This window comes from Streptomyces sp. NBC_00354, from assembly GCF_036106915.1.
Taxonomy (GTDB): Bacteria; Actinomycetota; Actinomycetes; order Streptomycetales; family Streptomycetaceae; genus Streptomyces.
In genome coordinates this window covers 7,042,493-7,100,163 of the sequence record NZ_CP107983.1, presented here as the reverse complement: position 1 = coordinate 7,100,163, position 57,671 = coordinate 7,042,493, and the positions used below count along the sequence as shown (strand labels likewise).

General features: G+C 70.9%; 44 protein-coding genes (2 of these 44 running past the window's edge). 16 read left to right on the top strand and 28 right to left on the bottom strand.

All coding sequences use genetic code 11. The annotated features are described in order from the left end of the window. The 4 genes from OHT74_RS32595 to OHT74_RS32580 form a co-directional block, all read left to right on the top strand. A protein-coding gene (locus tag OHT74_RS32595) for a cysteine synthase family protein (protein WP_328622152.1) crosses the window boundary here: on the top strand, positions 1-728 show its 3' portion. It extends 301 nt beyond the left edge of the window; only the last 728 of its 1,029 coding nucleotides appear in the window; its start codon lies off the left edge, out of view; its stop codon occupies positions 726-728. A 4-nt stretch (positions 729-732) separates the two neighbouring features. Beyond that, entirely contained in the window at positions 733-2,124 is a 1,392-nt protein-coding gene (locus tag OHT74_RS32590) for an MATE family efflux transporter (protein ID WP_328622151.1), read from the top strand. A gap of 119 nt (positions 2,125-2,243) precedes the next feature. Then, positions 2,244-2,843 (top strand): hypothetical protein, encoded by a 600-nt coding sequence (locus OHT74_RS32585; RefSeq protein WP_266669424.1) that lies wholly within the window; start codon positions 2,244-2,246, stop codon positions 2,841-2,843. Between the two features lie 146 nt (positions 2,844-2,989). Next, positions 2,990-3,472 carry an aldo/keto reductase gene (locus OHT74_RS32580; protein WP_328622150.1) on the top strand — a complete coding sequence of 161 codons (483 nt, stop codon included), beginning with the start codon at positions 2,990-2,992 and terminating at the stop codon, positions 3,470-3,472. Here the strand turns inward: OHT74_RS32580 and OHT74_RS32575 are convergent. The 3 genes from OHT74_RS32575 to OHT74_RS32565 all read right to left on the bottom strand — a co-directional run bounded on the left by OHT74_RS32575 (position 3,411) and on the right by OHT74_RS32565 (position 6,428). Then, positions 3,411-4,589, bottom strand: a complete 1,179-nt coding sequence (locus OHT74_RS32575) for a copper resistance D family protein (protein ID WP_328622149.1) — start codon at positions 4,587-4,589, stop codon at positions 3,411-3,413. The two genes, OHT74_RS32580 and OHT74_RS32575, sit on opposite strands and share 62 nt — an antisense overlap. 131 nt (positions 4,590-4,720) lie before the next feature. Beyond that, on the bottom strand, positions 4,721-5,290 hold the full coding sequence (locus OHT74_RS32570; protein WP_328622148.1) for a hypothetical protein: 570 nt from the start codon (positions 5,288-5,290) through the stop codon (positions 4,721-4,723). Positions 5,291-5,609: 319 nt separating this feature from the next. Then, positions 5,610-6,428: a 2Fe-2S iron-sulfur cluster-binding protein gene (locus tag OHT74_RS32565; RefSeq protein WP_328622147.1), complete on the bottom strand. Its 819-nt coding sequence runs from the start codon at positions 6,426-6,428 to the stop codon at positions 5,610-5,612. Here OHT74_RS32565 and OHT74_RS32560 point away from each other — a divergent pair. Both OHT74_RS32560 and OHT74_RS32555 read left to right on the top strand, forming a co-directional pair. Further along, positions 6,400-7,527: an urease accessory protein UreH domain-containing protein gene (locus OHT74_RS32560; RefSeq protein ID WP_328622146.1), complete on the top strand. Its 1,128-nt coding sequence runs from the start codon at positions 6,400-6,402 to the stop codon at positions 7,525-7,527. The two genes, OHT74_RS32565 and OHT74_RS32560, sit on opposite strands and share 29 nt — an antisense overlap. Further along, positions 7,527-7,787 carry a heavy metal-associated domain-containing protein gene (locus OHT74_RS32555; protein WP_328622145.1) on the top strand — a complete coding sequence of 87 codons (261 nt, stop codon included), beginning with the start codon at positions 7,527-7,529 and terminating at the stop codon, positions 7,785-7,787. The genes OHT74_RS32560 and OHT74_RS32555 overlap by 1 nt, the downstream gene beginning before the upstream one ends. Positions 7,788-7,831: 44 nt before the next feature. On the opposite strand, the gene OHT74_RS32550 is transcribed toward OHT74_RS32555, so the two are convergent. From OHT74_RS32550 to OHT74_RS32525, 6 genes are all read right to left on the bottom strand, one after another. Continuing rightward, positions 7,832-8,560 (bottom strand): hypothetical protein, encoded by a 729-nt coding sequence (locus OHT74_RS32550; RefSeq protein WP_328622144.1) that lies wholly within the window; start codon positions 8,558-8,560, stop codon positions 7,832-7,834. Between the two features lie 110 nt (positions 8,561-8,670). After that, on the bottom strand, positions 8,671-9,084 hold the full coding sequence (locus OHT74_RS32545; protein WP_328622143.1) for a hypothetical protein: 414 nt from the start codon (positions 9,082-9,084) through the stop codon (positions 8,671-8,673). Between the two features lie 104 nt (positions 9,085-9,188). After that, positions 9,189-10,268 carry a sensor histidine kinase gene (locus OHT74_RS32540; protein WP_328622142.1) on the bottom strand — a complete coding sequence of 360 codons (1,080 nt, stop codon included), beginning with the start codon at positions 10,266-10,268 and terminating at the stop codon, positions 9,189-9,191. Then, positions 10,261-10,956, bottom strand: coding sequence for a response regulator transcription factor (locus OHT74_RS32535; protein WP_328622141.1), 696 nt, complete (start codon positions 10,954-10,956; stop codon positions 10,261-10,263). The genes OHT74_RS32540 and OHT74_RS32535 overlap by 8 nt, the downstream gene beginning before the upstream one ends. 67 nt (positions 10,957-11,023) lie before the next feature. After that, on the bottom strand, positions 11,024-11,728 hold the full coding sequence (locus OHT74_RS32530; protein WP_328622140.1) for a VanZ family protein: 705 nt from the start codon (positions 11,726-11,728) through the stop codon (positions 11,024-11,026). 63 nt (positions 11,729-11,791) lie between these two features. Further along, complete coding sequence (locus OHT74_RS32525) at positions 11,792-12,340, bottom strand: DUF1062 domain-containing protein (protein ID WP_328622139.1); 549 nt, start codon at positions 12,338-12,340, stop codon at positions 11,792-11,794. Positions 12,341-12,643: 303 nt separating this feature from the next. On the opposite strand from OHT74_RS32525, the gene OHT74_RS32520 reads away from it, so the two are divergent. Next, a complete protein-coding gene (locus OHT74_RS32520; protein ID WP_328622138.1) occupies positions 12,644-13,393 on the top strand; it encodes an SAM-dependent methyltransferase in 750 nt (249 codons plus the stop codon). Positions 13,394-13,413: 20 nt separating this feature from the next. Here the strand turns inward: OHT74_RS32520 and OHT74_RS32515 are convergent, their stop codons facing one another. The 3 genes from OHT74_RS32515 to OHT74_RS32505 are packed head-to-tail and all read right to left on the bottom strand — an operon-like array spanning position 13,414 to position 16,461. Further along, complete coding sequence (locus OHT74_RS32515) at positions 13,414-15,105, bottom strand: carbamoyltransferase N-terminal domain-containing protein (protein ID WP_328622137.1); 1,692 nt, start codon at positions 15,103-15,105, stop codon at positions 13,414-13,416. 20 nt (positions 15,106-15,125) lie between these two features. After that, positions 15,126-15,674 (bottom strand): GNAT family N-acetyltransferase, encoded by a 549-nt coding sequence (locus tag OHT74_RS32510; protein WP_328622136.1) that lies wholly within the window; start codon positions 15,672-15,674, stop codon positions 15,126-15,128. Beyond that, positions 15,667-16,461 (bottom strand): SDR family NAD(P)-dependent oxidoreductase, encoded by a 795-nt coding sequence (locus OHT74_RS32505; protein ID WP_328622135.1) that lies wholly within the window; start codon positions 16,459-16,461, stop codon positions 15,667-15,669. Before OHT74_RS32505 ends, OHT74_RS32510 begins: the two co-directional genes overlap by 8 nt. A 662-nt stretch (positions 16,462-17,123) precedes the next feature. Here OHT74_RS32505 and OHT74_RS32500 point away from each other — a divergent pair. The 5 genes from OHT74_RS32500 to OHT74_RS32480 all read left to right on the top strand — a co-directional run bounded on the left by OHT74_RS32500 (position 17,124) and on the right by OHT74_RS32480 (position 24,209). Next, positions 17,124-17,864, top strand: a complete 741-nt coding sequence (locus OHT74_RS32500) for a thioesterase II family protein (RefSeq protein WP_328622134.1) — start codon at positions 17,124-17,126, stop codon at positions 17,862-17,864. A 104-nt stretch (positions 17,865-17,968) separates the two neighbouring features. Further along, positions 17,969-19,660 (top strand): ABC transporter ATP-binding protein, encoded by a 1,692-nt coding sequence (locus tag OHT74_RS32495; protein ID WP_328622133.1) that lies wholly within the window; start codon positions 17,969-17,971, stop codon positions 19,658-19,660. Positions 19,661-19,709: 49 nt separating this feature from the next. Then, positions 19,710-21,503, top strand: coding sequence for an ABC transporter ATP-binding protein (locus OHT74_RS32490; RefSeq protein WP_328622132.1), 1,794 nt, complete (start codon positions 19,710-19,712; stop codon positions 21,501-21,503). A gap of 16 nt (positions 21,504-21,519) precedes the next feature. Beyond that, entirely contained in the window at positions 21,520-22,608 is a 1,089-nt protein-coding gene (locus OHT74_RS32485) for an ornithine cyclodeaminase family protein (RefSeq protein ID WP_267000929.1), read from the top strand. Next, the gene (locus OHT74_RS32480; RefSeq protein ID WP_328622131.1) at positions 22,605-24,209 is read left to right on the top strand and encodes an amino acid adenylation domain-containing protein; all 1,605 of its coding nucleotides are present in this window, start codon (positions 22,605-22,607) and stop codon (positions 24,207-24,209) included. The genes OHT74_RS32485 and OHT74_RS32480 overlap by 4 nt, the downstream gene beginning before the upstream one ends. Here OHT74_RS32480 and OHT74_RS32475 read toward each other — a convergent pair. Then, positions 24,185-25,021, bottom strand: coding sequence for a putative nonproteinogenic amino acid hydroxylase (locus tag OHT74_RS32475; RefSeq protein ID WP_266669379.1), 837 nt, complete (start codon positions 25,019-25,021; stop codon positions 24,185-24,187). The genes OHT74_RS32480 and OHT74_RS32475 overlap by 25 nt on opposite strands. A gap of 198 nt (positions 25,022-25,219) precedes the next feature. Here OHT74_RS32475 and OHT74_RS32470 point away from each other — a divergent pair, with 198 nt between their 5' ends. From OHT74_RS32470 to gntD, 3 genes are read left to right on the top strand one after another with little or no spacing between them, the layout of a single operon-like run. Beyond that, positions 25,220-32,275: a non-ribosomal peptide synthetase gene (locus OHT74_RS32470; protein ID WP_328622130.1), complete on the top strand. Its 7,056-nt coding sequence runs from the start codon at positions 25,220-25,222 to the stop codon at positions 32,273-32,275. Between the two features lie 31 nt (positions 32,276-32,306). Beyond that, a complete protein-coding gene (locus OHT74_RS32465) occupies positions 32,307-33,902 on the top strand; it encodes a condensation domain-containing protein (protein WP_328622129.1) in 1,596 nt (531 codons plus the stop codon). Positions 33,903-33,938: 36 nt separating this feature from the next. Beyond that, positions 33,939-34,976, top strand: coding sequence for a guanitoxin biosynthesis L-enduracididine beta-hydroxylase GntD (gene gntD, locus OHT74_RS32460; protein WP_328622128.1), 1,038 nt, complete (start codon positions 33,939-33,941; stop codon positions 34,974-34,976). An 82-nt stretch (positions 34,977-35,058) separates the two neighbouring features. Here the strand turns inward: gntD and OHT74_RS32455 are convergent, their stop codons facing one another. From OHT74_RS32455 to OHT74_RS32435, 5 genes are all read right to left on the bottom strand, one after another. Then, complete coding sequence (locus OHT74_RS32455) at positions 35,059-37,488, bottom strand: non-ribosomal peptide synthetase (protein ID WP_328622127.1); 2,430 nt, start codon at positions 37,486-37,488, stop codon at positions 35,059-35,061. Positions 37,489-37,775: 287 nt separating this feature from the next. Further along, positions 37,776-38,876, bottom strand: coding sequence for a ribosome small subunit-dependent GTPase A (gene rsgA, locus OHT74_RS32450; RefSeq protein ID WP_328622126.1), 1,101 nt, complete (start codon positions 38,874-38,876; stop codon positions 37,776-37,778). 305 nt (positions 38,877-39,181) lie between these two features. Further along, positions 39,182-40,936, bottom strand: a complete 1,755-nt coding sequence (locus OHT74_RS32445) for an NAD(P)/FAD-dependent oxidoreductase (RefSeq protein WP_266669367.1) — start codon at positions 40,934-40,936, stop codon at positions 39,182-39,184. Then, positions 40,933-42,723: a non-ribosomal peptide synthetase gene (locus OHT74_RS32440; RefSeq protein ID WP_328622125.1), complete on the bottom strand. Its 1,791-nt coding sequence runs from the start codon at positions 42,721-42,723 to the stop codon at positions 40,933-40,935. Before OHT74_RS32440 ends, OHT74_RS32445 begins: the two co-directional genes overlap by 4 nt. Before the next feature lie 153 nt (positions 42,724-42,876). Next, complete coding sequence (locus OHT74_RS32435; RefSeq protein WP_328622124.1) at positions 42,877-44,493, bottom strand: MBL fold metallo-hydrolase; 1,617 nt, start codon at positions 44,491-44,493, stop codon at positions 42,877-42,879. Positions 44,494-44,866: 373 nt separating this feature from the next. On the opposite strand from OHT74_RS32435, the gene OHT74_RS32430 reads away from it, so the two are divergent. Continuing rightward, positions 44,867-45,676: a VOC family protein gene (locus OHT74_RS32430; protein ID WP_266669361.1), complete on the top strand. Its 810-nt coding sequence runs from the start codon at positions 44,867-44,869 to the stop codon at positions 45,674-45,676. Between the two features lie 51 nt (positions 45,677-45,727). On the opposite strand, the gene OHT74_RS32425 is transcribed toward OHT74_RS32430, so the two are convergent. From OHT74_RS32425 to OHT74_RS32380, 10 genes are all read right to left on the bottom strand, one after another. Continuing rightward, positions 45,728-46,693, bottom strand: coding sequence for an ABC transporter substrate-binding protein (locus OHT74_RS32425; protein WP_328622123.1), 966 nt, complete (start codon positions 46,691-46,693; stop codon positions 45,728-45,730). 1 nt (position 46,694) lies between these two features. Beyond that, entirely contained in the window at positions 46,695-48,668 is a 1,974-nt protein-coding gene (locus tag OHT74_RS32420; protein WP_328622122.1) for an ABC transporter permease, read from the bottom strand. 67 nt (positions 48,669-48,735) lie between these two features. After that, entirely contained in the window at positions 48,736-49,851 is a 1,116-nt protein-coding gene (locus OHT74_RS32415) for a quaternary amine ABC transporter ATP-binding protein (RefSeq protein WP_328622121.1), read from the bottom strand. After that, positions 49,848-51,374, bottom strand: a complete 1,527-nt coding sequence (locus OHT74_RS32410; RefSeq protein WP_328622120.1) for a GMC family oxidoreductase — start codon at positions 51,372-51,374, stop codon at positions 49,848-49,850. The genes OHT74_RS32415 and OHT74_RS32410 overlap by 4 nt, the downstream gene beginning before the upstream one ends. A gap of 2 nt (positions 51,375-51,376) precedes the next feature. After that, positions 51,377-52,879, bottom strand: a complete 1,503-nt coding sequence (locus tag OHT74_RS32405) for an aldehyde dehydrogenase family protein (RefSeq protein ID WP_328622119.1) — start codon at positions 52,877-52,879, stop codon at positions 51,377-51,379. A 150-nt stretch (positions 52,880-53,029) separates the two neighbouring features. Continuing rightward, on the bottom strand, positions 53,030-54,094 hold the full coding sequence (locus tag OHT74_RS32400; RefSeq protein WP_328622118.1) for a pyridoxal-phosphate dependent enzyme: 1,065 nt from the start codon (positions 54,092-54,094) through the stop codon (positions 53,030-53,032). Next, positions 54,015-55,019: a GHMP family kinase ATP-binding protein gene (locus OHT74_RS32395; RefSeq protein WP_328622117.1), complete on the bottom strand. Its 1,005-nt coding sequence runs from the start codon at positions 55,017-55,019 to the stop codon at positions 54,015-54,017. The genes OHT74_RS32400 and OHT74_RS32395 overlap by 80 nt, the downstream gene beginning before the upstream one ends. After that, positions 55,016-55,870 (bottom strand): Rossmann-like domain-containing protein, encoded by an 855-nt coding sequence (locus OHT74_RS32390; protein ID WP_328622116.1) that lies wholly within the window; start codon positions 55,868-55,870, stop codon positions 55,016-55,018. The genes OHT74_RS32395 and OHT74_RS32390 overlap by 4 nt, the downstream gene beginning before the upstream one ends. An 11-nt stretch (positions 55,871-55,881) precedes the next feature. Continuing rightward, a complete protein-coding gene (locus OHT74_RS32385) occupies positions 55,882-56,673 on the bottom strand; it encodes an ABC transporter ATP-binding protein (RefSeq protein ID WP_328622115.1) in 792 nt (263 codons plus the stop codon). Then, a protein-coding gene (locus tag OHT74_RS32380) for a FecCD family ABC transporter permease (protein ID WP_328622114.1) crosses the window boundary here: on the bottom strand, positions 56,670-57,671 show its 3' portion. It continues 114 nt past the right edge of the window; 1,002 of the gene's 1,116 nt are visible here — the last part of the coding sequence; the start codon falls outside the window, past its right edge — the gene reads right to left on this strand; its stop codon occupies positions 56,670-56,672. The genes OHT74_RS32385 and OHT74_RS32380 overlap by 4 nt, the downstream gene beginning before the upstream one ends.

Below are 57,671 nucleotides of genomic sequence, written 5' to 3'. Positions count from 1 at the left end.
ACCACGCCTGCGTAGACAAGCTCCGCGGCATGAAGGCGCTCGGCACCGAGCTCGTCTACGTCGTCGACGACGGCACCGAAGAGCTCGCCACCGCCGCTCGGGAGGAACTCGCCGAAAACATGGCCCGCGGCCAGGACAACACCATCTTCAGCGAGCAGCACAACAACCCCGCCAACGGAGTCGGCTACTTCCCCGTCGCCCACGAACTCCACGAGGCCCTCGACGGAAAGATCGACGTCCTCATCGGCGCCGTCGGCACCGGCGGCGCCCTCTGCGGCACCAGCCGGGAGCTGACCAAGCTGATGTCCGGCTTCAGCGTCATAGGTGTCGAGCCCAAGGGCTCCATCGCCTTCGGAGGCCCCGCCCACGACTACTACCAGTCCGGCACCGGCACGCCCGAGGGCGCCGAGATCGGCGCCCTGGTCGACTTCGACCTCATCGACGAGGGCGTCAAGGTCGGCGACGTCGAAGCGTTCGCCACCTGCCGCGCGCTCGCCCGCACCGGGCTGCTGATCGGCGGTTCCGCCGGCGGAGTCGTCTACCAGGCCCTGACCCGGCTGTCCGCCCTGCCGCCGGGCACCACTATGGTCGCCCTCATCAACGACGGCGGCGAAAAGTACATGGACACCGTCTTCAACGACGACTGGATGCAGGACCGCGATCTCCTCGACGTCGAGGCCGAGCGGGAAATCGACGAGCTGCTCACCAAACTCCGCGGGAACCGATAAACCCATGCTGAAAACCCTCCTCCGCGACAGCCGCGCCCTCGGCGTCCTCGCGGTGCCCTTGATCCTCACCCAGCTCGCCCAGGTGGCACTGACCACCACCGACACGGTGATGATGGGGCTCCTCGGCACCACCGAGCTCGCAGCCGGCGGCCTCGCCATCGTCATCTTCAACCAACTCCGCACCATGGGCGTCGGCCTGGTCACCTCCGTCGGCAACCAGATAGCCGCCGCGGCGGCCAGAGCCGAGAAGGACGGGGACCACGCGGAGGAGTCACAGCAGGAGGTCCGCTCCATAGTCCGGGCGAGCATGGCCGTCGCCACGCTCGCCGGCATCGCCGGGGCCTTCCTGATGATCCTCATCGGACAGGCCCTCACCTGGCTCGGCCAGGACGCGGAGGTCGTCGAACTCACCCAGACCATGCTCTACGCGCTCGCTCCCGGACTGCTGCCCTGCCTGTGGTTCCAGGCCGTGCGCCAGTTCACCGTCGGCATGCGCCGCCCGCAGGCCCTTCTCCAGATCACCATCGCCTCCGTCGCCGTCAACGCCGGCCTCAACTGGATCCTCATCCACGGCACCTTCGGACTGCCCCGCCTCGGCCTCACGGGCGTCGGCATCGCGACCTCCACGGTGTACTTCCTGTCCTTCCTCGCCCTCTACCTCTCGGCGAAGAAGGACAAGGAGCTCGCCCCGCTGCTGACCCTGGACATCACCAAGGCCGACGCGGCCACCGTCAAGCGCCTCATCGGCCTCGGCATCCCCATCGCGGCCACCTATGGCTCCGAGGCCGGCTTCTTCTCCATCACCGCCCTGATGGCAGGCTCCTTCGGACCCGACGCGCTCGCCGCGCACACCGCCGTCAACCAGCTGGTCTACATCGTCTTCCAGGTCGCCGTCGGCCTCTCCCACGCGGCCTCGATCAACGTCAGCCGCGAACTCGCCCTCGGCAACCACGAAGACGCCCGGCGCCTGAAGAACACCGCCCTGGCCTGCGCCGCAGCCGTCATGGCCGTCGTCGGGGTTCTCTACCTGGCGATCCCCAAGCTGATCCTGGCGCCCTTCCTCGACTCCGGCTCCGACCAGGCCCTCACCATCGCCACCCACCTCCTGATCGTCACCGCCTTCCTCCAGTTCTTCGACTGCGCCCAGAACATCGGCGTCGGACTCCTGCGCGGCCTCGACGACACCAAGAGCGGCTTCCGCATCACCCTCATCGGCTACTGGGCCGTCGGCCTCCCCGCCTCCTGGCTCCTGGCCTACGCCCTGAACCTCGACACCCTCGGCATCTGGCTCGGCCTCCTCACCGGCCTGGCCACCACCGCCGCCCTCCTCCTGCGCCGCTACTCCCGCTCCCTGACCGAGCACGCCCGCACGCACGCGACACCGGCCGTCGCCTGACCACATTCACCTTCCGCGCGCCGCGCGCATTCAACTTCGGGACCGGCCTGTCCACAGGCCGGTCCCGCCTGCACAATGACCTCGACGACCAAGGACAGTCGGCAGGAGGCACGCGGAAGGTGAAGAACGAAGAACCTGACGCGCCAGGCCGCCCCCATGACTGGGCGGCCCGCCTGCTTTCCCGCCTCGAAAGCCGCGACGACATCGACCGGACACTGCATGTGGTGGTCCATGGCCAGCAAGACCTGAGCGGGGAGGTCAACCTACGCCGCGCCCAAGCCGTGCATGCGGCTGCGATGGGCCTCGGCTCGGCAGGCTGCGCCGCCGCCGCAGGCATCTCGGAAGCGATGCTCGCCAGCTGGCGCTCACAGGACTCGGCTTTCGACGCCGCCATCGCGTCCGCCACGGCCATGGCGGCTACGCACCAGGTTGCCCCGCCAGGCAAACTCAACGGAACGGGTCTGGGCCTCCTGCTCCAATCCCTTGTTCACGGGACCTTCATCGGAACCGCCGCGTCCGCTGTCAACCTCAGGCTCGATCAGCTTCGGCGCCTGAGAATGGGCAACCCGGCAATCGATGACCTGATCACCGAGGCGCTCGCTCGAGGGCACGCCCGCCGAAAGCCCAAGCGCGGTAAGCGCACGTACAACTACCGCCTGGTAAGTACGGACGTATCAGCGATTCGCAGTTCGAGCGAGGCAGACAAGCATCTGCCATAGGCATGCCTTAGACGGGGTCGCCCACGACCAGGGAGCCTCGGCGGCCCGATGACCTCGGTCCCCGCCATTTCGAGGACCGCGTTCACCGTGTCGTGCCGGGTGCGGGGAGGGTGAGCCGGGTGGCTGGGGCCGCGGCCGGGAGGGCGATGGGGCTGGCGGCCGTCGTGGTCGTGCTCGACACGACAACATCGGGCTCGGCAACCGGCTGGTGCCGTTGGCCAAGCCCGTCAGGTGGCGGAGAATCCGGCCGGAGGTGGTGGCGCCACCTCTTCGATGTCGTGGATGCGCTCGACGAGGTGGCGAAGGACACCGGCAGGACGGTTCCACAGGTGGCCGTCGCCTGGCTGCGGGAACGCCCCATGGTGTCCTCCGCCATCATCCGTGCACGTAACGAGGAGCAACTCCGCCAGAACATCTGCGCGGTCGGCTGGACGCTGTCGGCGGAGCAGGCGGCCCGGCTCGACGCCGCGAGTCACAAGCCGGCGCGTACCCGCACTTCCCTACGGGCGGCAGGAAGGCTTCGCGCGCCTCCACCCTCCGATGTTCCCCGCCGCGCTCCGGCGGGTGTCATGACGCTGCGGCGGTCGCTGCCCCGGCCGTGCGTCGCGCGAGCGCGTCGGAGGTCCTGACCGTGATGTACAGCGAAGCCGCGAGGGCGAGGACGAGGACGGCGCCCATGGCGAAGACGCTGCCGCTCGACACGGCCGGGGGGCTGCCCGCCTCGGAGCGGGCCGAGCCGCCGAGGAAGGGGACGATGGCCAGGACGGCGATGCCGAGGGCCACCTCGGCCCAGACCACCTTCGGGAAGTGGCGCAGGGTCAGGTGCAGGAGAGAGGCCGTGGCATCGTCCCGGCGGGCCTGGGCGATCCGGGGCATCAGCCAGAACTGGTTGACGCCGCCGGCCGTGACCATGCCGAGGACCAGCAGGATCTTGATGAGCAGGAAGAGGCCGTAGGTCGTCGTCCAGAGCTGGCTGATCGCGCCGACGTGCTTCCAGCTCATCCACAGTCCGGAGGTGAAGACAGCGCCTACACAGATCAGGGCGACGAAGGCGAAGCGGCGCCAGATGTCGGCCCACAGCGCGCCCGCGCCCTCGCTCAGGCGGCCGCGCGCACCGGCGAGGACGGCGAGCAGGACCAGACCGCCGACCCAGACGACGCCGCTGCCGATGTGGGTCTGGCCGAACACGAGGTCCAGCCACTTGTCCCCGTCCTTCGGCTTGGTGGCCGGAACCGCGGCGACGAGCGTCACCGCGAGCGTCAGGGGCAGGGCGGTCAGGGCGAGGGCGTTCACGTGCCGGCGCACCTGGGGAAGGAACAGCGAGATCAGGACCGCGGACGCGAGGACCAGTACGACGTTCTGGACGAGGTAGATGGTGCCCTGCGCGATCCAGGCCCCCTTCGCGGCCGGCGCCATCAAGAAGTCCCAGATCCGACCCGGCGCGAGGGCGTCGCCGAACGGCATGCCCTTCCCGGCGCGGGCCAGGCGGGCGGCGAGCTGGAAGTAGCCCGCGACCAGCAGCACCACCCCTGCCCAGGCCAGGTACCCGGCCGTTCTTCGTCTCATGACCGCGACGTCGCCGCTGTCGTTCTCCGGTGCGCGCAGTGCGGGGCGGATGGAGGCGGCGTAGGTCACGGTCGCGCCGATGGCTCCGGACAGGCCGATGAAGTAGCCGGACTTGGTGAGGATGCGCCACAGCGGGGGCACGGTGTAGCCGGCTTCGGCGGCCAGAGGTATGGAATACATAAGGACAGGCTAACCTAAGTCTCCCGGGAATCGGCCCGCCCGCAGCGATGGACAACCGGCGCGCAGGATGGCCAGGAGGGACGTGGCCGAGCTACCGCGCCAAGACCCGACGGCACTGCCGTGGGGGCGGTTCAGGACTGACTGTTGAGGAATCCGATGAGGCAGGCGCCCCACCAGCCGGTCTGGCTGATCGTGGCAGCCACTCCTGACTGAACGAGAAGACGAACGGGGACATCTGCGTCCCGGTACCGCTCGAGACGCTGTCCGAGCCAGTGCGCGTAGAGGCCGTTCAGGGTGATGGCCAGAACGAGACCGAGCTTGGTCAGAGTGAGCGGCGATTCCATGTCGGGGCTCAGGAAGAGACCCGTGACGAGCAGGCCCGCGAGGCCGCCCCAGATCGGGATCTGCAGCGTGTTGGCGGTGTTCAGGATGTCGGCGAGGCGCCGGCGCCCGAGAAGCCACAGGGCGGCGAACCAGTCGACAGCCAGCACGGCGCCCAGGCCGACGACCAGGGCGGCGACATGGAAGAACCGGGCGGCGGTCTGGAGCGTCGCATCCGCGTGGACGTGGCCGGCCATCCAGCACGCGCCCGTCAAGGCGGCCGAGCTGAGCACGCCAAGTGCTGCGAGCACCCAGAGCGGGGTCGGCCGCTGCGCGTCCTCGGCGCTGTCCGGCGGGGAAGCAACAGCAGTCATCTGCATGCCAGCGGAGATTGCCACGACTCAGCTCGCGTTCTTCCGCGCAACGGAATACTGGAGTCCGAGCAGGGTGCGCCGTCTGGGCGATCTTCGCATGGCTGATTTCTTTCGCAAGGACGAGATAAAAGTAAGGCAAGGCGAACCTAAGTCATGCCATGGGAGGTCCGTCAAGCCGTCTCGCCATGCGAGCACCGGCCAAAATCGGACACATGAGGGTGGATCCAGGCACGCATCCGTCCGGGATCACACCGTGCGGAAGTCCGAGTGGCGTGAGCGGGAGCCGACACGGGTGACGCGCACAGTTCGAGCGCCCGCAGCGCCATCACTGCTGGTCGAAGTCGATCGTCATGCCGCTGCCTACGGGGTGTGTTCGGCAGGCCAGGACGTATCCCGCTTCGATCTCCGATGCCTCCAGGTCGCAGCCCTCGAGCCGTACGGGGCCTCCGGAGGATTTGGCGCGGCAGGTGCCACATATGCCTTCGCGGCACGAGTAGGGGAGGTCGATGCCGGCACGCAGGCCGGCATCGAGAACGGTTTCGGCCCCGCTGACCATCAGGGTGTTCTTGGCTCCTCGGTCGATCAGCGTGACCTCGTGGGACCGGCTCGCGCTCCTGTCTCCGTCCGATGCTGAGGAGGGCGGTTGTGTACCCCCTGCGGTGAACCGTTCGCTGTGGATGCGTTCCGCGGCAAGACCTGCGTCGGTCAGAGCACTGCGCACTCCGCTGACAAGCTCCGCCGGGTCGCACATGAACGCTTCGTCCACTTCGCCGGTGAGGCCGAGTGTCTCCATGAGTCCACTGAACTTCTTTTGCGTGAGCCGCCCTTGGAACAGCGGGTCGGTGGCCTGGGAACGGCTGAGGACGTGGACCACCCGCAGGCGCTCGGCGTATTCCTCCTCCAGGTGGGCAAGTTCCTCGCGGAAGATCGTCGAGGCATCGTCCCGGTTGCCGTAGACGAGGGTGCACCGGCTGCGCGGCTCCATGACCAGGGTGCTCTTGACGATGGAGAGGATCGGGGTGATGCCGCTGCCGGCCGCGATTCCCAGCACGTGGCGAGAGCGCAGCGGGTTGAGGTCGATCGCGAAACGTCCGCTCGGAGCGCTGACTTCCGGCATGCCGTCGTCCATCGCTTTGCTGATCACCGGTGCGAGTACCGGTCTGCTCGCCGGTGGTGCCTCGTGCGCCGCCGTACAGGGGGGTCTGCTGGCCGGCGCCGTGGCCCGCCGCCGCAGCCCCGACCCGAAACCGTCCCCCAAGTCCTCGCGTACGCCGCGCCCCGCGCGTCAGGCCGACGTCGGCACACCGCTGGCACCCGTCGGGGCGTTCCTCGCCGGAAAGCTGGTGTCCCACACGGCGCTCGGCGCCCTGCTCGGCGTGTTCGGAAGCGCCTTGCAGCCCAGCCCGCGTACGCAGGCGGTGCTGCTGCTCGTGGTCGGGGCCGTCATGGTGCTCTTCGCGCTGGACCTGATCGGAGTCACGGCCGTGGGGCGGCTCGTGCCGCGCCCGCCGGCATCATTCGGCCGCCTGATGCGACGCAGCGCCAAAACCGAGTCGCCCATCACCCCAGCCCTGGTCGGATTCGCCACCGTGCTCGTGCCCTGCGGGGTAACCCTGTCGATGGAGCTGCTCGCCGTCACCTCCGGATCGGCGGTGGCCGGCGCCGCGGTGATGGCCGGGTTCGTGCTGGGCACCGCGCCGCTGTTCGCCGCGCTCGGCTACCTGTTCCGGCGCAGTACCCAGGCCCTGTCGGGCAAGCTCGCCGGGCTCACCGGTGTGGTGGTGCTGACCGTCGCGGCCTGGACGATGATCTCGGCCCTTCAGGCCGGCGGCTGGGTCTCCTTCCACTCCCCGGGCAAGCAGCAGACCACCGCCACCGGCCCGTTCCTCGTCGAAGGCGGCGAAGGCAGTGGCGACGGCAATGGCGGGACGGCGACGGGAGAGGCCACCCCCGTACGCATCGATGCCTCCGGCAAGCAGACCGTCATCCTCACCGTGACGGACTTCTATCTCCCGACACAGTTCGCTGCGAAGGCTGGTGTGCCCACCACACTGGTGCTCCGGGGCAAGGACTCGGGCGGCTGCGCCCGGGCCTTCACCATCCCCGAGCTCGGTGTCCAGGAGATCGTCAAGCGGGACGGCGACACCGAGATCGACCTGGGCACCCGCAAGCCCGGGATGCTGCGCTTCTCCTGCGCCATGGGCATGCAGACGGGCGCGATCGAGTTCAAGAAGGACCTGTGATGAAGTTGTTCAGCCGTAAGAAGCCCGAGGCTGTGACCGGTGAACAGGTGGTTCTCCTGGTCGGCGGCATGCACTGCACCAGCTGTGGCCTGCTCATCGACGATGAACTGGAGGACCTTGCCGGCGTCCGCTCGGCCGCCACCGACGTACGAGCCGGACGCAGCGTCGTCCGCCTGGAGGACGGCGCCGACATCGACACCGCTGCACTCGTCGCGGCCGTGGAGGCGGCCGGGGACTACACGGCGCGCATCGCCGGCTGACACGCCCACGGGTAGGGGCGGGCTCACCCGCCCCTACCCGTGCCTCAGTGAGTGTGGCCGTCGTTGTGCGCCGTCGCTGAAGCGGTGGGCCTTGCGGTGGGTGAGGCACCGGAGGTGGGTGCGGCCGGGCTCGCCGGGCCGGTGGCAGGTGCGTGGTCGTCCGCTGCGGGTTCTTCGGCGGTGCCGTGGCTGTGGCCGCCGCCCGGCGTGCTCTCCATCGAGGCGGCGACTTCCCGCAGGCCGAGGAAGGCGAGGGTCGCCGTGACGAGGACCGCCAGGCCGACGAGGCTGAAGATCCGGCGCGTCGGGGTGTCGGCGTCCTTGATGACGTAGGCGACGAAAGAGACGACCAGCCCGGCGGGGACGAGGACGGCGCCGCGGGCGGGGAAGTCGTCGAAGTGCTGGAGGCCGCCACTGAGCATGCCGATGCCGAAGGACAGGAGCAGTGAGGCGCCTATCACCAGGAGCATCCGGGACAGTCCGGGACGCTCCCGGGTGAGGACGAACTCGTTGAGGATGGTCGCTGCGAGGAAGACGAAGGCGCCGTAGCCGGCGATGCGGGTGTAGCGGTCGGGGTCGAGCGGGTGGTGGACGACGGCGCCGCTGATGAGGCCGGCGCCCACGAAATAGCCGACGTAGCCGGGGTACCGGGCGGCCAGAGACCGCTTCCGGGCCATGCCGGCGTGCTGCTTGCGCCGGGCGGCACGTCCCGTGGCGGGAGAGCCCGGCGATGTGTCCGCGGTCCGGGCGTCGAGGAGCTGGGGCGAAGTCACGTGCGAGTTCCTTTGGTGCTGCGTGCGTGGCTCATCACCCGGTCGGCCACGAGAGGGCGCGCCGGGGTCTGCGATGAGAGTCAGGTCGGATCGGGGCGAAGCACCCGGATCTATACCTGCAACACCACGGAGCCGAGGGAACTACGCAAAGGGGGAAGGCCGGACGGAACGGTCCGCGCCCACAAGGCCGGCCGCATCGCGCCGGCGTCAGGAGTCAGATCCCCGAGGGGAACCAGCGGCGGCGCGGGCAGCTCCGAGCCTTGCTGCGGGTGCCCGGAAGCGCATGTCTCGGCGGGGTGTGAATGCCCGTTGCCCTCGTCGCGGTGATCGGCGCCGTCAGGTTCGGCGTAGTCGGGGTAGGAAACGGCGACGGCGCCGCCGGTGACGTGCGCCGACGCGCTGTCGGCTCCGGCGGCATGCGTGTAGAGGAAGGCGAACAGCAGGGCGGCCAACCACATCAGTCGCAGCGGGCCCGCCGGGCGGCGGGCCCGCGTCGCGCTGGATGCAGTTCGGGCCATGACCATGCCCGGACCCTATCGGGCAGCCGGAGTCCTGTGTCCGGCAGCCCCGTTGTCGACCAAGCGAAGCAGCGATCCTGGTGTGTTCAGGGAACCCGGACTGCCCCTGTCTACGGCGTGCCGGGAAGCCGGACCGTGACGAGGAGCCCGCCGGCGGGGCGGGGGGCGAGGTCGAGGGTCCCGTCGTGGGCGCGGACGATGCTGTGCACGATGGCCAGGCCGAGGCCGACGCCGGCGTGCTCGTCGGTGCGTACGCGTTCCGTTCCGCGCTGGAAGGGTTCGGTGAGGGTCGGTACCAGTTCCGGCGGGAGCCGGCGGCCCGTGTTCTCGACCCGCAGCACGCTCGTGTCGCCGTGCGCCTCGGTGTGGACCGTCACGGTGCCGCCGGCGGGGAGGTTGTGGACGATGGCGTTCTGGACGAGGTTCGTCACCATCCGCAGCAGGAGCTCCGCGGAGCCGCTGGTCCGGGCCGCCCCACCGGTGACGTCGAGCGTGATCCGGCGCTGTTCGGCGAGGGGAAGGAGCGTTTCGGCGGCTTCCTCGGCCACGAGGGAGAGGTCGACGCTCTCGGGGCGGAAGTTTCCGCGGTCGCCGCGGCTGAGCAGCAGGAGGGCCTCGGTGAGGTCGATCGCCCGCGCGTTGACGGCCTGCAGGCGTTCGATGAGTTCGCCCCGGTCCCGCGTGGGGTCCTTGCGGGCGACGTCGAGGAGCGTCCGCGAGATCGCCAGGGGGGTGCGCAGTTCGTGGGAGGCGTTCGCGGCGAACCGCTGCTGCTCGGCGATGTGGGACTCGAGTTGCCCGAGCATCGAGTCGAACGCGTCGGAGAGTTCACGGAATTCGTCCTGGCGGCCCGACATGTGGATCCGGTGGGAGAGCGACCCGTTCCCGGCCGTCCGCGCCGCATCCCTGATCTGGGTGAGCGGTGCCAGCATCCGGCCGGCGAGGAGCCATCCCCCGACGAGGCCGAACACGAGCAGGAAGACCATCGCCACGGCCGCGGCGGGGGCGAAGGTGTGCACCAAGAGGTAGCGGTTGGGCGAGATCCCGAGCAGGCCCTTCGGGTTGTCGGGTACGTAGCGCAGCAGGAACACCCACACCACGGCCAGCAGGAGAGCGCCGGCGACGGCGAGGAACCCGGCGTAGCTGAGGGTGAGCTTCAGTCGGGCGCTGAGCCCTGGGCGTCTAGGCATGCGTACTGCCCGGGGCGGTGGTGTCCGTACCGGTGTCGATCCGGTAGCCGACGCCGGGCACCGTGGCGATGATCCATGGTTCGCCGAGCCGTTTGCGCAGTGCGGAGACGGTGATGCGCACGGCGTTGGTGAGGGGGTCCGCGTTCTCGTCCCAGGCCCGTTCCAGCAGCTCTTCGGCGCTGACGACCCCACCCTCGGCGGCGACGAGGACTTCCAGCACGGCGAACTGTTTGCGGGTGAGCGCGACGTAGCGTGCGTCGCGGAAGACCTCCCGGCGGAAGGGGTCGAGCCGCAGGCCCGCGATCTCGCGGACCGGGGGCCTGGCGTACGCGCGTCTGCGGTCGAGTGCCCTCAGCCGCAGCACGAGCTCCCGCAGCTCGAACGGCTTGGTGAGGTAGTCGTCGGCGCCGAGCCCGAACCCGGAAGCCTTGTCGTCGATCCGGTCGGCAGCGGTGAGCATGAGGATCGGGATGCCGCTGCCGGAGGCGACGATGCGCCGGGCGACCTCGTCGCCGGAGGGGCCTGGGATGTCGCGGTCGAGGACGGCGAGGTCGTAGGAGTGGACGCTGAGCAGTTCCAGCGCGGAGTCACCGTCGCCGGCGATGTCGGCGGCGATCGCCTCCAGCCGCAGACCGTCACGGACGGCCTCGGCCAGGTAGGGCTCGTCCTCGACGATCAGTACGCGCATGTCGGAAGCCTAAGCGGCACAACATATCGCCGACGTATGCAAAATGTGTGCACACCGGACATGCAACTCAGCCCGTCGGTGCCGGAGCGGGGCGAGGCCGGTCCGACGGCGCTTGCGCCGTAGTGCGCCACCAGCGGCGCGACGCCAGCGCGGCAAGCGCTGCGCCGGCGGCGTTGACCAGTACGTCGTCCACGGAGGACACCCGGTCCAGCTGCAGGACGTACTGAGCGGTTTCGACCAGGACCGAGCAGCCCGCCCCGAGCGCCAGGATCCGCGGCACGGACGCCGGCGCCGCGAAGCGCATCGGGGCGAAGAACCCCAGCGCCGCGAAGACCAGCAGGTTGCCGACGATCCCGAGCGACCCCATCGTGACCAGGTCCCGCAGCGGTACCAGGCTCACCCGGGCGGGGACGGTGCCGGCCCCGGCGCCCGGCATCATGGTCAGCCACAGGAACGGCACCGTGCCGTGGACCATGCCCACCTCGGCCAGCGACATCCGCCACGCCGCTGCGACGCCGGCGCCGCGCCGACGGCGCGCCAGAGCCCACACCGCCGCCACGGCCAACGGCAGCGTGACCAGCGTCATGAGCACCACGCCGTTGAACGTGTCGAAGCAACCGTGCCACCGCCCGGCCATGCACCTCGGAGCGGACATCATGAGCGGCCCCCGCACGACGAACAGCGCGCTCGCCGTGCCGAGGACCGCCAGGCCGAGGAGCACGATCCTGCGCGTGCGGCCGGGCGATGCCGACCGGGATGCGTTGTGGTTCATGCCCCCATGGGAGACGGAGGACCGTTGCGGTGGCGTATGCGATTTTCGATACGCCCGCGATACTCAGCGCTTGAGCGTGAAGGTGAAGTCACCGGAGAGCTTGCCGGTCAGGCGGACTGCCGAAACGAGTTTCCCCTCCGTGATCAGTCTCTCCACCCCGGCCCGTGAAAGACCGCAGCCTTCAGCGATCAGTCGCACCGGCCGGACGGGGATCCGCGCCGCAAAGCGGACCGAGACGTCGATCACCTCGCGGTCCAGGTGATCCGATCCGCCGGTGTCCAGGCACCAGGCGTTGTCCCAGTCGAGGGCGAAGCAATTGCGGCGCCGCACGGCCGGGTCCTGGAGCAGCTCGGCTGCCAGGCCAGGGTCGTTGTGATGCAGCCGGTCCAGCAGCTCAGGTCGTACGGAGCGCACGTTCATCCGCTCCAGGACCGTGAGCTTTGCGGTTTCCCCGCAAGCGGTGCAGAGCACGAGGAGCCAGGCGTCGATGAGCTTGTGGTTGGCGTTGACGCGAAACTTGCCGTTCGCCCGGAAGCGCTCGGACGCGCACGCGTGGCAACGGCGGAGAACGAGCGGCAGGCAGGTGGGAGCGACCACCCAGGTATTGAGCACAGAAGTACACCGGTTCCAGTGAGAAGACCGCAGCAAAAAGGAGCGCGGCGCACATGCGCGACGCGCGACACATCAGCTCTCGGGAGGTCTCACAGGGTGTACAACGGAACGTCCTTGCCTAGACGACTCGGTTCGGCAGCACGGTAATGGCGCACGGCGGCGCGGTTCCACTGGTTTTCGAGCGCCTCACCGCACGTGCGGCCGGGTACGAGCCAAGCACTCGGGGCACACGATCGGGTTGCCCGGTCGACCGCGGCGGGGCGCTTCGCGGGCCGTGGGGCGGGCGGGAGGCAGGATGGCGCCATGGATCGCCGACAGATCAGCTCCATCGCCCACACCGACCACCCCATCGCCGCTCCGCTGAGCGACGATTCCGTACGCACGCTCCTCGACCGGGCCCTGCCGGGCGGCGACGCCCGGTTGCTCGACCTCGGGTGCGGATCGGGCACCTGGCTGATGCGCGCACAAGCCGCTCGCCCGGACCTGCGTGCCGACGGCGTCGACAACGACGCAGCGGCCATCGCCGCCGCGGGTCGCGCCGTCGACGAAGCGGGGCTCGGCGGCCGGATCGCCTTCCACGCACAGGACGCTTCGGAGTTCAGCTCCCCGCACCGGTACGGGCTGATTCTCAGCATCGGCGCCACACACGCCTTCGGCGGCCTCCTCCCTACCTTGAAGGCCGCCGACAGCCATCTCGCCCCGGGCGGAAGCGTTCTCCTCGGCGAGTGCTTCTGGGAACGCGAACCCGACCGCAAGACCCTCGACGCCGGTTTCGCCGTCGATGACTACGACGACCTCGCGACGACGGTCGACCGCATCACGGCCGACGGCTGGGTGCCGGTCCACGGGCACGTCAGCACCCGCCAGGAGTGGGACGACTACGAGTGGTCCTGGACCGGGTCGCTCTCCCGCTGGGCCCTCGACAATCCGGAGCACCCGGACCATGGCCAGGCCCTCGAGACCGCGGCCCGACACCGCAAGGCCTGGCTCCACGGCTACCGGGGCACGCTCGGCTTCGTCACCCTGCTCCTGCGTCGCGCGACCCGGCCCTGAGAACTCCTATCGCAATGACTTCAGGCGTCGGTCCGCTGATACAGCGTCCCGTCGCTCCAGATCCGGGCGACCCTGCCCCACTCCGCGGCGGAGGCCACGTCGGGGAAGAAGCCGTGCCCGTTGAGGTTGGCGCTGGTGTTGCACAGCACGGGGACGCCGCTGAGCCGTCGATAGGCGGACAGTACGGCGAAGAGCAGGTCGTCGTCCGCCGGGCCGACCGTCTGGAGCCGCGCGGTGCCGTCGAGGTGGATGACCGCGGGGATCCGGTCCACCCATTCCGGCCGTACTTCGTGGTCGAAGAGCATGTGCGGGTCCGGCGTGCCGGGTGCGAAGATCTCCGGTGCGTCGGCCTCGAGACAGATGGGGGCGACGGGCCGGTAGGGTTCGCGGTCCTTCACCCGGTTCAGCTCGTCCTTCATCGACGCACTGACCGGCGCCGCCAGGATGCTGCGGCCGCCGAGTGCGCGGGGGCCGAGTTCGGCTCGTCCGTGCAGGACCACCACGGGCTCTCCGGACTCGTGGAGAATCGCGGCGAGTTCCTCCGGAGCGCACGCCGACGCCGACCAGCCGGCGGGCAGCTCGGGCGACGGCGTCAGCGCCGGGCCGAGCCGGGGGTTCCACTCGAGCGGGGCCAGGCCGTCGCGCTGCGCCCGGCCCAGAACGGCCGCTCCGATGGCGGACCCCGAGTCGTTGGGGAAGGGCGGGACCCACACGTCACGGAAGTCCGGCGCCTCGCGCAGCGCACTGTTCCACTTGATGTTGAGCGCGCAGCCACCTGCGAAGCAGAGGTTCCACGGGCCTTCGCCCTTGGCGGCGCGGACCTTGGCGGTGATCCGCTCGACGAGGAGGCGCTCGAAGAAGTCGTGCACGCTCGCCAGGACGTCCTCGTCACTGACCCCGTTCTGCGACACCCGGGCGCGCACCGCGGAGAAGAACTCGTGCACGGGAGGCACGGACCGCTCGAAGAGACTGCCGTACCCGCCGACCGTCGCGCGGTACTCCACGGCGGCCGGCTCATCGCTCTCGAAGACCCGGTGGAACTCCTCCCGCAGAACCGTGACGACGCTCTCGTCCGCCCGGCCCAGCGCGATGTACGCCATGAGCTTGCCGGCGACCGAGAGGTCATCGACCGTGGGTGACTGGACGGTCTTGCGGAAGGGCCCGAAGTGGTGTCCCGCGATGGCGTACGCATGGCCGAGGAGGGGGAAGAGTTCACCCAGGTTCTCCACGCCGCCGCGCGGGTCCGCCCAGTAGAGGCGGGGGAAGAGTCCGCCGTCCCAGACCAGGACGAAGGAGCCTTCGTCGCGCTGGGCGAAGGGGCTGGACACGTAAGCGCTCGCCACGTGTCCCGCCGCGTGCGGGAAGCTGGTGTACGGGTAGGTCTGGCCGTCCATCGGGAACGTGCCCGAGACGCTGGGCGAATCGAGTGCCGGGCATGCCGCCGACTCCCGGTAGGGGCCGACCACGATTTCCGTGGGTGCCCCCTGGTCGAGGAGGGCCACTGTTCCGGAGACGTCTCCGTCCCAGCCGTCGACAACCCACTCGTCGACGTCCTCGGGTTTGTAGCCGAAGTCGGCGAGGACTCCGGGGATCAGGCTGAAGTCGGCAACGGTGCTGTAGCGCAGACCGTTCCCGAGTTTCTCCATCTCAACACTGAACACGAGACGGTCGTCGTCGAGCAGGGCGACGGCACCGTCATGCGTGAGTTTCAACCCGCAGATTATCAACTGTGTCACTCCTTGGTCTGCTTGAGTCGGCACATGGGCGTGCTTCGGTCTCCGGACTGCTCCGAGGTGAGTCGCAACTGGTAGAGGCTGGATCTTCGGCCCGGACGGAAGAGACGTCGCCATTCGTCACGGGTCTCGCTCGCCGGGACTTCCGAGAACCCCAGCTTCCCGAACCATTCCCCGCCGTACCGGGTCAGGGCCAGCAGAGAGCTGTAACCCCGTTCTCTGCCGATGGTCTCGGCGATACCGACCAGCTGCCGGCCGATTCCCCTGCCCTGCCAGTCGGCCGCAATGCACAGGTTGTAGACGACCAGGCTGCCCCCGGAGGGCGATACCCCGGCGCAGCCGACCAGTCGGCTGCCTTCACAGGCGACCACGAATTCCTGTGCCATTCCCGCCAGTTCGGCTGGCGGGCGAGCGACGAGCAGGCCCTGCTCGACGAACGGGGCGGAGAGCAGGGCGATCTGCTCCGCGTCCTCGGGGCGCGCGGGTCTTGCAACAAGCACGTCCGGCGCGCTCACGCGCCGGGGGGCCGTCTGCACGGACTCACTCATCCTGCGCACCACCCGGCGGGGCGGGCGGGCTGCCGGCGACGCCCAGCCCGAAGTGCTGCTCGACCGCCATCAGTTCGATCATGTTGACGTTGACGCGCGCGGGCTGCGCGAGACACCAGGCCACCGCCTCGGCCACGTCGTCGTCGGTGAGCGGCTCGATTCCCCGGTAGAGCGCGTCGGCGCGCTCCTCGTCCCCGTCGTATCGGACCTTGGCGAACTCGGTCTTCGCCATGCCCGGTGCCACACAGCTCACCCTGACGCCCGTTCCCTGGAGGTCGACGCGCATGTTCAGGGACAGCTGGTGGACGAATGCCTTGGTGGCGGCGTAGACGTTCCCGCCCATGTACGGGTAATTCGCTGCGATCGAGCCGATGTTCACCACGTGCCCGGACCGGCGGGAGACGAGCCGGGGAAGCACCAGGCCGCTGAGGTTCAACAGACCGGAGATATTCGTGTCGATCATTTCGCGCCAGGAATCGCCGCTGCCCGACTGAAGGGGGTCGAACCCTCGTGAGAGGCCGGCGTTGTTGACGAGCACCGAGATGTCACGGAATTCCGGAGGCAGCTCGTCGAGGGCCCGGGCCAGCCCTTCTCGGTCACGGACATCGGCGACCACCGGCAGAATCGCTCCTGTGGAGTCCTCGTCCGCCAAGAGCTTCAGACGGTCCGCTCTACGGGCCAGAGCCACAACGGAGTAGCCCCGCCGGCACAGCACCTGTGCAATTCTCCTGCCGAATCCCGATGATGCACCCGAGACCACGGCTACGCCATGCTTCTCCTGCGCCATGCACACACCCCCTCGGCTTCGTTGCGCTGTATCGCAGCGAAGCCTTCACGCGTTCATCCCACACCCCCGTCAGGGGCGGGGTTCTGGACACCTGCTTCAGCGGCATCGGGGTCTCCTTGCACGCCGACCGGCCAGAGGTACGCCTCGTTACGCCGAAACACCCTCGCCGACAAGGCTCCAGGTCGACCGACCTCTTACCCGTAGATTCCTCGCCAGTGAATCACGGGCCGATGCGGCGACGGAGGTTCTTCCATTCCGCTTCCAGCCGGTCGAAAGCGGGACTCAAGGCAGACTCGACCGGGTTCACGATATAAATCTTTGGATGGAGAAGGCCGCGGAGCGGATGCAGATGAGGCCGCCGGACGACAGCATCCACTTGTCCGGCCTGAAAGCGACCACAAGGAGGGTGCGCTATTCGCCTGTTGACATTCCAAGTCCACTCCGTGGTAGGAATGTTGGCGAAGAGGTGGGGGCTGTGCATTTCTCATCGAGTCTCACTCGAGGGGCAGTGCATGACGACCTTGCCCCAACCTCTCATACCGCGTCCACCGTTGAAGTCATTTCCGGTCGCCGAGCACGGACCGTTCACGACCGCTGAACTCCACCTTCGACTGACAAGGGAAACAGTGGGCCTCCATTCAGAAGCGTCACCTTCACCCCTCGTGGAGTGGGACCCGCCCCGCGACGCGAAGGCCGTGCTGGTGTGTCTGCCCCACGCGGGTTCCGGCGCCTTCCAGTTCCGCACCTGGCAGGAACTGCTCGGCCCGGACATCGCGCTGCTGGCCGTACAGCTGCCGGGCCGCGAGAACCGGTGGCGCGAGGAGCCCGCGACCGGCATGGCGGAGGTGCTCGACGAGCTGGGGCCGGCACTCGCTGCCCGGCTCGACCTGCCCTACTTCGTGTACGGCCACAGCATGGGAGCGCTGGTGGGGTACGAGCTCGCCCGCGTCCTGGGCCGGGAGCACGGCCGGTGGCCCCACGGATTCGTCGCCTCGGCCTGCCGGGCACCGGACGACCAGGGCGAGCCCTCCGGCTCATCCCGACTGACCGACGGGGAGCTCGTCGCCGAACTGGTCGCGGAGGGCGTCGTGCCCGCGGCCGTGGGGGCCAACCCCCGCCTGGCCGCGGCGGTGGCGCGACCCCTGCGCGGCGACAACGCCATCTGCGACTCCTACACACCACCCGGCGAGGACGCTCTCCTGCCCTGCCCGCTCGCCGCGTGGCGGGGGCAGGACGATGCAGGCGTGACGGACGACCACATCCGCAAGTGGCCGGCCTGGTCCGCCGGCGCCGGCACCGTGCGGACCTTCCCCGGAGACCACTTCTACCCCCTCGCCGATCCACGCCGCGTGACCGCCGAACTGAGGGCGTTCGTCCTGGGTCTGCTGCCACCGCACAGCTGACCGGGGACGCTCCCGGGCGTCCCCGACGGCAGACCGCTTCGTACCCCTCAGTCCCCCTGACCGCCCCGGCCATCCGGGACGGGACAACCCCGAAGGAATTCGCATTGCCAAGCAACAATCCGCTGCCCGAACTGGGAGATCCGGACCTCCGGTCGCCCCGGAGCTATCTTCGATGGCTGATCGGCCGGCAGTCGAGCACGCTGTTCCTCGGGGTCTTGTGGGGCTGCCTGTGGATGGCCAGCATGGGCCTGACCCCCTTCGCCATCGGCCGGGCCATCGACGCCATGTCGGAGAAGGACACCGACCGGCTGCTGGTCTGGACCGGCGTCATCATCGGGCTCGCCCTGGTGACCACCGCCGGCAGCGTCCTGCGCCACCGCTGTGACACGATCGGCCGGCTCAAGGCCAACTACCTGACGTTCCGCCTCGTGGCCGCGCAGGCCGCCCGGCTGGGCGCGACCCTGTCCAAGCGGATCTCCACCGGCGAGGTCGTGGCCATCGGCACGTCGGACATCTCCCGCATCGGCGCCCTGCCCGGGGCCCTCGCCCGCGGCATCGGCAGCGCGGTCACCGTCGTGCTCGTCGCCATGGTGCTGCTCTCCACCTCGGTCACCCTCGGCCTGCTCGTCCTCATCGGCGTCCCCGTCCTGCTCGCGGGCACGGGCCCGCTGCTCAGGCCGCTGCACAAGCGGATCGGCAGCTACCGCGACCTGCAGGGTGACTTGACGAACCGGGCCGGCGACATCGTGTCCGGTCTGCGCGTCCTGCGCGGCATCGGCGGCGAGGCCGCGTTCGGCGAGCGCTACCGCAAGGACTCGCAGCGGCTGCGGGAGGCCGGCGTCCACGTGGCGAAGGTCGAATCCGTGCTGCCCGCCGCCGAGGTGCTGCTCCCCGGGATCTTCGTGGTGGCGGTCGTCTGGATCGGTGCCCGCCTCGCCGTCGGTGGCGGTCTCTCCGCCGGTGAACTCGTCGCAGCCTACGGATACGCCGCGTTCCTCATGCTGCCGATGCGCACCGCGACTTCGGCGGTGCAGTCGTTCGTCGGCGCCGATGTGGCGGCGCAGCGCGTCGTGCGCGTACTGGCCCTCGAGCCCGACGCCGGCGCCGACCTCGCACGGGCCGAGCTCTCCGAGGCGCCCGACCTGTACGACGCGGCATCGGGGCTGCGGGTCCGGCCGGGACTGATGACCGCGATAGCCGCCTCCACTCCGGAGGAGGGCGCCGAGATCGCCGAACGGCTCGGGCGCTACGCCCCGGGTGAGGTGACCGTGGGCGGCGTGCCACTGGACTCGCTGCCGCTGGAGCAGGTGCGTGACCTCGTCCTGGTGGCCCGCAACGACGACACCCTCTTCTCCGGTGTCCTGGCCGACGATCTGGGCGGACGCTCGGACCAGGTGCGGGCCCAGGCCCTGCACAACGCCAACGCGGAGGACATCGTCGAGGCCCTGCCGGACGGTCTGGCCACCGTCGTCACCGCAGGAGGCTCCGCCTTCTCGGGCGGCCAGCAGCAGCGGCTCCGGCTGGCGCGCGCGCTGGCAGCGCAGCCCCGGGTACTCGTCCTGGTCGATCCGACCAGTGCCGTGGACGCGCACACCGAATCGGTGATCGCCGAACGGCTCCACAGGTCCAGGGCGGAGCTCACGACCGTGGTCGTGAGCAACAGCCCGCTGTTGCTCGACCAGGCCGACGAGGTCGCCTACGTGGAGGACGGCAAGGTCGTCGCGACCGGCACACACCGTGAACTCGCCACCGGTGCGTCCCAGTACGCCGCCCTCGTCATGCGGGAGGAGACGTGACCGTCATCGTCCCCCGTCCTTCCGACAGCCGCCCTCAGAGGAGTGCCCAGTGAGTCTTCCGGTAGCCGACGCGAAGACGGTCCGCCGTCACGTACGGGGCCTGGTGCGCAGCCATACCGGCCTGCTGACCCGCACCGTGCTCTGGTTCGTCCTCGCCACGGTCTGCGGTCTGGTCGTACCCGCCCTGCTGGGCGGTCTGGTCGGGCAGGTGGAGAAGGGCATCACCACCGACCAGGTGGACATCACCGTGCTGACGATCGCCGGACTCCTGCTGCTCCAGGGAGTGTTCACCCGCACCGCCCGCCTCCAGGGGGCCCGGCTCGGTGAGCTGATCCTGGCCGACATCCGCGAGGGGTTCGTACGGCGGGTCCTGACCCTGCCCCTGCACACGGTGGAGAAGGCCGGCGCCGGCGATCTGCTGACCCGCAGCACCCGCGACGTGGATTCGCTGTCCAACGCGGTACGCATGGGGGCGCCGTCGATCCTGGTGGCGAGCCTCTCGGTGGTACTGACGCTGGTGGCGCTGGTCGTGACCAGCCCGATCATGGTCCTGCCGTGCCTCGTCGCCGTCCCGCTCATCGTCTGGTCGACCCGCTGGTACCTGGCACGTGCCCGGGACGCCTACCTGGCCGAGGCGGCCACCTACTCCGACCTCGCCCAGGGCCTCTCCGAGACGGTGACCGGCGCCCGCAGCGTGGAGTCGCTGCACCGGTCCGGCTCGCGCATCCGCCGCACGGACGAGGACGTCGAGCGGGCGAACGGCGCGGAGCGGCGCACGCTGTTCCTGCGCAGCGTCTGGTTCCCGCTGATGGACTTCGGCTACGTGCTGCCGGTCGCCGCCACGCTGCTGTTCGGCGGCCTCTTCTACATCGAGGGCTGGGTGAGCCTCGGCGAGGTGACCGCCGCGACCCTCTACACCCGGGCCGTGATCGACCCGCTGGACGAACTCCTCGGCTGGCTCGAAGAGTTGCAGGTCGGCGACGCCTCGCTGGCCCGCCTGATCGGCATCGAGGCCGAGGCCGGACCGGCGAGCGACTCCGGCCGGCGGCCCGAAGGCGACCGGCTGGCCGCGGAAGGCATCGCCTATGCCTACCGAGCTGGTCACGACGTGATCGAGGACGTCAGTCTCAGCGTCGGATCCGGTGAGCGCATCGCCATCGTCGGCCCCTCGGGGGCCGGCAAGTCGACCCTCGGCCGCATCCTCGCGGGGATCCACGAGCCGCGTACCGGATCGGTCACGCTGGGCGGAGTACCGGTCCACGAACTGCCGCTGGAAGAACTGCGCCGCCACGTCGCACTGGTCACACAGGAACACCACGTATTCCTCGGAACCGTGCGCGAGAACGTTTCACTGGCCGCGCCGGACGCCACGGACGAGCAGGTGACGGCGGCCCTCGCGGCCGTGGCCGCCGAGGACTGGGTCCGGGCCCTTCCGGACGGTCTCGACACCGAGCTGGGCACCGACGAGAACCCCGTGTCGCCCGGCCAGGCACAGCAACTGGCCCTGGCCCGGCTCGTCCTCGCCGATCCGCACACCCTGGTACTCGACGAGGCCACCTCGCTGCTCGACCCGCGGGCCGCCCGCGACCTCGAGCGTTCGCTCGCCGGCGTGCTGCGCGGGCGCACCGTCATCGCCATCGCCCACCGGCTGCACACCGCCCACGACGCGGACCGTGTGGTCGTGATGGAGGCCGGCCGCATCACCGAGCAAGGGGCTCATGACGAGCTCGTCTCGGCGGGAGGCGCGTACGCCGGACTGTGGGAGTCCTGGCACGGGCGCAGCCCCTCGGCCCCTTCGAAATCCTCTGTTCCTTCACCTTCTTCGGACCAGCCCGAACACTGAGCGCCAGGAGAGACCGTTGCAAGCTGAGCGCACGCGCATAGTCGACGCCGAAGCCATCGCCACCATCGTCACGAAGGTGGGGCTGGGGCAACTCTACGATCTGACGATCGACCGTTTGGAAACCGTTCTCGCCACCGGCCGCGACGCACCGGTGGAGATGAAGCAGCGGGACGGATTCCTCATCGAGACACCGCATTTGGGCCTGCTGGAGTGGATGCCCGCGCTCCGGCACGGCGCCACGGTGTCGATGAAGATGGTCGGCTACAACCCGCACAATCCGGCCAAGAACCAGCTGCCCACCATTTTGTCCACCCTGTGCGCCTTCGATGCGGACAGCGGCCACCTGCGGACGGTCATCGACGGGACCTTCGCCACCGCCATCCGTACGGGCGCAGCGTCCGCGCTGGCCAGCCGGGTGCTGGCGCGTCCGGACTCCGCGGTCCTCGGTCTCGTGGGCTGCGGCGCGCAGGCCGTGACGCAACTGCACGCCCTGTCCCGGGTCTTCTCCTTCTCCGAGATCCTGGTGTGCGACGAGGACGTGCGGGCGGAGAACTCCTTCGCGGCCAGGTCCCGGCTGCCTGCCGGGGCCGTACGCATCGCGCCGCTGGCTGAGGTGGAGGAGCGGGCCGACGTGCTGTGCACCGCCACCTCGGTCGCGCCGTACGCGGGACCGGTCATCCAGGGAACGAACCTCAAGCCCTGGGTGCACATCAACGCCATCGGCTCCGACATGCCGGGGAAGACCGAGCTGCCGCTGGAGCTGCTGCGCAAGGCGGTCGTCTGCCCCGACCACGTGGCGCAGGCGCGAGCCGAGGGCGACTGCCAGCAGCTCACTCCCGAGGAGATCGGGCCCTCGCTCACCGAGATCCTCCGGGACCCGGAGGCCCACCGGAAGCTGTCCCCGGTCACCACCGTGTACGACTCGACGGGCCTGGCGCTCCAGGACCTCGTCATGGTCGAGGTGTTCGAGGAGCTCGCACGGGACCTCGGCGTCGGTCACCACATCGCCATCGAGGCGACTGCCGACGACCCGCAGGACCCCTACTCGTTCCTGCCTGGGTCGGTCACCCGGTCCTGGGAGGGGCAGCAGGGGGCGCGGCGATGACCGCGGCGTCCCCTCCCCCCGGGCACGCCGGGCCGGTGGTGGACACCGGCGTGGCCACGGTCCTGGAGCTGATCGACCGCGAGGTGGCCGCGCACCCGGGGGCGCCCGCGGTGCGCGAGCCGGGCCGGGAGGTGACGTACGCGGAACTCGACCGTCTCGCGGACACCGTCGCGGGCCGGCTCGGGCGGGAGTTCGGCATCGCTCGCGGTGACACGGTGCTCATCGCCGCGCGGGCGGGAGCCGACTTCACCGCGGCGGTCCTGGGCACGCTGCGAGCGGGGGCCGCCTATCTGCCGGTGGACACGACGTACCCGCCCGAGCGCATCGAGCAGATTCTGCGGGCGAGCAGCGCGGCCCTGCTGGTCCTGGCCGATCCGGGGGCGCTGGACACCGGTGCCCCGGGGATGCGTACGACCGGTCTGGCGGGTCTGGTGGCACCGGATCCGGCGGGCGGCGCGGCGCCGGAGGCGGTCCGCAGGGCGCTGGCGCCGGAGGATCCCGCGTACGTCATCTTCTCCTCCGGATCCACCGGCAACCCCAAGGGCATCGTCCAGACCCACCGCTGCCTGGCCAACTTCATCTCCTGGCAGGTGGACGGCTCCGGGCTCGGGCGCGGACGGCGGGTCCTCCAGGTGGCACCGCTGACCTTCGACGTGTCGGTCCAGGAGATGTTCTACACGCTCGCCTCGGGCGGGTGCCTGCACGTGCCGGAGCCCCATGTGCGGCGCGATCCACGGGATCTGATCGACTTCGTCATCGACGAACGCATCGAAGTCGTGGACTTCCCGCAGTCGCTCATCGACGTGGTCATGACGCTCCCGACGAACCTCGAGCACGCCGCGGACCTGCGCCACATCATCAGCGCGGGCGAGACGGTCAAGGTCACGGAGGCTCTGGAGGGACTGCTGACGCGCCGGCCGGAGATCACCCTGCACAACCACTACGGGCCGGCCGAGAACCACATGGTGGCCAGCCACTCGATGAGCGGCGCGGCCGGCAATCTCGAACCGAGGCCGCCGGTCGGGTCACTGGTGTGGAACACCTACGTCTACGTGCTGGACGAGCACGGCGTGCCGGTGCCCGACGGGGAGGTCGGGGAGGTGTACATCGGTGGTGTGGGGGTGGCCCTGGGGTACACCGATCCCGAGCTGAGCCGCACCGCGTTCGTGCCCGATCCGTTCCGTCCGGGCAAGCGGCTGTACCGCACCCGGGACCGGGGGGTGTGGCGGGCCGACCAGACGCTCCAGTTGCTGGGCCGGATGGACGACCTGATCAAGATCCGGGGCAATGCCGTGGAACCCCGGGAGGTGGAGGCGCGCCTCGCGGACTTCGCCGGGGTCGAGGACGCCGCGGCGTTCGCGGTGGTGCGGGCCGGCGGGGCGGTGGAGCTGCACGCTGCTCTCACCGGTGATCCGCCGCCGGCCCCGGAACTGCGCCGGGCGCTGCTCGCGGTCCTGCCCGACTACATGGTGCCGGTGCGCTGGTGGCTGGTGGACGGCCTGCCCGTCTCACCCAACGGCAAGCTCGACCGCAAGGCGCTGCCCGGCCAGGGGGCGCAGCCCCTGTCCCTGGTGCCTCACCAGGCGAACGCCTCGCGGTAGCCGCGCTTCTCGATGCAGTACGTCCGGAACGCCTTGGCCTTCTCGACCAGTGCGTCGTCCCCGGTTCGCACGGCGGCTTCGACGAACCAGTCGAACGCCGCCGTCGCATCGGCCTGGCGCGTGAAGGGCAGCGCGGCGAACTTCCGGAAGGAGGCGCGCAGGTTGGTGGCGTTCATATCGGCCGCGGAGGACAGCAGCTCCGCCACGTCGGCCTCCGAGACCGGAGGTCGAGAAATGATGCGGACGGGCAGTTCCGACGGGATGGTGTTCTTGATTTCGATGGGCGTTTCGGCATCCGAGAAATCAAGGCAGAGGGACAGCCTGGCGAGCGGTGAGACGCTCCGGGCAGAATGCGGAACCGTGGTGTGGATTTTCCATACCTCGCCACGGCGGAGGTGATAGACGATGTCGTTCTCGGAATGCAGGGAGTCCTCGTCCGTGCGCAGGGGTATCTGAAGCCGAGTACCCGGTTCGGAGAATTCCAGGAAATCGACATGCGGCGCGAGAATTCCGTCACTCAGGCCGAAGATGCGTACCCACTGCAGCCTCTCGAGAGGGAAGTTGTCGGTGACGAGCGACATGATTCCGGGAAGCTTCCTTCCCAGGTCAGTCAGGGTGAGCTGCCCCTCGTAGGGCCGGAACGCCGTGTCTTTGCCGCTCCCCCCGGAGTTCGCGAGGACATGCGCGGACCAGTATCCGAAGGAAAATGCGTCGTACTCACCTCCAGCATCGTTCGAGTCGATGACCGAAAGGTCTTCGGCAAGGTCGTAGGAATCGATCGGAAGCGTTGCGAGCCTTTGCGATTTGAGCATGCGAGATCCCGTCGGTTGGTGAGCGCACGATGGCGCCGGAGGCCGGTGATCGGCAATCATAACGACCGACGGAAGAGAGGGCAATGGCCGACTGTGGGCATCGGATTCATGATTGACAAGGCCCATTTCCCTTGCGCAGGATCTTAAGGTGCCGTCAAGTTCTTCAGAACCATCGAAGGTATTGGGTGAGCGTACAAAATGCTGAGTGACAATGCCCTGAGTGAATCCTGGCTCGCCCGGCTGGCGGGCGGCAGCGGAGTTCCGTTCCTGGATGTCGTGTCCCCGGACGCAGACGCGCCGGAATACGTCCTGGAACCCGCAGTCACCGAGCGGCTGGACACCCTGACGGGCGGCGACGCGACCGGCCTCCTGCTGCTGACCGTCGCGGCCACCCGGTTCGCGCTGGCCGCGCTCGAGGGGGAACCCCGGCATGTGATCCTCGTGCCCGTGCCCACCCGGTCGCCCGGGGCGGGTACGGGGACCGGCACGGACGCGGCGCCACACGAGCTCGCGCTCTGCGCTCCACTCGACCGCGAGGCACCGGCCTCGGCCTTCCTGATGGCGCTGCACGCCGAACTCGAATCCGCCCTGCCCCTCGCCTGGCCCGACCGGGAGGCCATCGCCTCCCGTCTGCAGCTCGCCGGTGCGTCCGTGGGCCGTGCTCTCGGCCGGCTCGGCGTCGTGTGCGAGGAGGCGGGCGGCACACTGCTGGAGCCGGTCGGCCTGTGCCTGACCCTGCGCCGGGCAGACGGCCGGCTGACCCTGACCGCCGAGGCGGACGGCGAGCTGCCGGTGGCCGCGGCAGCCCTTCTTCGTTGCACGGCGGCCGCCCTCGCGGAACTCGGCCGCTCACCTCGGCGGCCGGTCGCGGACCTGGACGTCCTCGGTCCCGCACAGCGCGCCGAACTGGAGCGGTGGTCGGGCCTGCCCGTCGCGGCGGACTTCGCCGACGCGACCCTCACCGGCATCGTCGACCACGCCGCGGACCGCTTCCCGGATCGCGAGGCCGTGTCCGACGACACCGTGGTGTGGAGCCACCGGGAGCTGGCGCTGCGCTCGTCGCGCGCCGCGCGGTCGCTCACGCTCGACCACGGTGTGAAGCCGGGCGACCGGGTCGCACTGCTGCTGCCCAAGAGCCCCGAACTCGTGCTGGCGGTGCTGGCAGTACTGCGGGCGGGCGCCTCGATGGTTCCCCTCGACCCCTCGCACCCGCCGGAGCGGGTCGCCCGTCAGCTGCGCCTGAGCGGAGCCGTCTGCGTCATCTCCGCAGAGGACGAACTGCCCGGAGAAGTGGCCATCCCGGTGGTGTCCCCGCAGGCCCTGGCCACCGCCGACGGCCCCGGGGCGGCGGCCGGACCGGGTCCCGACGACGAGGCCATCCTCTTCTTCACCTCCGGATCGACCGGCCTCCCCCGCCCGGTGGCGCTCACCCACCGTCAGCTCGCCCACAAGACCCTCACCTCGGGGCGGCTCCTCGGTTTCGACGAGGAGAGCCGGTGCGCCCTGCTGTCGGCGGTGACCTCCGACGCCCTGACGTACCAGATCTTCACCACGCTCACCGCGGGCGGCTGCGTGGTGGTCATGGGCTCACCCCAGACGCTCTCGCCCCCGGAGTTCTGGGCGTCGGCGCGACGCCTGCGCGTGAACGTCCTCAACTGTGTTCCCTCCCTGCTCGCCGTGATGGCCGAAGGGCTGCCCGCAGGAGCCGCCGAAGAAGTCCGCATCTGTCTGCTGGGCGGCGACGAGATCCCGGCAGGGCTCCTGCCCCGGCTGGCGGACCGACTGCGCGTGGGCACCTTCGGCAACCTGTACGGGCCCACCGAGGCCACCATCGAGGCGACCACCTTCACCTGCCCCGGATCGGCCTTCCCCGAGCTGACCACCGTCCCGGTCGGCAGGCCCTCCGAGGGCTTCGGCGTGCTGGTGCTCACGCCACACGGGGACCACGCACCGCCCGGCATCCCCGGCGAGATCCACGTGCTCGGCCCCGGCGTGGCCCGTGGCTACGCCGATGACGAACCGACCGGCCCGGGGCGGTTCTGCGAGCTCCCCGCGCACCCCGGCGTCCGGGTGTTCCGCACCGGCGACTTCGGCCGCTGGAACCACCGGGGCGAGCTGGTCTTCCTGGGCCGCCGGGACAACCAGATCCAGATCCACGGCAACCGGGTCGAGCTCGGCGAGGTGGAGGCGTCCCTCAGCTCCGTCGCGGGCATCGTCGCCGCCACGGTCCTTCCCTTCACCGCCCCCTCGGGACCGCCGAGCGTCGTGGCCGTCTACACCTCGGACCGGGACCTCGAACCGGCCGACGTACGACGCCGGCTGGAGGTGCGCCTGCCCGGCTACATGGTCCCGGGCCGCATCCTGCGAGTCGACGAGCTGCCCGTCACCCTGCACGGCAAGATCGACCGCGTGGCCATCCTGGCCCATGTGGCGAGCCTGGACGGCCAGGTCTGGCAGCCCGACGACGAAGCCGACCGCACCGCCACCCGGATCTGGGCCGACGTGCTCGGCGCCGCGCCGCGCACCGGGGACGAGGACCTCTTCGCGGCGGGCGGCCACAGCCTCACCGCCACCGACCTCGCGGGCCGGCTCAGCGCGGCTGCCGGCGGCGGCGTGATCACCGTCCGCGATGTGTTCACCGCCCGCACTCCCGAAGGGTTCGGCGCGCTGCTGCGCCGCGCCGCGGCCGACGGGTGCGCGGACCCCGCCGTCCGGACACCGTGGCCCGAGACCCCGGACCCCGTCCCCGCGAGCAACGCCCAGCGCCGGATGTGGTTCCTCGAGCAGTACGAGGGCGGGGAAGTGCGCCCGTACAACATGGTGGAGGCCTTCCGGCTGCCCGGCGCCCACGAGGCTGCCGACGTGGCGGACGCGCTGGAGCGGACGGTGCGCAGGCACCAGGCCCTGCGCACCGTGTTCCGCGCCGACCCCGACGGCCTGCACCAGATCGTGCTGGCTCCCGAGCGGGCCCGGCCCGGACTGCGCGTCCACCGGGCGGGCGCCGAGGGCGCCGCCGGTCTGCTGCGGCGCATCGCGGATGCGGAGCAGCGCCACGTGTTCGACCCGGCCGAAGGTCCCCTGCTGCGTGCCCACTGGCTCGTCGAGGACGGGCGCCCCGGCGGCACGCTCCTGCTGTCGATTCATCACAGCGTCTGCGACGGCTGGTCGTTCGCGGTGATCCTGCGCGACCTCCAGCGGTTCCTGGGCGGCAGGGAACAGGTACCGGAGCCCACGCAGTACGGCGCGTACGCGCTCGGCCGGTACGACCGCCCGGACCAAGCGCAGAGCGGCGCGTTCTGGCGGCGCACCCTGGACGGCGCGCCCAGCGTCGACCTGCCGCTCGACCGCCACCGGCCGACGGAGCGCAGTTCGGCGGCGGGCACGGTCCGCCTCACGCTCGGCGAAGACACGACCCGGTCCGTGCAGGACCTGTGCCGACAGCTCGGCACCACCTCGTTCACGGCGATGGTGGCCGCCGTCCGCGTCCTTCTGCTGCGCTGGAGCGGGGCCGGGGACATCGTGCTCGGCACGGTCGTCTCGGGCCGCGACCGTCCCGAACTGGCGGACTCGGTGGGGCTGTTCGTCAACACCGTGGCGCTGCGCACCCCGGTCGGGCCGGAGCTCGGTTTCACCGATGTGGTGGCGGCGGTGGCGGCGCACGCGCGGGAGGTCCGCACCCATGAGGAGTACCCCTTCGAGAACCTCGTGGAGGCAATGGGGCGCGAGCGGATCACGGGACGCAATCCGCTCTTCGACGTGCTGGTCGAGGCCGCCGTCTCCGGTACGGACCCGCTGGGCACCGAGGAGGGCCCGGCGGCCGAACACATCCGCCTGGACAGCGGCGCGGAGGGGTTCGACCTCGCCTTCAGCTTCGGCGAACCCGGCCCGGCCCGTCCGATCGAGGTGGCGATCACCTACCGCGAGGACGTACTGGACGCGGCGACGGCGCACCGGCTCGCCGGCCAGCTGGACCACCTCCTGACCGCTCTGGCGGACGCCCCCGAGGCCCCGGTCGGCGCAGCCCCCCTGCTGCCCGGTGCACAGCACACCGCGCTCATCGCGGCCGGTACCGGGGAGAGCGCCTCTGCCGCGCGCACCGCGGACACCCTCCTCGACCTCGTACGCGCGCAGGTGCAGCGCGCGCCCGAGGACCGGGCCGTCGTCTGCGGCGACCGTGTCCTGACCTACCGCGCTCTGGACCGCCGGGCCGATGCCCTGGCCGCCCGGATCGCCGCGGTGGCGCCGACCGGGCCCGACCGTGTGGTCGCGGTGCTGTGCGAGCGCTCCGAGTGGATGCCGGTCGCGTTGCTCGCCGTCCTCAAGACCGGTTCGGCGTTCCTTCCCCTCGATCCGCAGCAGTCGCCGGCCCGGATCGCGCGGGTGCTCCGCGACAGCGGCGCGGTCGCCGCCGTCACCTCGGCGGACTTCACGCAGACCACGGTCGCCGAGGGCCTGCCCACGGTGACCGTCGGCGACGCGTCCGAGGACGCCGGGGTCCTGGACGAGCCACGGCCGCTCCGCGCCGCCGGCCCCGCCGACCTCGCATATGTCGTGTACACCTCCGGCTCCACCGGAACACCCAAGGGCGTCATGGTGGAGCACAGCGGCATAGTCAACTCCGTCCGGTTCCGCATCGATTACTACGGCCTCGACTCCGGCGGGGCGGTCCTCCAGGTCGATCCGATCCATGCCGACGCCGGCATCGCCGACGTGTTCAGCGCGCTCGGTTCGGGCGCGCCCATGGTGATCGTCACCCGGGAGCAGCTGCTCACTCCGGAGGATGTGGCCGCGGTCATGCGGCAGCACCCGATCCGCCATGTGCTGCTCGTGCCGAGTCTCTACCAGATGCTGCTCGACGAGGTCGGCCCGGCGTTCCGCGAGGTGCGCGAGGTCGTGCTCGGCGGGGAGCGCGTCACCCGGGCGCTCGCCGCCCGGCATGCCGAACTCCTGCCCGGCGTCCGGCTGTTCAACGAGTACGGGCCGGCCGAGGACAGTGTGGTGACCACGGTGGAGCCGGTGGACGGGGCAGAGGCCCCCGGCACGCCGGGCACGCGGTCCGGGACGGCTTCCGGCGACGCCTCGATCGGCCGCCCGCTGCCCGGCAAGTGGGTGGATCTGCTCGACGAGCGGGGCGGGCTGGTGCCGCTGGGAGCTCCGGGCGAACTGTGCATCGGCGGAGCAGGCCTGGCCCGCGGCTACCTTGGCGACGCGGAGCTGACCTCCGCCCGCTTCGTGACCAGCCGGGTACGCCCGGGAGAGCGCATGTACCGCACCGGCGACCTGGCCCGCCGACTGCCCGACGGGCGCCTGGAGTACCTGGGCCGGGCCGACGACCAGCTCAAGATCCGGGGCAACCGGGTCGAGCCGAACGAGGTGGCCGCGGTCCTCGCCGAGGCACCCGGCCTGCGCAACGCCGCCGTGCTCCCGACGAACGGCGCCGAACCACGGCTGGTCGCCTACGTGGTCGGTGACGCGGACCCGGCGGCGCTCCGCCGGCACCTCGCGGGGCGGCTGCCCGCCTACATGATGCCCGCCGCCTTCGTGCGCCTGCCGGCCCTCCCGGTGGCCGCGGGCGGCAAACTCGACCGCCGGGCGCTTCCCGCGCCCGACGAGGCCCTGGCCGCCGCGGAATCCTCCGCTGCCGCCCGGCCGTTCACCCCGGCCGAGCAGCGCGTCGCCGACGTGTGGACGCAGATTCTGGAGCGTCCCGTCACGGACCCGGACGGGAACCTGTTCGAGATGGGCGGCCACAGTCTGGCCGCCGCGCGCATCGCGCACGCCCTGCACGTCAAGGTGCACACCGTCTTCACCTTCCCGAGCGTCGCCGCGCTCACCACGGCACTGGAAGGTCAGTCGGCGCAGGCCGCCGCGGAGCGAGGCCCGGTCGCGGAGGCGTCCTCGGAGAGCGGGTTCCTGCCGCTGTCCCGGGCACAGCACCGTGTCTGGCTGACCTCACGGTGGGCGGGCTCGGACACCTTCATCATCTCCGACCTCGTACGGCTGGGCCGCCGGATCGATGCCGGCGCGCTCCGCAGCGCCCTTGGTGCCGTCGTCGAGCGCCAGGACATGCTGCGCGCGCAGGTCCTGCCCCGGGGTACGGATGCGGAGCTGACCGTGCTGGACCAACTGCCGGACGGCGCCCCGCTGGTCGTCGTGGATCTGCCCGGCGCGGACCCCTCGGGGCCGGAGGTCGCGGCCGCGCTGCACGACGCCCGACGGGTCAGCTTCGCCCTCGACAAGGCGCCGCTGTTCGAAGTGCGGCTGCTCGCGGGACCCGTCGGCGGTGACCTGCTCACCGTCACCGCCCACCACCTGATCTACGACGGGGCGAGCGTCGACGTGCTGCTGGACGACCTGTTCACCGCGTACGAGCAGGCCGTCGCGGGCCAACCGCCCCGACTGCCCCGACTCCCCTACACCTACCAGGAGTGGATCCGCGAGGAGCAGGAGTGGCTGGCCGGGCCCGAGGCGGAGCGCGAGGTGGAGTTCTGGCGGGAGCGGCTCCGAGGCGTCGCGGACGGGCCCGATCCCGTGGACCCGGCCCGCCGGCGCAGCCGCCGGGGCCGGACCGCACTGGTTCACCGGTCCCTTCCCGCAGCCGTGCTCGGCGGCGCCCCCGCGACCCCGTTCGCACAGGTGGTCACCGCTTTCGCCCTCACCATGCACCAGCGCACCCGGGCCACCGACCTCGTCGTCGGTTTCGCCGCGGGACTCCGCCACCGGCCCGAGGCCGACGCGCTGATCGGCTACCTGGTCAACGCGGTGCCCCTCCGGGTCACGCTGGACGACGCGGTGACCGGGAGCGCGTTGCTGTCCCGGGTCCAGACCGGGATCTTCGAGGCCTACGAGCACTCCCGGCTGCCGTTCGACGTGCTCGCGCAGCGGCTGGCGCTGCGCGCGGCACCGGGCCGCAGCCTGCTGCTCGACTTGGGCGTGAGCTGGGAGAACGCGGGCCTGCGCCCGGAGAGTTACGTGGTCGAGGACCTGCTGGTGAACGATCTGCCCGCCACCAGTGACCTGTGGCTGTACGCACGCGTCAAGGGCGACGCACTGCACCTCGACCTCACCTACGACGACAACCTGCTCGACGAGGCGGAGGCCGACGGCTACGTCGATCATGTCGCCGCGGTGCTGCGCACCTTGGCCGCGGGCCAGTCCGCACCGCCCACCGGCCCCCCGTCACCGACCCTGCCCCCGACCCCGGAGCCGTCCGCACCCGGCTCTGTTTGGAGCGACACACACTATGACTTCTGACACCGCCCTCAGCCGTACGGGATGGGGCGACGTGACTGAACCCGACCTGACGCAGCGGCTGTGCGAGCTGTTCGCCTCGGCACTTGAACTGGACGAAGTCACCCCGGACACCGACTTCTTCGTCGCCGGCGGACACAGCCTGTCCGCGCTGGAGCTCTCCGTGGCCGTGGAGGAGGCCGTCGGCGTGCGGGTCCGCGTGCGGGACATCTTCGACGCCGCCTCGCCCGAGCTGCTCGCAGCCCGGCTGGCCGGCCTCACCCCCGGAGCCGTGGAACCCGCCGGGCCGGCCGCCTCGCGGCAACGGCCCGCTGCTGCGCTGCCCGGAGCCGAGGTCGCCGAAGCCACGCGCTGGCTGTGGCTCGAACGGCAGCGCGGGAACGACGGCTGCGATGCCTACACGGTGCCCTGTCTGCTGGACGGCGAGGGTGCCGTGGACGTCGACAGGCTGGCGGCTGCGCTGGACGGCCTGGCGCGACGCCACCCGGCGCTGCGGACCGTCTTCGTCGAGGCCCAGGGCGAACCGCGGGCGGTGGTCACCGACGACGTGCCGCCGTTGGAGGTCATCGACCTGCGCGGGCACGACCAGGGCGACACCCGGTTCGACGCCTTGGTGGAGGAGCGCCTGGCAGTGCCGTTCGACCCGTCGACCGGCCCGCTCATACGGACGACCCTGTTCCTGCGCCCCGACGCCCGGTGGTCGCTCCTGCTGCTCGCGGACCACCTCGTGTGTGACGGACGCAGCCTGGAGATCCTCGCCACTCAACTCGTGGCGGCCTACGCGGACCCGGCTGCCGTCGCGCCGCCCGAGGACCGGCCCGCTCACCGCCCGTCCGATCAGGAGGCCGCGCTGGACCACTGGCGTCGCGTGCTCCTCCCCCCTCCGGCGCCGCTCCCCCTCCCGGTGCGCGGTCCGCGGACGCAGCGTGCCGCCGGCAGCGCCACGGGCATCGCCGTGCGGGAGATCGGTCCGGACGTGCTGCGACAACTGACGGACCTGGGCAGGCGCCACCACGCGGGCCCGTTCGTTCCGCTGGCCGCCGCCGTCGCCCGTACCCTGGTCGGGATCACGGGCAGCACGGACATCTGTATGGGCACCCCCGTGGACCGGCGGGCCCGACTCGGTGCGAACGACGCGGTCGGCTTCCACGTCGCGACCGTCCCGCTGCGGCTGCAGGTCCGGGACGAGGCTTCGGCGGACGACCTCGTCGATCAGGTCGCGCAGCGCACGGTGGACGCGGTGGACCACAGCGGGGTGGCCTTCGACACGCTCGTGGCGGCGCTCGCTCCACCGCGGTCCCCCGGACGGATGCCGTTCTTCGACGTGTGGGTGGCCCTGTATCCCCGCATCGACACCGGCCCGTGTCTGCCGGGCGGGATCGCCCTGCGCGGCGGGCCGATACCCCAGCGCGTCGGCATGTTCGAGCTGTCCTTCCAGTTCGTGGAACACGCGGACGGCATGCGGCTGTGGCTCCAGTACGACACCGAGCGCTACGCCGCGGACACCGCCGAGCGGATGGCCCGGCGGCTCGTCGACGAAGTGACGCGCCTCCTGCGGGACCCCGCGGAGCCCGGACCCGAAGCGGCGCTGACGCACCGTGCCTTCAGCGGCTTCCGGTTCGACGCCTGAACCGACCTGTTGCCCCTGCACATGAGGAGACGAACCATGACGACGTCCATCAGGCCCCGGACCGGGACAGAGCTGCGGCTGACCGCGGCCGAGGCCCGGCAGGTGTCCGAACTGACACTGCGCCTGGCCGAGCAGTACCTCGCGGCCGACGACGAACGGCTGCTCCAGGACCTGCCGTTGCTCACCGCCGAACTGCCCGTCCGGGTCCGGCGCTTCCTGCGTGCCTTCTCGCTCGACCAGGCACGCGGTTTCTGCTCGGTCAACGGCCATCTCGTGGACGACGAGCGCATCGGGCCCACGCCCGAGCACTGGAAGGACGAGACCCGGATCCACCGCGAACTGCCCGAGGAGATCCTCGTCCTCCTCTACGGTTCGCTGCTCGGCGAACCGTTCGGCTGGGCCAGCCAGCAGGACGGGCACCTGGTCAACGACGTGTTCCCGATCCGCCAGTACGAGCGCGAGCTGCTCGGCACGGGCAGCAAGACACCGCTGACCCTGCACACCGAGGACGCCTTCCACCCCTACCGCGCCGACTACATCATCCTGTCGGCGCTGCGCAACCCGGACGCCGTGCCGGTGACGGTCGCGGAGGCGGACTTCTCGGTACTGCCGCAGGACGTCCTCGACGTCCTGTTCCAGAGCCGGTTCCGCATCGTTCCCGACAAGTCGCACCTGCCGGAGAACAACACGGTGCGCACCGACGAGGACCGGCTGGTCTTCGAGAACATTGCGCGCCTCATCGACGGGCTCGGCCCGGTGCCCATGCTGACCGGCTCCCGGTCCCACCCTCTGCTGTGCTTCGACGCGACGCACATGTCGGCGCCCGAGGAGGACACCGAGGCCGTACGGGCCTTCACGGCGGCGGCGGAGCTGCTCGACGCCGGCCTGACCGACTGCCCGCTCGAGGCCGGCAGCTGCGTCTTCATGAACAACCACCGGGTGGTGCACAGCCGTAGTGCCTTCGAGGCGCGCTACGACGGCACGGACCGCTGGCTCAAGCGGGTCAACGTCACCCACGACCTGCGCAAGTCCCGTGCCATGCGCCGGTCCGTCGGCTCCCGCCTGATCGGCTAGCCGACGGCCCGCACGCCGATACGACAAACACTGTGCCCGGGGCAGGGATGCCCCGGGCACAGTGTTCGTCGTTGCGGCGCGGCTACGCCTCGTGGTCCGGCTTGGCCTTCCGGATCAGTTGGGAGACCTCGCGGACCGTGGGGGTGTCGAAGAAGTCACCCAGGTCGATGCTCACGCCCAGCTGCTGTTCGATGGCGTCGATCACGGAGATCGCGAGCAGGCTGTGCCCGCCCTCGTCGAAGAAGTCCCCGTCGGGACCGATCGGGCCGGAGGCGAGGACCTCCTCGAAGATGGCCCCGACCTTCGCCTCCAGCTCGTCGCCTCCCGACCCCGTCAGCGACGGGGAGGACGCCGGTGCCGGGGCGGCGCCGGTCTCGGCGAGACGCACCAGGGCACCCCGGTCGATCTTGCCGCTCACCATCCGGGGCAGCTCGTCGATCAGCGTGATGGAGGTCGGCACCATCGCGGGCGGCAGTGCGGCATTGGCCCGCGCCCTGATCTCCTCCACGGTGGTGTCCACGGCTTCCAGCCAGGCCGCCAGCGCCGGAGCGCCGTCGGGGCCGCTCACCACGGCGACCGCCGTCTGGCGAACTCCCGGCAGCAGTCCCAGCACGCTCTCCACTTCACCGGGCTCCACCCGGTGGCCGCGTATCTTCACCTGGTCGTCGGCCCGCCCGGTGAACTCCAGCATTCCGTCCGGACGCCACCAGACGAGGTCACCCGTGCGGTAGCTCCGTCCACCGGGCGCCTCGGCGTCGGCCACGAAGGCCGCCGCCGTCAGCTCCGGCCGGTTGCGGTATCCGTCCGCAAGGCCGTGTCCCGCCAGCCTGAGCTCTCCGACGAACCCGATCGGCAGGGCCCGGCCGTCGCCGCCGGTCACGGTGGCGACGGTGTTGGCGATGGGCCACCCGATCGGGAGGCCGGGGCCGGCGGCCGTGCCGTGGTCGAACGCGGTCGCGCCGACCGAGCTCTCCGTCGGGCCGTACTCGTTGATCAGCCTGACTCCGGGCAGCAGTTCGTGGTGGCGGCGCACCAGATCGGGCGTCGTGGCCTCGCCGGCGACCGTGACGGCGCGCAGTGAGGCCGCGGCACGCGGGAGTTCGCCCAGCAGGACCCGGTAGAGGCTCGGGACGGTCGTGAGGTGGGTGATGCGGTGCTGCTGCGCCAGGTCGGCCAGCTGGCGCGGCAGCAGCTGGTGCGTGTCCGCGAGGACGAGGAGCCCGCCGGAGGCCAGCACCGGGAACAGGTCGGCGACCGAGCTGTCGAAGGCCAGAGACGGCAGTTGCAGCAGCCTGGTGTCGACGTCCAGCCCGTGGTTGCGGCGCTTCCAGTGCACATAGCTCGCGATGGCACGGTGCCGGATCTCCACGCCCTTGGGCCTGCCGGTCGACCCCGAGGTGTACACCACGTACGCGAGGTCGTCCGGGAGCGGCCCGGGCCGGCCGGTCCCGGGCTCGGCGGCGGGGCCGCCGACCGCGGCCTGGATGTCGATCACCGGGGTGGTGAGGCCGACGGGCAGGCCGGTGAGCAGGTCGGGCGCGGCGAGGACGGCTGCGCACTCGGCGTCGTCGAGGATCTCGGCCAGCCGCGCGGCCGGTGACCTGGGGTCGAGCGGCACGTAGGCCGCGCCCGCGAGCAGCGTGCCGGTGATCGCCGGCACGGCGTGGACCGTCTTGCCGGTGAGCACCGCCACCCGGTGTCCCCGTCCGATGCCCGCTGCGTGCAGACGGGCCGCCACGGCCTGCGCGGCCTGCCAGAACTCGCGGTACGTCAGGGACTCGGCGCCGGCGACGACCGCCGTACGGTCCGGGTTCGCGCGGACCGCCTCCTCGATCGGCGCCGTCAGCGTCGTGGTGACGCCCTGCGGTTCGAAGCCGCGTCGGCCGAGCGCAGCGGCCGCCGCCGCATCGTCCGCCGCGGCCGACGCCAGCGCGGCGGCGGGGCCGTGCGGATCGACGAATCCGGCCAGGACACGGGACACCGACCGCAGCAGGACTTCCAGGAACCAGGCCTCGGCGCGATCCGGTCCGGCCTCGGCCACGAGTTCGCGTACGCCTTCCGCACCGGACTCGGTCAGTCTCAGCTCGATGACGTCCTGCCGGGACGCACGGGCGGCGAGGCCGGCACCGACCCGGGCCGAGCGGACCAGCACCGCGCCGGCGAGCACCGCCTCGTCGGTCACCACCGGCGCCGACCGCAGTGCCGAGTCGGCGGCCCGGACCAGATCGCCGACGGTGGACCGGGCCGCGAGCCCGATCCCGGACAGCACCGGCCCGGCCGGACCGGACACGGCCACCACCGGCTCGTCGGTGTGCTCCGCCGCGCCGACCACCACTGCCGTCGCCGCGGTGAGGGCCACCAGTTCTTCCAGGGGGCGCCCGCCGGAGACCTTGGCCAGGCCGTCGACGGCGGCCGCGGTCAGCGCAAGCCTGGCGTGGGCGCGCGCCGACTGCGCGGCGCCCGTGCGTCGGGGGCGGATCGTGGTGGCGGGCACAACAGTGTCGGATGTCATGGGCACATTCCCTTGCTCGGGGACGAATGAAGACAACTGCCCGTTGGCCAAGCGGCGTTCTCCACGGCGCATGAGCCGCCATGGGGTTCGAACACCGCATCGGGCACGTGCGGGCACACCCGTCACTGAGGTGGGACGCGAACGGACCGCGCACCGCACGGCCGTGGCCGAGCCGGTACGCGGGTCACCGCTGACACCACAGGGGGTGCCCATGCACTTGTCGGGTCGCAGTACCGGGCGGCCCGCAACTCGGGCGCCCGGTACTGCGACCAGGCCGTCGCCTCGCGTCAGCCGCGCTTCGCGATCATGTTGGCCATGCCTTCCTTGCCCTGCGTCTTCAGCGCCTTGAGGCGGTCCTGGCGCAGGCGGGCATCGCTCCGCGAGGCGATCCACTGGTTCTCGCGGAGCAGCTTGTGGTAGCTGTCCAGGCGGCGCTGCTGGAGCATGCCGTCATCGATGGCCTCGCGTACCGCACAGCCGGGTTCCGCGACGTGATCGCAGTCCCGGAACCGGCAGTCCTCGGCGAGCTGCTCGATCTCCGAGAACGTCTGCTGCAGGCCGTCGGAGGCGTCGTACATGCCCACGCCGCGAATACCGGGAGTGTCGATCAGCACCCCGCCGCCCGGCAGGGGCATCAGCTCCCGGGTCGTCGTGGTGTGGCGGCCCTTGCCGTCGCTCCTGGTCTGCTGGGTCTCCATCACGGAGCGGCCCAGCAGCACGTTGGCGATGGTGGACTTGCCCGCGCCCGACTGGCCGACCAGGACGGTCGTCCCCGTCAGAACGGCCGCGAGGATGTCCATGCCGTCGTCGGTGGTGGCGCTGACGACCAGGACGTCCACCCCGGGCGAGGCCTGCTCGACCGTCTCACGGACGCTGTCCGCGTCCTGCGCGAGGTCGGACTTGGTGAGGATCATCACCGGCTGCGCTCCGCTCTCCCACGCGAGGGCGAGGAACCGCTCGATCCGGCCGAGGTCCGGCTCCGAGTCCAGGGCCACGACGACGCCGATGGTGTCGATGTTGGCGGCGAGCACCTGGCCCTCGGAGCGCTGGGAGGCGCTGGAGCGGACCATCGCCGTGCTGCGCGGCAGCAGCGCCTGGACGTACGTGCCGGCTGCGCCGACCTGGATCGCCGCCCAGTCGCCCGTGCAGGGCATTTTCGTCGGGTCGGGGCCCGCGACCGGACCGGTGTCGGCGTGGACGACGGTCACCTCGGAGTCGCCGTCGGCGATCACGACGTCGCAACGGCCCCGGTCGACCCGAATGACCCGGCCCGGCACCCACGAGGCGTCGGCAGCGGAGGCGAATTGGTCGTCGAGCTCGGGGGACCATCCATAGGCCTCGAGCGGCCGCGGGTAGATCGAATCGGCCGATGTCGATGAGTGACGCAACGCGATGAGCCCTTCGGGAGGCGTTTCCGGCCGGTGCACGCACATCGGGTTGCACCGGCGCTGGACAGGGGGCGGAGGGGGTGGGCTGCTCTCGGGCGCCGCTGCGGCGGTGGCGACATGAGGGTCGCCGACCTCGGCAGGCTCCGACGCACCGGGCATTCAGTGCACTTGACGCTACGACAGCACCGAATGACCCGCAATACCGCTCAAGTGCAACTGGATTGACACTCCAGATGCAGGATCCTGACGGCGATTGCCACGACCCACTCACCCGGGCGCGCTCGCCCGGGTGAGTGGGGGGTGTTCTACCGTCCGGCGGGCGCCGAGGTGCGGTAGAGGGCCCGCATCTCCTTCTCCAGCGCATTGACCTCGTCCAGCCGCGGCCGGCTCTTGGGTGCGAACAGCCCGTCCTGCTCCCAGCGTTCCGGGTCCAGGCTCAGCGCCGAGACGTTGAGCCAGCCCCGCGAGCGGATCTCTTCGAGGCGCTCGGGAAGGGCGTCCTCGAGGGCGAGGTAGAAGATGACGTGGGCCAGCTCCTCGATGCGCTCCAGACCGTCGCGCACGCTCGTGAGCACCGTGCCGAAGGCGGGTACGTCGTCACCCGGCAGGTTCTGCTCGAAGAGCCGGGCGAGCGTGGGCACGTCGTCGTAGTAGTCGATGTAGTCGAAGGCGAAGACTCCGCGATAGCTGCGCGCCCAGGCCTGGAAGAGCTTCATGATGGTGCCCTGGGTCGCCACCGCGTGAGCGCCGAGCGCGCTGAGCGCCGTGCTCGCCGACTCGTCCAGGAAGGTCTTCCCGTAGAACTGCGGGTCGGAGAAGGACCATCCGACGTAGTAGTCCCAGACCGTCTTCAACGACATGATCACGGCGTTGTCGTGGAAGGCGTAGGAGCCCTGGATGTTCATGGTGAGCCCCTCGGCGAGCGAGAGGAACCAGCGGTTGGCGTACCGCACGAAGCCCTCGTCGAAGGACTCCTTCACATCGCGGCCGACCATCTCGGTCACGAAGCTGTTGGCGTAGCCGATCAGGTTCGACCCCACGGAGTAGTACGGGTCGGCGAAGACCGCGGCGTCGCCGACGCACGCCCAGCGGTCCTGCGAGAAGACCTGCTGCGAGGAGTGGCTGTAGTTCTTCAGCACGCGGAAGTCGAGGACCGGCAGCTCGCGGATGGCGGGGTCGAAGCCCGGAACGCGCTCGACGACGAAGTCGATGGCCTTCTCTATCCGGTTGAACTTCGTGACCGGGTGGAGGTCGTCGGACACGACGATGCCGACGCTGGTGTGGTTGGGGGCCAGCGGGATGGCCCACACCCAGCCGCCCTCGAACATGAAGTGGTTCGTGGAGTTCCAGCGCGGTTCGGTGATGCGATCGTGCCAGCCGGTGTGCTCGGGGCCGACCGCCTCGTCGGTGTCGAGCCGGCCTTCGAGCCGGAACCAGACCGAGTTGTGGGGCTTGGGGTACCGCTTGGTGAGGTCGAGCTTGCGCTGCAGCAGCCGGTGCCGGCCCGTGGCGTCGACGACCCATCGGCAGGTGACGCTGGTCGTCTCCTCGCTGCCTTCCTCAAGAGCCTGGTACGTCACCCGGTGCGGGGCGTCCTGCTCGCCGAGCTCGATGTCGAGCACCTTGACGCCCTGCGTCAGCTCGGCCCCGGCGCCCGTCGCCACCACGCGCAGGTGCTCCTCGAGGGAGCCGCGGTTGAGCTGGTAGGACTTCGCCGGGAGGAAGCGGTTGACGCCGAACTCGGCCTCCTCCTGGAGGCCCGAGCCGCCGCCGTAGAAGTACCGGAGCCCCAGTTTCTCCAGGTGCTCCTCCTCCAGGTAGTCGTACAGGCCGAGGACGTGGTGGAAGTAGTACGCGCCCACCTCGACCGAGGACTCGCCGACCTTGTGCGCGGACAGCGGGATCGGTGAGCGCTCGCGCTCGCAGACGAGGACGGACAGCTCGGGCTGCGCATCCTTGAGTTGCTTGGCCAGGCAGAGCCCGGCCAGGCCGCCGCCCGCGATGACCACGTCGTAGTCGACACCGCCGAACACGGAGTCAGTTCCGCTCTGGCTGCTCACTTTGTACCCACCTTGTCGTTCTGTCGGTTCTCGATGTTGAGGGCCAGGCTCCGGACGGTCCGGTCCGTGTAGGGATCCGAGACGTCGAGCTGGACCCCGATCCGCATCTCCACGCGGGAGAGCAGGTCCATCACGCTGAGGGAGTCGCCGCCGAGGTCCACGAAGTCGTCGTCCAGGCCGATGTGCAGGGGCGCGAACAGCTCCTGCCAGATCTCCAGGAGCACGGCCTCGGCCTCCGTCGCCGGCTCCGGGCCCGCCGCGCCCTGGCCGACGGCAGCCGCGTACAGGGCCACCAGGGCCTTGTCGTCGACCTTGCCGTTGCCGGTGAGCGGCACGGTGTCGAGGGGGATGATCGCCGAAGGGACCATGTACTCCGGCAGGTTCTCCTGCGCCATGGCACGCAGCCGGTCGACGTCCTGGACGGTGGGTCCCTGGACGAAGGCGATCAGGAGCGGCGTATCGGAGTCGGTGGCGTGGCGCAGCAGGTGGACGTGGCCGACCGCGGCGTCCTGGGAGAGGACCTGGGCCACGTGGCCCAACTCGACCCGGCGGCCCCGGATCTTCACCTGGCCGTCGCGGCGCTCGATGAATTCGAGGTCGCCGTTCTCGTGCTGCCGGACGATGTCCCCGGTGCGGTAGACGCGCTTCCCGGCGATCGAGGGCGAGGCCGGCGTGAAGAACCGCTCCGCGGTCAGCTCGGCATCGCCCAGGTAGCCCCGGGCCAGGCCCGCTCCGGCCAGGTGGAGCTCGCCGATTCCGCCCGGTGCCACGGGCGCGCCGTCCTCGTCCAGGACGAACACCTCGGTGTGCTCGATCGGCTTGCCGATGAGCACGCGCTCGTCGGTGGCCGTGAGGCGGTGGACGGTGGAGCAGACGGCATTCTCGGAGGGCCCGTACTCGTTGTACAGATGCACCTCCGGGAGACGCCGGAAGTGCTCCTGGGTCAGACTCGGCGCGAACCCTTCACCGGCGATCGTGACGCACCGCAGGGACTTCACCTGCTGAGCTTCCATGCCGTCCAGGAGGCGTTTGTACAGCATGGGGGTGATCAGAAAATGGGTGACGTCCCGGTGCTCCATCAGGCCGGTCAGATAACGCCGGTCGGTGATGCGGTCCCGGCGCGGCAGGAGCAGACGCACACCGGAGGTGAGGGCGGAGAACGTGTCCACCACGGCGCTGTCGAAGGACGGTCGCGGAATGGCCAGGTTCACATCTTCCGGACCGAACCCGTAATAGGCGTTGCGCCACGTCAGCGTGTTGACGATCGCGCGGTGTTCGACGGCCACGCCCTTGGGGGTCCCGGTCGTTCCCGATGTGTACACCACGTACGCGAGGTCGGACGGCGTGGCCACCGGCTCGGGGTCGGAATCCGGTGTGTCGAGGGCGCCGCCCATGACGTCCAGAAAGAAGAGCTCTCCGTCGAAGAACATCGCGCCGGCGGCCGCTGACGACTCGATCACCATGGCCCTGGGTGCCACGGCCTCGACGATCCGCTGGGTCACCGCCGGCGGGTTGTCGGGGTCCAGGGGCACATAGGCACCGCCGGCCTTGAGGACGGCCAGCATGGCAATGATCACGTCCGGTGGATTCCGGACCAGGATCGCCACCCGGTCGTCGGGGCGGACTCCGCTGGTGTCCCGCAGATGGTGTGCCAGCCTATTTGCCCGGCGATTCAGCTCGCCGTAGCTCAAAAATTCGCCTTCGAATTCCAGGGCAGTATGACCCGGCAATCTTCTGGCGCATTCCTCGAAAAGGGAAGTCAGGGTCTTCGGATCGCCATGGTTCACAAACAAACGCCCCCTGCCGAATTATTGTCAGTTCTCGATACGAATAGCGTAGCCGCAGCCGATCGAAGGGCCCTCTATTAACGCTCGAGCCGCGAACGAGTGCGCCGGTCGCCGCGGCCCGCTCTGCCTGCGGAAAGAAGTGACGGCTCGGTCCTACGGCTTCGCCGTGTCGACGACGGACCAGGTGCGCTCGGCCCGGTCGCGCAGGAGCTCGGCGGTGATGCCCCGTTCGGCACTCAGCCGGGTGAGGACGCCGGCCTGCTGCACTTGTTCGGCTTCGGGGTCGTACTCGGAGCCGGTGAGGTGCTTGAGCCAGGGTTCGAGGCCCATGGCGTAGGCGTAGACGTGCCGGGCGCCCAGCTGCTGGGCGAGCTCGTCGGCCTGGGCGGCGTTGCTGCCCTTGAGCCGGCGCCCGGTGTTGTGCTCACGGGAGAGCTTCCCTTCCAGCATCGGCCCGTACAGCCACTTCAGAGGGGCTCCGACGCACTCGAGGCCGATGAAGAGCGCGTCGAGGGGGGTCTCGGTGAGGCCGGGGATGTTGTCGAAGAGCGCGGGCTCGAGCGGCGTGATGTCGGTGGCGAAGAGGAACCTGCGGCCGCCGGCTCGGACGAGGGGCACCATCTTGGTGCGGATGTCGAGGTCGGCGTGCTCGCCCACGAAGGGGAGGGCGGTGACTTCGACGTGGTCCGCCACGCGGTGGGTCTCGAGTTCGGCCAGCTCCTGGACGTTGGAGAAGCCGAGGGCCTGGAGCATGGTCTTGAGGCTGGGATCGGGCAGCGATCCGCCGGAGGCCCGGGGAACGATGATCGTGCCGATGCGGGTGCGGAGCTGGAGCAGGGTCTCCAGCGAGAAGTGGTCGGAGTGGAAGTGGCTGATGACGACCGCGTCGATGTGCCGGGGGAGGTCCTCGAGGGTGTAGTGCTCGTAGCCGTCGTCGGTGTAGCCGATGAGCGGGTCGAGGAGGACGGACGTGGTGCCGGTCTCGATCAGCACGGATGCGTGATTGAAGTACCGCACCCGGACGTCTCCGGGCGCGGGCGGGGTGTGCTGTGCCGGCGGCGCGTCGTGGAACAGCGCGGTGAACGCCGGCAGGTCGGCATCGGCGATCCCGAGGCGCTGCGCGAGCTGCGGGACGTCGACGGGGTCGAGGCGCGCCGCGAACAGTTCGTCCCACAGCGGGGAGTCGAAGGGCAGGTCGATGTCCAGGCGGTCGGGGCGCGGGAGGACGGGGCTGCTGTACACGAAGGGCTGGGGGCTCGGTGCGGCGGTGAGGGAGACGCACTGACCGTGGCGCTCGTACGCCGGCGAGCTGTACATCAGCGCTTCGAAGAAGCGGAAGGTGGGCCGGTGGGCGGTGTCGTAGACGAGCTCCACGCGCCCGCGGAGGGAGTGGGGGACCAACGGGTAGAGAGCTTCCATCGGCCCGCCGAGCGCCTTCTCCCGCAGCAGGGCACGGAGTTCGGCTATGTCGTCGGCGAGCTGGAGCTTGGCCTGGCCGTCCTTGACCATGGTCTCGCGCGCCGCCTGGACTTCATCGTGGGTGGCGCCTTCGGGGTCCAGGAAGGGCGCGCCGTAGCGGTGCGGGTCCGCGATGACCGCATCGTGGAGGTGCGGCGCCTTCAAGTAGCTGTCCACGATGGGCAGCAGACGGTCCCGCAGATTCAGCGCGCCGGTGTGGGGCGCCAGGAGATAGGGCCACGCGTACCAGCGGTGCAGCAGGGGCTGCGCAACCACGGACGGGCGAAGGTAGAGCTTCTGGTGTGCCGGCACGGTAATTCCCTCACTGTCGATGATGTCGGTGGGTGGGTTCGCGGCTTGCGCATGCGTACACACGTCAACGGGAGGGCTCGGGGGTGTCCGGCCAGGCCCCGGAGGAGATGTGTCTCTTTGCCTCGCATATTCGTTCATGTCTATCACGAACGACAGTTCATTAATCCGACAATTTAGCAAGCCGGTTACCTGGCGATCACGCTGCTCAGGTATCTCTCAATTTGATCCCGAGAGGGGCTCGAGGAGAATTCAAGGCGGCATGGATTAAATGGCCGGCCACACCGAGCGGACGGCCCCGAATGCTTGTGGACGCGCGACCGCCGGTGTCCGATGCCACCCTGAGGTCGTACAGGCCCTCAGAAAGGCAAGAGCCATGATCACCAATGACTTTGCGCCCGGCTCCCCCTGTTGGCTCGACCTCGGCGCCCCCGACGTCCGGACGGCCGCGGCCTTCTACGGCGCCGTCCTCGGGTGGGACTACGAGTCCATGGGCGAGGGGGAGGACATGGAAGGCGGGATGTTCCGGAAGGACGGCAAGGTCGTCGCCGGGCTCGGCAAACTCACCGAGGAGGGCGCACGCCCTGCCTGGATGATCTACTACAGCGTCACCGACGCGGACGCCACCACCCAGGCGGTGGAGCGCGCGGGCGGCACGGTTCGGGTGGCTCCGACGGGTCTCGACGACTGGGGCCGGATGGCGCAGTACAGCGACCCTCTGGGGGGACAGTTCGCCGTGTGGGAGGCGGGAACGAACAAGGGCTCCGAGCTGGTGGACGAGCCGGGCTCGCTGTGCTGGACCGAGCTGTACACGAGCGACGCCGCGGCCGCGAAGGACTTCTACGGCGGCGTCTTCGGCTGGCAGTTCAGTGACATGGGGCTGCCCGGCGGCGGGGGCACGTACACCCTCATCACTCCCGCCGGACTCCCCGAGGAGCGCATGCACGGCGGCCTCATGCAGCTGCCCGGGGAGAACCTCGCCCTCACGAACGGACGGCCGTACTGGCACCCCGTCTTCGCCGTTGCCGACTGCGACGCAGCGGTCGCCAAGGTCACCGGGAACGGCGGCAGCGTGCAGATGGGGCCGCAGGACGCGGAGGGCGTCGGCCGGCTCGCCGTCTGCCTCGACCCGTCGAACGCCGACTTCGTGGTCCTCACCCCGGTCCGGAGCCGAGCCCAGGAGTGAGGTCGGGTGCCCGGAGGGGGGATCCCGTGGATCCCCCTCCGGGCGCCCGCGTCAGGACGGCAGCCAGGCCCGCCAGGTGGCCTCGTTCTCCTTCACCCAGCGGCCCGCCGCTTCCTGTGGCGACAGCTTCTGGTCCGCGATCATCAGGGCGACGTCGTTCTGCATCTCGGTCGTCCACCGGAACTTCTTCAGGAAGGCGGCGGCGTCACCTCCGCCGTCCGCGAAGCGGGCGTTGAGGAACTTCTGCAGCGGCGTGTGCGGGTACGCGCAGGCCACCTTCTCCGGGTCGGCGTCACAGCCCTCCTTGTAGGCGGGCAGCTCCACCTCCGTCATCGGGACCTGCTCGAACAGCCACTGGGGCTTGTACCAGTAGCTCAGGAACGGCTTCTTCTCCTTGGCGAACTGCCTGATCTGCGTGATCTGCGCCGCCTCCGAGCCCGCGAACACGACCTGGTAGTCGAGGCCCAGGCTGTTCACGAGCGCCTTGTCGTTCGTCACGTAGGACGGGGAGCCGTCCAGCAGCTGGCCCTTGCCGCCGCTCTCCGCGGTACGGAACTGGTCGGCGTACTTGTTCAGGTTCTTCCAGTCGGTGACGTCCGGGTGCTCCTCGGCGAAGTACGTCGGCACGAACCAGCCGATGTGGCCGGTCACCCCGAGATCGCCACCCGGCTTGATCGTCCCCTTGTCGTCGACGTACCGCTTCTCCTGCTCCGGGTGGCCCCAGTCCTCCAGGATGGCGTCCACCCGGCCTTGGCTGAGCGCGTCCCAGGCGGGTACCTCGTCGATCTGGACGGTGTCCACCCGGTAGCCGAGCTCGTGCTGCAGCAGGTACTGGGCGACGGCGACGTTGGCCTGCGCGCCCACCCACGACTGCACGGACAGCGTCACCGTGCGGGAGCCCTTCGCGTCGGCGTACGGGGACGCCTGGCGGGTCATGTCGGCGGCGCCGCAGCCCGTGAGGGCCGTCAGGGCGACGGCGACGGCGGCCGCGAGTGCGGCGGAGCGTGTGCGAGCCATGTCAGGCCCCCTTTCCGGCGAGGTCGCGGCGCCCAGTCGGCTGGGTGACGCGGTCGAGCATCAGGCCGAGGCAGACGATCGCCGCACCGGCGACCAGACCGGTCGCCAGATCGCCCTGGGCGAGACCGAAGACCGCGTCGTAGCCGAGCGCCCCGCCGCCCACGAGGCCGCCGATGACGACGACGGCGAGGACGAGCACCACGCCCTGGTTGACGGCCAGCAGCAGCGCGGGCCGTGCCAGCGGCAGCTGGACCTGGAACAGCTGCTGCCGCCCGGTCGCGCCCAGCGAGCGCGAGGACTCCAGAGCGGCCGGGTCCACCGCGCGCACGCCCTGGGCCGTGATCCGTACGACGGCGGGCAGCGCGTAGACCACGGCGGCTGCGACCGCCGGGGCGCGGCCCACGCCGAACAGGGCGACCACGGGGATCAGGTACACGAACTGCGGCATCGTCTGGAAGACGTCGAGGACCGGACGCAGCGCGCGTCCCAAGCGGGTGCTGCGGGCCGCGGCGACCCCGAGGGCGAAGCCGAGCAGCAGCGTCACGGCGACGGCGGCCAGTACCTGGGACAGCGTGTCGAGCGCCGGGTCCCAGACACCCAGCACGCCGATCGCGGCCATCGCCAGGACGGCGGTCGCGGCGGTGCGCCAGGTACCGATGAGCAGGGCGAGGGCGCCGACGGTCAGCAGGACCGCCCACCAGGGCAGCCACTGCAGTCCGTCGCGCAGGGGGTTCAGGATCCACGTGGTGAAGTGCCCCGCCCAGTCGGCGGTGCCGCCGACGAGGGGCACGCCGGAGTAGAGGTGGGCGGTCATCCAGTCGACCGCCCCGTTGACGGGCTCGGCGATGTCCACCGTCCACGCGTCGGGCCAGGAGAGCCGGTCGAGCAGGCGGGCCCCGACGGCGACGGCGACGGTCACCACGCCGGCGACGGCCCAGCCGAGCGCGGACCGGCCGGCCGGAGCCGCGCCGATCCGCTCCCCCGCTGCGGCGGTGACCCGGTCCAGGACGATGGCGAGCAGCACGATCGGCACGCCGGCGGCGAGCGCGGCGCCGACGTCGACGGAGGCCAGCGCCTGGTAGACGCGGTCGCCGAGGCCGCCCGCGCCGATGACGGATGCGATCACGGCCATGCCCAGCGCCATCATGATCGACTGGTTGACGCCGAGCAGCAGCTCCTTGCGGGCCAGCGGCAGCCGGGCCGTCAGCAGCCGCTGCCTGCCGGTGGCGCCGAGGGAGGTGGCGGCCTCCACGACCCCGGCGTCCGCGCCGCGCAGCCCGAGCGCGGTGAGGCGGGCCATGGGCGGGGCCGCGTAGACGACGGTGGCGAGGACGGCCGCGGGCACTCCGATGCCGAAGACCAGGACGACGGGCAGGAGGTACGCGAAGGCCGGCAGCACCTGCATGGTGTCCAGCACCGGCCGCAGGATCCGGTGCATACGGTCCGACAGGCCGGCGGCCAGTCCGAGGAGGCCTCCGAGCAGCACGGACGCGGCGACGGCGACCACCATCAGGGCGAGCGTCTGCATGGTGGGCACCCACATGCCGAGCAGTCCGCACACGGCGAAGGCGGCGGCGGAGGTCAGCGCGAGCCGGACTCCGGCGACGCGCCAGGCCAGCAGCCCGGCGGCGGCGGTGACGCCGGCCCAGCCGAGGGCGAGCAGCACCAGGTACACCGCGCGGACGGAGACGACCACGACGTTGCTGACGTGCCCGAGGAAGTACAGGAAGAGGGGGTGTCCGTCGCGGTTGTCGATGATCCAGTCACTGGTGTGCTTGAGCGGTCCCGACAGGTCGACGGAGAGCGCCGCCGGCCAGTTTCCGGCGCCCAGGAGTACGGAACCGAGGACGAGTGCGAGGGCCGCGCCGGCGCCGATCAGCCGGCCGCGGTGGCGCGCGAGCGCGCGCAGCACACCGGGTCCGGCGCCGGTGGCGGCCACGGAGCTCGCAGAAGCAGGGGTGACGGTGGCGGTCATCGGCCCCACCGCCCGGCGTCGGCGCCGGTCGTGCCGCACGGCGGCGGCCAGGTCGTATGGGAATACATCAGGCCACCGCCTTCCCGGTCGCGGCCGGTACCCCGGCGACGACACCGAGGAGTCCCGCGTGGTCGACCACACCGACGCACCTGCCGTCCTCGACGACCCGCGCGTTCACGCCCGTTCGGACGACGGCCTCGATGGCCTCGTGGACGGTGGCACTCGGGGCGAGCGCGGGGCCGCCCTCGGACTCGTCGGCGCGAGCGGGGCGCATCGCCGAGCGGACGGTCAGCACCTGCTCGCGCGGCACGTCCCGGACGAAGTCCCTGACGTAGTCGTCGGCGGGGGCGCCCACGATCTCCTCCGGCGTGCCGAGCTGCACGATTCGGCCGTCGCGCATCAGCGCGATGCGGTCGCCGAGCTTCAGCGCTTCGCTCAGGTCGTGCGTGATGAAGACCATCGTGCGTCCCTCCTCCCGGTGCAGGCGTACGACCTCCTCCTGCATGTCCCGGCGGATGAGCGGGTCCAGCGCGCTGAACGGCTCGTCGAACAGCAGGACTTCGGGGTCCACGGCGAGTGCGCGGGCAAGGCCCACACGCTGCTGCTGGCCGCCGGACAGCTGGCTCGGCCTGCGGTGCTCCATGCCGTCCAGGCCGACCTTGGTGACGAACTCCGCCGCCCGCTCGCGCCGTTCGGCGCGTCCCACGCCCTGGATCTCCAGTCCGTAGGCGATGTTGTCGAGCACCGTCCGGTGGGGCAGCAGCCCGAAGTGCTGGAAGACCATGGCCGCCCGGTGCCGGCGCAGCTCGCGGAGCCGGCCGGTGTCCATGGACAGCACGTCCTCGCCGTCGATGGAGATCGTGCCCGAGGTGGGTTCGATGAGCCGGGTGAGGCAGCGTACGAGCGTGGACTTGCCCGAGCCGGACAGGCCCATGACGACGAAGACCTCGCCCTTGCGGACGTCGAAGGAGACGTCGCGGACGGCGGCGGTGCAGCCGGTGCGCTCGCGCAGCTCGGCGGCGCCGAGGGCCGCGAGCTCCTTGTCGGCCGGCACGCGGTCGGCCTTGGGACCGAAGACCTTCCACAGGTCGCGTACGGAGAAGACGGATTCCGCGGGGGTCTGCGGCGCGGCCGCGGTGTCCGGCAGAGTCGTGGTGTGCGGCGCGGTGTTCGGAGTGCTCATCGGGGTGTTCCTCCCAGCAGGTCGGCGCATTTCTCGCCGACCATGAGCACGCCGATCATCGGGTTGACGGCGGTCATGGTCGGGAAGACGGACGCGTCGGCGATCCGGATGCCGTCGAGGCCCCGGATCCTCAGATCGGGCGTGACGACGGCGAGTTCGTCGTCGTCGGCCCCCATCCGGCAGGTGCCGGCCGGGTGGTAGACGGTGTGCGCGACCTGGCGTGCGTACGCGCTGAGCTCCTCGTCGGAGGTGACCTCGGGCCCCGGGCACACCTCGCGCTTCAGCCATCCGGCGAGCGGTTCGCTCTCCGCGATCCGCCGGGCGATGCGGATGCCGTCGACGAGGGTGCGGCCGTCGTAGTCGTCCTCGTCGGTGAAGTACCGGAAGTCGAGGGCCGGCTTGTCCTCGGGGTCGGCGCTCGTCAGGTAGAGCCGGCCGCGGCTGCGCGGCTTGGGGATGTTCGGGGTCATCGACACGCCGTGCGCGGGCCGTTCGTAGCCCAGGCGCTCCGGATTGTCGGTGAAGGGGATCTGGTAGAAGTGGAACATCAGGTCCGGGCCCTCGGCCTCCGGGTCCCGGCGGACGAACAGGCCGGCGTCGGAGTCCATCGCGGAGTTCTCCGGGATCGGACCGTGCGTCTCCCACACGATGACCGACTCGGGGTGGTCGAGCAGGTTCTCCCCGACGCCCGGCAGGTCGTGCACGACGGGAATGCCGAGCTTCTCCAGGTCGGCGCGCGGCCCGATGCCCGAGTGCAGCAGCAGGCGCGGGGTGTCCACGGCCCCCGCGCACACCAGGACCTCGCGCCGGGCGCGCACGACGTGCTCCGCGCCCTCCTTGGTGCGGATGTGCACGCCGGTGGCGCGGGCGCCCTTCAGCTCCAGCCGGAACGCCCAGGTCTCCAGGGCGATGTGCAGGTTCGGCCGGTCCAGGAACGGGTGCAGGTACGCGACGGAGGCGGACGACCGCTTGTTGGTCTCCGGGTGGTAGGCGAGGTCGAAGAAGCCGGCGCCCTCGTGGAAGGGGGCCTTGTTGAAGCCCTCGACGCGCGGAACACCGAGCGCGGCCTGCGCCGCGTCGACGAAGTCCCGGGCGATCGCGTTCCGGTCCGCCTCACCGACGGGGACGATGTTGTTGCGCAGCCGGGCGAAGTAGGGGTCCATGGCCGCCGCGTCCCATCCCTCGGCGCCGGCCTCCGCCCACTCGTCCCAGTCGGAGGGGAGGGGTTTGAACGCGATGAGGGTGTTGTGCGAGGAACAGCCGCCCAGCACCCGCGCACGGCTGTGGCGGATGTGCGAGTTGCCCCGGGGCTGCTCGGTGGTGGGGTAGTCGTAGTCCAGTTCGCCGCCGAGCAGGCCCATCCAGCGGCGCAGGGTGAGGACGTCGTCGCGGCCGACGTCACTGGGGCCGCCCTCGATGACGGCGACGCTGACGTCCGGGTCCTCGGTGAGGCGAGAGGCGATCACGGAACCCGCGGTGCCGCCGCCGACGACGACGTAGTCGTACACATGGTGGTCGTTCATGCTCAGCCCTTCGCCGTCGTGCCCGCGAACCAGCGCACGGGGCGCGGAGCGAGGTTCTGGTAGATGTGCTTGGCCTCGCGGTATTCGGCGAAACCGCCGGGGCCCAGTTCGCGGCCGATGCCGGACTTCCCGAAGCCGCCCCATTCCGCCTGAGGCAGGTAGGGGTGGAAGTCGTTGATCCAGACGGTGCCGTGGCGCAGCCGGGCGGCGACCCGCCGGGCACGCTGTTCGTCGGAGGTCCACACCGCTCCGGCGAGGCCGTACTCGGTGTCGTTGGCGAGGGCGACGGCCTCCTCCTCGGTACGGAAGGTCTCCACGGTCAGGACGGGGCCGAAGACCTCTTCGCGCACGACGCGCATGCCGCGGTGGCACCGGTCGAGGACCGTGGGCCGGAAGAAGTAGCCGGGACCGGCCGGCTGCCCGCCTCCTGCGCGCAGGACCGCGCCCTCGGCGAGGGCGGAGGCCACGTACTCCTCGGTCCTCGCCAACTGGGCCGCCGAGACCAGCGGACCGCACTCGACGCCCGCATCGGTGCCGCGTCCCAGCCGGATCAGTTCGGCCCGGCGGGCGAGCTCGGCGACGAAGCGCTCGCGCAGCGGCTCCTCGACGATGAGGCGGGAGCCGGCGGAGCAGACCTGGCCGCTGTGGATGAAGGCGGCGTTGAGCGCCTGGTCGACGGCGGTGTCGAATCCCTCGGGTGTCGTGCATGCGTCGGCGAACACGACGTTGGGGTTCTTGCCGCCCAGTTCGAGGGCGACCTTCTTCACGCTGTCGGCTGCCGCCCTGGCGACCTTCGTACCGCTGACGAGACCGCCCGTGAACGAGATGAGGTCGACATCCGGGTGCTCGGCGAGCCGGGCGCCGACGGTGCCGCCGGGACCGGTGACGATGTTGGCCGCGCCGAGCGGCAGTCCGGCCTCCAGGAGCAGTTCGATCAGCACGACGGTGGTCAGCGGGGTGATCTCACTGGGCTTGATCACGAACGTGTTGCCGGCGGCGAGTGCGGGCGCGATCTTCCAGCTGGCCTGGAGCAGCGGGTAGTTCCACGGCGTGATCAGGGCGCAGACGCCGACCGGCTCGTGGACGACGACACTGCGGATCTCGTCCGAACCGGCGTCGACGACCCGTCCGCCGTCCTCGTTGGTCACGAGGTCGGCGAAGTAGAGGAACGCATCGCGGACGCAGTCGACGTCGACGCGGCCCTCCTCCAGCGTCTTGCCCGCGTCCTGGCTCTCCAGGGCGCCGATCCGCTCGCGGTCGCGCTCCAGCAGGGTGGCGACCCGCCGCAGCAGGGCGGCGCGCTCGGCGACCGGCGTACGCGGCCAGGCGCCGGCGTCGAACGCGGCTCGTGCCGCCGCCACGGCGTCGTCGGTGTCCTGGACGCCGCCCTCCGCGACGACCGCGAAGGGGCTCGCGTCGACGGGGTCGATGATCTCGCGGGTGGCGCCGGACAGGGCTGCGCGCCATTCTCCGCCCACATGGATGGTCTGTTGTGCTCCGGTCACGTTGCGTATGGCCTTTCGCTTCTTCGAATCCCCCTGCCGGTTTGCACCAGCAGTCCGGCCGCCTGCCCGGGCACCCGGGATCCATGCGCAAAACGTTGCGGAGAGTGTTCTGCTTCACTCGCGAAGACCATACAAATAAGGACATATCCGTCAGATCGTTCGAGTGGGAAAACAGGGGCGTGCACGCCGTGGAGTCGGCAGGCCGGTATCCGGCGCCGGGGCGCGGTTCCAGCGCATACGGGACCAGGGAAGGGCCAGCCGGCTCCGGTCGGAGACCTCCTGCGGGACGAGGTCCTCGATCCCCGCGGCCTCGCGGTGACGGGCGTACACGGCGTCGACGTAACGGTGGCCGGTGTCGGCGGCGATGAACAGGACCGTCCGCTCGGGCGAGCGCCCGCGTTCGTGGCGGGCGGCGAGGTAGCCGGCGCCGGTCGACAGGCCCGCGAAGACCGCGTGCCGGCGCAGCAGGTCGACGCTGCCGGCCAGCGCCGCGTCGAAGGAGATCCAGTGAAGGGTGTCGTACATCTCGTGCGAAACGTTCCCGAAGGGGATGGAGCTGCCGATCCCGGCGATGATGATCTCGGGGTCGGCGACGTGTTCCGCGCCGAAGGTGAGGCTGCCGTACGGCTGGACGCCGACGAGTTCGACATCGGCCGGGCGGGCGGCGGCCCCGCGCAGGTAGCGGGCGAGAGCGCCCGTGGACGCCCCCGAGCCGACCCCGCCGACCACGGTGAGCCCGGTCACGTCACCGGTCTCCTGCCGGATCCGGTCGGCGATCGCGCGGTAGCCGAGGTAGTGGATGTCGTCGTGGTACTGCCGCATCCAGTGGTACTCGGGGTGCACGGCGAGGATCTCGTGGATCCGCGCGACGCGCCGCTTCTGGTCGAGCTTGAGGTCGCTGCACGGTGCCATCTGCTCCAGCGTCGCCCCGAGTACGGCGAGCTGGGTGCGCAGCGTGCGGTCCACCGTCGTCGAGCCGACGATGTGGCAGCGCATGCCGTACCGGTGGCAGGCCAGGGCGAGGGCGTACGCGTAGATGCCGCTGGAGCTGTCCAGCAGGGTGTCCCCGCGGCGCACCGCGCCGGTGTCCAGCAGGTGGCGCACCGCCGCGAGGGCGGAGACCACCTTCATCGTTTCAAAGCGCAGGCAGACGAGCCGGTCGTCGAGACGTATCAGGTCCGGACGGCCGATCGCCTCCGCGATGTGCTGGTCCATGCAGGTCCTCCTGGGTGGTGGTGGGGGTCGTGAAGGTCCGGGTAGTGGGGATGCCGTGGGCGTCGAGGGCGCGCACGCAGCTGCGCACGCGGTGCCGCAGGCCCGGTGCGGCCGGGTCGAACAGCACTCCCGCCACCGCGCCGCTGTGGGCGATCTGCACTCCGACCCCTCCGGCCCGCCGGGCGATGCCCGTCAGGGCGTCGAACTCCGGGTGACCGAGGGCCTGTTGGCCGCGCCGGGCGCTGGCGGTGGCGACCTCGCCGAGGAGCCGGGCGTCCGCGGTGGCCACCGCCCGGCGCAGCAGCGTGCGCAGCCGCTCGAAGGCCCGTACGTCGGCCTCGGAGGCGTCCCGGACGGGCAGGCAGAGGGTGTCGACGGGCGCACCCCCGCCGAGGGCGCAGCCCACGACGACCAGCGGCGGCATCGCCGGGCCGATGACCTCCAGCACCCGGCCCTCCCGCTGCGCGAAGAGCACCGGCCGGCCGTCCAGCATCAGCGGATCGCAGGCCAGTTCCGCGTGGACGGCCAGCCGGGCCACGGTGTCCGGGGGCAGCCGCAGTCCGTACGAGTCCGCGACCGCGCGCACGGTGGCGATGACGTCGCTGGTGGAGCTGCCCATGCCCAGGCCCACCGGGATGTCTCCGGTGAGCCGCAACTCCCCTCCGCAGGGCGGCTGTCCGGTCCGCTCGGCGCACTCCGCCACCGCGAGAGCCGCGGCCCGTACGGCTTTCGTACGGTCGGCGGGTACGGCGGTGAGCGCTCCGGGCGCCGTACCGGGCCGGCGGACGAACTCGGCGTGGCTTCCCGGGCCGGCCATGGGGAGGGTGACCAGGCCCGCGCACCTGCGGCCGTCGTCGTCGAGGAAGACGCCCTGGAGGATCTCGCCGTGGTGGCAGGGGGCGTCCCCGGCGCCGGTGGGGATCACGCGCGGCTCCCCGTCCGGTAGCGGTAGAGGACCGTCTCCTCGGCGCTGAACTGGGAGAACGGGAACGGTTCCGCGGACAGCGCGGTCACGCCCGAGCCGAGGAACGCGCGGGCGACGGCGCTGCCGGTCTGCGCGTAGACGACCAGCGGGATGCCGCGGGTACGGCAGCGCTCCAGGATGGTGTCGAACGAGCCGTTGCTCAGGGTCATTCCGGTGGCGACGACGGCCTCGGCGCGCTCCAGCACCTCGTGCATGTCGTCGGTGACGGGGTCGCCCCACTGGGTGGCCTTGAGGTTGAGGTCGCAGGGCAGCGGTTCGCCGCCGCGCTCGCGGATCGCGGCGACCAGCGGGTTGACCACGCCGATGAGGCCGACCCGGGCGCCCTCCTCGATGTCGAGCAGTCCGGCGATGGCCGCGTCGCGGGCCTTCGCGCGGACCTCCGGGGTACCGGCGGGGAGGGTCACGGGCTCGGCGTCTCCCGTCTCGCCGGCCACGCGGTGCGGGCGGGTCCCGGAGAGGTAGGCGTCGAGGGCGGCGATCCTCAGCGGGCGCGGGCCCTCGCGCAGCAGGACGTCGAGCGGGGTGCCGGAGGAGTCGCGGCAGATCGACGGGGCGATCTCGCCGGCCTCGAAGGCACAGGCACCGAAGGAGCCGCCGAGGCGGACCAGTACGTACTGATTGAGGTACGTGGTGTCCCCGCCGGCCAAGCGGGTGCCGTGATGGATCCAGAACACGCTCGTGGCGACGAGTTCGCAGGGGCGCGGGCCGTGTTCACCGGCCAGGACGGCCTCGATGAGCCCGTCGACGGAGGTCACGAGGGCAGGGGTGGGGGTTGAGTTCGTGCGATGCATGGGGTTCCTTTTCACTGGGCGAGTCGGGGCGCGGGGGCGCCGAGCGGCCCGCGGTAGGTGACCGCGGGGTGGCCCAAGGCGTCGGTGGTCAGTTCGGCGTCGACCTCGAAGACCTCGGCGAGCCGCTCGGCTGTGAGAACGGCGGCGGGGCTGCCGGAGGCGATCAGGCGGCCGTGGTGCAGGAGCAGCAGCCGGTCGCAGTAACGGGCGGCGAGCGACAGGTCGTGCAGCGCGACCAGGACCGTCCGGCCCGTGCCGGCCAGCAGCTCCATCAGTTCCAACCGGTGTCTGACGTCGAGGTGGTTCGTCGGCTCGTCGAGCAGGAGCCCGTACGGCTGCTGGGCCAGCGCGCGGGCGATGTGGGCGCGCTGGCGCTCGCCGCCCGACAGGGCCTTCCAGGAGCGGCCGGCGAGCGCGGTGAGTCCGACGCGTTCCAGTGCGGCGGCGACCACCGCCCGGTCGGTGGCGCTCGGCCCGCGCCAGCGGTCCCGGAACGGGGTCCGGCCCAGGCCCACGACGTCGGCGACCGGCAGATCGCTGTCCGCGCCCGAGTCCTGTTCGACGAAGGCCACATGACGGGCGATCCGCCGCGCACTCCAGTGGCGTACGGACTCGCCGTCGTACCGGACCGTGCCCGCGTCGGGGACCCGCAGGCCGGCCAGGCAGCGCAGCAGCGAGGACTTGCCCGAGCCGTTGGGCCCGAGCAGCCCGACCGTCTCGCCGGGGGCGATGTCCGCGCTGACCTCGCGTACGACCGGCGTGCCCGCCACCGACCAGCTGAGCTTCTCGGCGGTGATCCTCACAGTTCACCCCGCTTGCGCAGCACGATGAGGAAGAGCGGCACGCCGAGCAGGGCGGTGATCACACCCACGGGAACCTCTCGCGGTGCAAAGGCGATCCGTGCCAGCGCGTCCGTCCAGACCAGGAACACCGCGCCCGCCAGCGCCGCGTACGGCAGCAGCAGCCGGTGCAGCGGCCCGACGAGGAACCGCACCCCGTGGGGGACGATCAGCCCGACGAAGCCGATGGCTCCGACGGTGGCCACCGCGACCGCGGTCAGCGCGGCCGTGACCACGAGCAGCCGCATCCGCGTGTGCCGTACCCCGGTCCCGAGCGAAGCGGCCGTGTCGGCGCCGAACGCGAGCCCGTCCAGGGCGTTCGAGCAGAGCCAAGCCACCAGCAGTCCCAGCGGCGTGACGATCGCGCAGACCACGACGGTGTCCCAGCGGGCCGGCGCCATCGAGCCCAGCAGCCAGTGGGTGACGGCCCGCGTGGTGTCCGCGTCCGCCGAGGCCATCAGGACCAGCGAGGTCACTGCGGTGAACAGCTGGCCGACCACCACGCCGGTGAGGACGATCCGGACGGAATCCAGCCCGGTGCGGCGTAGCAACAGCAGGAGCAGCCCGAAGGAGAGCAGTGCGCCGGCGAGCGCGCCGCCGGTGGCCCCGAGCGTGCTCGCGCCGATCCCGAGGACGACGACGGTGACGGCTCCGGTCGACGCGCCGGAGGAGACTCCGAGCAGGTAGGGGTCGGCGAGTGCGTTGCGGGTGACCGCCTGGAGCACCGTTCCGCACACGGCGAGCGAGGCGCCGACGAGAGCGGCCAGCAACACGCGCGGCAGCCGCAGGTCCCAGATGAGGGAGTCCACCAGCGGGGGCAACGGCTCCACGTCCAGACCGAGATGGGATCCGAGGACCCGGGCTGTGTCGGTCCAGCTCACGTCGGCGGTGCCGGTGCGCACGGCAGCCGCCACCGAGCCCGCCAGGGCGCCTGCGGTCAGGAGCAGGAGGACCGCGTGCGC

What these genes read in the sequence shown, in the direction of transcription:
- gntD (WP_328622128.1), top strand. Translation starts at nt 33,939, where the DNA reads ATGACGACGTCCATCAGGCCCCGGACCGGGACAGAGCTGCGGCTGACC.
- OHT74_RS32390 (WP_328622116.1), bottom strand. Translation starts at nt 55,870, where the DNA reads ATGCATCGCACGAACTCAACCCCCACCCCTGCCCTCGTGACCTCCGTC.
- OHT74_RS32575 (WP_328622149.1), bottom strand. Translation starts at nt 4,589, where the DNA reads ATGTATTCCATACCTCTGGCCGCCGAAGCCGGCTACACCGTGCCCCCG.
- OHT74_RS32430 (WP_266669361.1), top strand. Translation starts at nt 44,867, where the DNA reads ATGATCACCAATGACTTTGCGCCCGGCTCCCCCTGTTGGCTCGACCTC.
- OHT74_RS32510 (WP_328622136.1), bottom strand. Translation starts at nt 15,674, where the DNA reads ATGAGTGAGTCCGTGCAGACGGCCCCCCGGCGCGTGAGCGCGCCGGAC.
- OHT74_RS32555 (WP_328622145.1), top strand. Translation starts at nt 7,527, where the DNA reads ATGAAGTTGTTCAGCCGTAAGAAGCCCGAGGCTGTGACCGGTGAACAG.
- OHT74_RS32415 (WP_328622121.1), bottom strand. Translation starts at nt 49,851, where the DNA reads ATGAGCACTCCGAACACCGCGCCGCACACCACGACTCTGCCGGACACC.
- OHT74_RS32400 (WP_328622118.1), bottom strand. Translation starts at nt 54,094, where the DNA reads ATGGACCAGCACATCGCGGAGGCGATCGGCCGTCCGGACCTGATACGT.
- OHT74_RS32560 (WP_328622146.1), top strand. Translation starts at nt 6,400, where the DNA reads ATGCCGTCGTCCATCGCTTTGCTGATCACCGGTGCGAGTACCGGTCTG.
- OHT74_RS32520 (WP_328622138.1), top strand. Translation starts at nt 12,644, where the DNA reads ATGGATCGCCGACAGATCAGCTCCATCGCCCACACCGACCACCCCATC.
- OHT74_RS32425 (WP_328622123.1), bottom strand. Translation starts at nt 46,693, where the DNA reads ATGGCTCGCACACGCTCCGCCGCACTCGCGGCCGCCGTCGCCGTCGCC.
- OHT74_RS32535 (WP_328622141.1), bottom strand. Translation starts at nt 10,956, where the DNA reads ATGCGCGTACTGATCGTCGAGGACGAGCCCTACCTGGCCGAGGCCGTC.
- OHT74_RS32540 (WP_328622142.1), bottom strand. Translation starts at nt 10,268, where the DNA reads ATGCCTAGACGCCCAGGGCTCAGCGCCCGACTGAAGCTCACCCTCAGC.
- OHT74_RS32480 (WP_328622131.1), top strand. Translation starts at nt 22,605, where the DNA reads ATGACCGCGGCGTCCCCTCCCCCCGGGCACGCCGGGCCGGTGGTGGAC.
- OHT74_RS32475 (WP_266669379.1), bottom strand. Translation starts at nt 25,021, where the DNA reads ATGCTCAAATCGCAAAGGCTCGCAACGCTTCCGATCGATTCCTACGAC.
- OHT74_RS32470 (WP_328622130.1), top strand. Translation starts at nt 25,220, where the DNA reads ATGCTGAGTGACAATGCCCTGAGTGAATCCTGGCTCGCCCGGCTGGCG.
- OHT74_RS32420 (WP_328622122.1), bottom strand. Translation starts at nt 48,668, where the DNA reads ATGACCGCCACCGTCACCCCTGCTTCTGCGAGCTCCGTGGCCGCCACC.
- OHT74_RS32505 (WP_328622135.1), bottom strand. Translation starts at nt 16,461, where the DNA reads ATGGCGCAGGAGAAGCATGGCGTAGCCGTGGTCTCGGGTGCATCATCG.
- OHT74_RS32530 (WP_328622140.1), bottom strand. Translation starts at nt 11,728, where the DNA reads ATGAACCACAACGCATCCCGGTCGGCATCGCCCGGCCGCACGCGCAGG.
- OHT74_RS32455 (WP_328622127.1), bottom strand. Translation starts at nt 37,488, where the DNA reads ATGACATCCGACACTGTTGTGCCCGCCACCACGATCCGCCCCCGACGC.
- OHT74_RS32410 (WP_328622120.1), bottom strand. Translation starts at nt 51,374, where the DNA reads ATGAACGACCACCATGTGTACGACTACGTCGTCGTCGGCGGCGGCACC.
- OHT74_RS32570 (WP_328622148.1), bottom strand. Translation starts at nt 5,290, where the DNA reads ATGCAGATGACTGCTGTTGCTTCCCCGCCGGACAGCGCCGAGGACGCG.
- OHT74_RS32580 (WP_328622150.1), top strand. Translation starts at nt 2,990, where the DNA reads ATGGGGCTGGCGGCCGTCGTGGTCGTGCTCGACACGACAACATCGGGC.
- OHT74_RS32590 (WP_328622151.1), top strand. Translation starts at nt 733, where the DNA reads ATGCTGAAAACCCTCCTCCGCGACAGCCGCGCCCTCGGCGTCCTCGCG.
- OHT74_RS32545 (WP_328622143.1), bottom strand. Translation starts at nt 9,084, where the DNA reads ATGGTCATGGCCCGAACTGCATCCAGCGCGACGCGGGCCCGCCGCCCG.